The organism is Streptomyces zaehneri (assembly GCF_032248645.1).
Classification (GTDB): Bacteria; Actinomycetota; Actinomycetes; order Streptomycetales; family Streptomycetaceae; genus Streptomyces; species Streptomyces coriariae.
On record NZ_JASTTJ010000010.1, the window covers coordinates 230687 to 287165 of the forward strand.

Annotated in this window: 52 protein-coding genes and 1 riboswitch (2 of these 53 cut by a window edge); of the genes, 31 read left to right on the top strand and 21 right to left on the bottom strand. The window is 72.5% G+C overall.

Translation table 11 applies throughout. The features are described from left to right. Positions 1–140 carry the beginning of a DUF5995 family protein gene (locus tag QQM72_RS19155; protein WP_314222070.1) on the bottom strand. It extends 589 nt beyond the left edge of the window, so the window shows 140 of its 729 coding nt (coding positions 1–140); the start codon lies at positions 138–140; its stop codon lies off the left edge, out of view. Positions 141–282: 142 nt separating this feature from the next. Here QQM72_RS19155 and QQM72_RS19160 point away from each other — a divergent pair, with 142 nt between their 5' ends. Continuing rightward, on the top strand, positions 283–1401 hold the full coding sequence (locus QQM72_RS19160; RefSeq protein ID WP_314222071.1) for a glycoside hydrolase family 6 protein: 1119 nt from the start codon (positions 283–285) through the stop codon (positions 1399–1401). Here the strand turns inward: QQM72_RS19160 and QQM72_RS19165 are convergent. Beyond that, complete coding sequence (locus QQM72_RS19165) at positions 1380–2756, bottom strand: uracil-xanthine permease family protein (protein WP_314222072.1); 1377 nt, start codon at positions 2754–2756, stop codon at positions 1380–1382. The two genes, QQM72_RS19160 and QQM72_RS19165, sit on opposite strands and share 22 nt — an antisense overlap. Positions 2757–2898: 142 nt before the next feature. Here QQM72_RS19165 and QQM72_RS19170 point away from each other — a divergent pair, with 142 nt between their 5' ends. Further along, positions 2899–3357, top strand: a complete 459-nt coding sequence (locus QQM72_RS19170; RefSeq protein WP_314222073.1) for an acyl-CoA thioesterase — start codon at positions 2899–2901, stop codon at positions 3355–3357. Here QQM72_RS19170 and QQM72_RS19175 read toward each other — a convergent pair. Further along, positions 3317–4537, bottom strand: coding sequence for an MFS transporter (locus QQM72_RS19175; protein WP_314222074.1), 1221 nt, complete (start codon positions 4535–4537; stop codon positions 3317–3319). The two genes, QQM72_RS19170 and QQM72_RS19175, sit on opposite strands and share 41 nt — an antisense overlap. Before the next feature lie 134 nt (positions 4538–4671). Between QQM72_RS19175 and QQM72_RS19180 the strand changes: the two genes are divergently transcribed. Next, a complete protein-coding gene (locus QQM72_RS19180; RefSeq protein WP_314222075.1) occupies positions 4672–5937 on the top strand; it encodes an ROK family transcriptional regulator in 1266 nt (421 codons plus the stop codon). 75 nt (positions 5938–6012) lie between these two features. On the opposite strand, the gene QQM72_RS19185 is transcribed toward QQM72_RS19180, so the two are convergent. After that, a complete protein-coding gene (locus QQM72_RS19185; protein WP_314222076.1) occupies positions 6013–6756 on the bottom strand; it encodes an SDR family oxidoreductase in 744 nt (247 codons plus the stop codon). Between the two features lie 377 nt (positions 6757–7133). Then, positions 7134–7264: riboswitch (FMN riboswitch) on the top strand. Between the two features lie 146 nt (positions 7265–7410). Between QQM72_RS19185 and QQM72_RS19190 the strand changes: the two genes are divergently transcribed. From QQM72_RS19190 to QQM72_RS19230, 9 genes are all read left to right on the top strand, one after another. Continuing rightward, a complete protein-coding gene (locus tag QQM72_RS19190) occupies positions 7411–8016 on the top strand; it encodes a riboflavin synthase (protein WP_314222077.1) in 606 nt (201 codons plus the stop codon). Next, positions 8013–8654, top strand: a complete 642-nt coding sequence (locus QQM72_RS19195) for a nicotinamide mononucleotide transporter family protein (RefSeq protein ID WP_314222078.1) — start codon at positions 8013–8015, stop codon at positions 8652–8654. Before QQM72_RS19190 ends, QQM72_RS19195 begins: the two co-directional genes overlap by 4 nt. Continuing rightward, on the top strand, positions 8651–9940 hold the full coding sequence (locus QQM72_RS19200; protein ID WP_314222079.1) for a bifunctional 3,4-dihydroxy-2-butanone-4-phosphate synthase/GTP cyclohydrolase II: 1290 nt from the start codon (positions 8651–8653) through the stop codon (positions 9938–9940). Before QQM72_RS19195 ends, QQM72_RS19200 begins: the two co-directional genes overlap by 4 nt. Positions 9941–9977: 37 nt before the next feature. Beyond that, the gene (gene ribH, locus QQM72_RS19205; protein ID WP_020128903.1) at positions 9978–10463 is read left to right on the top strand and encodes a 6,7-dimethyl-8-ribityllumazine synthase; all 486 of its coding nucleotides are present in this window, start codon (positions 9978–9980) and stop codon (positions 10461–10463) included. A 33-nt stretch (positions 10464–10496) separates the two neighbouring features. Continuing rightward, positions 10497–10769, top strand: a complete 273-nt coding sequence (locus QQM72_RS19210) for a phosphoribosyl-ATP diphosphatase (protein ID WP_054239553.1) — start codon at positions 10497–10499, stop codon at positions 10767–10769. Positions 10770–10840: 71 nt separating this feature from the next. After that, the gene (gene hisG / locus QQM72_RS19215; RefSeq protein ID WP_314222080.1) at positions 10841–11689 is read left to right on the top strand and encodes an ATP phosphoribosyltransferase; all 849 of its coding nucleotides are present in this window, start codon (positions 10841–10843) and stop codon (positions 11687–11689) included. A 14-nt stretch (positions 11690–11703) separates the two neighbouring features. Beyond that, the gene (locus QQM72_RS19220; RefSeq protein WP_314222081.1) at positions 11704–12171 is read left to right on the top strand and encodes a PH domain-containing protein; all 468 of its coding nucleotides are present in this window, start codon (positions 11704–11706) and stop codon (positions 12169–12171) included. A 206-nt stretch (positions 12172–12377) separates the two neighbouring features. Further along, complete coding sequence (locus QQM72_RS19225) at positions 12378–13703, top strand: hemolysin family protein (RefSeq protein ID WP_314222082.1); 1326 nt, start codon at positions 12378–12380, stop codon at positions 13701–13703. Continuing rightward, the gene (locus QQM72_RS19230) at positions 13700–14824 is read left to right on the top strand and encodes a hemolysin family protein (protein ID WP_314222083.1); all 1125 of its coding nucleotides are present in this window, start codon (positions 13700–13702) and stop codon (positions 14822–14824) included. The genes QQM72_RS19225 and QQM72_RS19230 overlap by 4 nt, the downstream gene beginning before the upstream one ends. 18 nt (positions 14825–14842) lie before the next feature. Here the strand turns inward: QQM72_RS19230 and QQM72_RS19235 are convergent, their stop codons facing one another. Both QQM72_RS19235 and QQM72_RS19240 read right to left on the bottom strand, forming a co-directional pair. Next, positions 14843–16705, bottom strand: coding sequence for an AAA family ATPase (locus QQM72_RS19235; RefSeq protein ID WP_314222084.1), 1863 nt, complete (start codon positions 16703–16705; stop codon positions 14843–14845). Positions 16706–17142: 437 nt separating this feature from the next. After that, the gene (locus QQM72_RS19240) at positions 17143–17778 is read right to left on the bottom strand and encodes a uridine kinase family protein (RefSeq protein WP_314222134.1); all 636 of its coding nucleotides are present in this window, start codon (positions 17776–17778) and stop codon (positions 17143–17145) included. A gap of 188 nt (positions 17779–17966) precedes the next feature. On the opposite strand from QQM72_RS19240, the gene QQM72_RS19245 reads away from it, so the two are divergent. From QQM72_RS19245 to QQM72_RS19255, 3 genes are all read left to right on the top strand, one after another. Beyond that, positions 17967–19334 carry a peptidase C39 family protein gene (locus QQM72_RS19245; protein ID WP_314222085.1) on the top strand — a complete coding sequence of 456 codons (1368 nt, stop codon included), beginning with the start codon at positions 17967–17969 and terminating at the stop codon, positions 19332–19334. Positions 19335–19425: 91 nt separating this feature from the next. Beyond that, positions 19426–19566: an SCO1431 family membrane protein gene (locus QQM72_RS19250; RefSeq protein WP_314222086.1), complete on the top strand. Its 141-nt coding sequence runs from the start codon at positions 19426–19428 to the stop codon at positions 19564–19566. A 74-nt stretch (positions 19567–19640) separates the two neighbouring features. After that, positions 19641–20300, top strand: coding sequence for a TetR/AcrR family transcriptional regulator (locus QQM72_RS19255; protein ID WP_314222087.1), 660 nt, complete (start codon positions 19641–19643; stop codon positions 20298–20300). A 127-nt stretch (positions 20301–20427) separates the two neighbouring features. Here QQM72_RS19255 and QQM72_RS19260 read toward each other — a convergent pair whose 3' ends face one another. Next, the gene (locus QQM72_RS19260; RefSeq protein ID WP_314222088.1) at positions 20428–21669 is read right to left on the bottom strand and encodes a glycoside hydrolase family 18 protein; all 1242 of its coding nucleotides are present in this window, start codon (positions 21667–21669) and stop codon (positions 20428–20430) included. A gap of 231 nt (positions 21670–21900) precedes the next feature. Here QQM72_RS19260 and QQM72_RS19265 point away from each other — a divergent pair, with 231 nt between their 5' ends. Then, on the top strand, positions 21901–23076 hold the full coding sequence (locus tag QQM72_RS19265) for an acyl-CoA dehydrogenase family protein (protein ID WP_314222089.1): 1176 nt from the start codon (positions 21901–21903) through the stop codon (positions 23074–23076). Between the two features lie 540 nt (positions 23077–23616). Here QQM72_RS19265 and QQM72_RS19270 read toward each other — a convergent pair. Continuing rightward, complete coding sequence (locus tag QQM72_RS19270) at positions 23617–24078, bottom strand: uroporphyrinogen-III synthase (protein WP_314222090.1); 462 nt, start codon at positions 24076–24078, stop codon at positions 23617–23619. Positions 24079–24355: 277 nt separating this feature from the next. Here QQM72_RS19270 and QQM72_RS19275 point away from each other — a divergent pair, with 277 nt between their 5' ends. From QQM72_RS19275 to fxsA, 4 genes are all read left to right on the top strand, one after another. After that, the gene (locus QQM72_RS19275) at positions 24356–24796 is read left to right on the top strand and encodes an Lrp/AsnC family transcriptional regulator (protein WP_020128917.1); all 441 of its coding nucleotides are present in this window, start codon (positions 24356–24358) and stop codon (positions 24794–24796) included. Positions 24797–24853: 57 nt separating this feature from the next. Continuing rightward, a complete protein-coding gene (locus tag QQM72_RS19280; protein WP_314222091.1) occupies positions 24854–26470 on the top strand; it encodes an amidohydrolase in 1617 nt (538 codons plus the stop codon). A gap of 584 nt (positions 26471–27054) precedes the next feature. Continuing rightward, on the top strand, positions 27055–27891 hold the full coding sequence (locus QQM72_RS19285) for a polyprenol monophosphomannose synthase (RefSeq protein ID WP_314222092.1): 837 nt from the start codon (positions 27055–27057) through the stop codon (positions 27889–27891). A gap of 65 nt (positions 27892–27956) precedes the next feature. Next, a complete protein-coding gene (fxsA, locus tag QQM72_RS19290; protein ID WP_314222093.1) occupies positions 27957–28484 on the top strand; it encodes an FxsA family membrane protein in 528 nt (175 codons plus the stop codon). A 225-nt stretch (positions 28485–28709) separates the two neighbouring features. On the opposite strand, the gene QQM72_RS19295 is transcribed toward fxsA, so the two are convergent. The 4 genes from QQM72_RS19295 to yczE form a co-directional block, all read right to left on the bottom strand. Beyond that, on the bottom strand, positions 28710–29084 hold the full coding sequence (locus QQM72_RS19295) for an RNA polymerase-binding protein RbpA (protein WP_020128921.1): 375 nt from the start codon (positions 29082–29084) through the stop codon (positions 28710–28712). A 278-nt stretch (positions 29085–29362) separates the two neighbouring features. Then, positions 29363–30745 (bottom strand): MFS transporter, encoded by a 1383-nt coding sequence (locus tag QQM72_RS19300; protein WP_314222094.1) that lies wholly within the window; start codon positions 30743–30745, stop codon positions 29363–29365. Positions 30746–30797: 52 nt separating this feature from the next. Beyond that, positions 30798–31553: a glycerophosphodiester phosphodiesterase gene (locus tag QQM72_RS19305; RefSeq protein ID WP_399077819.1), complete on the bottom strand. Its 756-nt coding sequence runs from the start codon at positions 31551–31553 to the stop codon at positions 30798–30800. 8 nt (positions 31554–31561) lie between these two features. Further along, a complete protein-coding gene (gene yczE / locus QQM72_RS19310) occupies positions 31562–32248 on the bottom strand; it encodes a membrane protein YczE (protein WP_314222096.1) in 687 nt (228 codons plus the stop codon). A 99-nt stretch (positions 32249–32347) separates the two neighbouring features. On the opposite strand from yczE, the gene QQM72_RS19315 reads away from it, so the two are divergent. Beyond that, on the top strand, positions 32348–33847 hold the full coding sequence (locus QQM72_RS19315; protein WP_314222097.1) for an SCO1417 family MocR-like transcription factor: 1500 nt from the start codon (positions 32348–32350) through the stop codon (positions 33845–33847). Between the two features lie 20 nt (positions 33848–33867). Here QQM72_RS19315 and QQM72_RS19320 read toward each other — a convergent pair whose 3' ends face one another. Further along, positions 33868–35529, bottom strand: coding sequence for a hypothetical protein (locus QQM72_RS19320; RefSeq protein ID WP_314222098.1), 1662 nt, complete (start codon positions 35527–35529; stop codon positions 33868–33870). A 41-nt stretch (positions 35530–35570) separates the two neighbouring features. Beyond that, positions 35571–35765: a hypothetical protein gene (locus tag QQM72_RS19325; protein ID WP_020128927.1), complete on the bottom strand. Its 195-nt coding sequence runs from the start codon at positions 35763–35765 to the stop codon at positions 35571–35573. Between the two features lie 263 nt (positions 35766–36028). Between QQM72_RS19325 and QQM72_RS19330 the strand changes: the two genes are divergently transcribed. From QQM72_RS19330 to QQM72_RS19350, 5 genes are all read left to right on the top strand, one after another. Then, the gene (locus tag QQM72_RS19330; RefSeq protein ID WP_057606837.1) at positions 36029–36421 is read left to right on the top strand and encodes an ankyrin repeat domain-containing protein; all 393 of its coding nucleotides are present in this window, start codon (positions 36029–36031) and stop codon (positions 36419–36421) included. 323 nt (positions 36422–36744) lie between these two features. Beyond that, positions 36745–38166, top strand: a complete 1422-nt coding sequence (locus tag QQM72_RS19335; protein WP_314222099.1) for a HEAT repeat domain-containing protein — start codon at positions 36745–36747, stop codon at positions 38164–38166. A 217-nt stretch (positions 38167–38383) separates the two neighbouring features. After that, complete coding sequence (locus QQM72_RS19340) at positions 38384–39511, top strand: glycosyltransferase family 4 protein (RefSeq protein ID WP_314222100.1); 1128 nt, start codon at positions 38384–38386, stop codon at positions 39509–39511. Beyond that, positions 39508–40740 (top strand): glycosyltransferase, encoded by a 1233-nt coding sequence (locus tag QQM72_RS19345; protein ID WP_314222101.1) that lies wholly within the window; start codon positions 39508–39510, stop codon positions 40738–40740. The genes QQM72_RS19340 and QQM72_RS19345 overlap by 4 nt, the downstream gene beginning before the upstream one ends. Then, positions 40737–40859, top strand: a complete 123-nt coding sequence (locus QQM72_RS19350) for a hypothetical protein (RefSeq protein WP_314222102.1) — start codon at positions 40737–40739, stop codon at positions 40857–40859. Before QQM72_RS19345 ends, QQM72_RS19350 begins: the two co-directional genes overlap by 4 nt. Positions 40860–40898: 39 nt before the next feature. On the opposite strand, the gene QQM72_RS19355 is transcribed toward QQM72_RS19350, so the two are convergent. The 5 genes from QQM72_RS19355 to QQM72_RS19375 are packed head-to-tail and all read right to left on the bottom strand — an operon-like array spanning position 40899 to position 45373. Beyond that, positions 40899–41768 carry a 5-oxoprolinase subunit C family protein gene (locus tag QQM72_RS19355; RefSeq protein WP_314222103.1) on the bottom strand — a complete coding sequence of 290 codons (870 nt, stop codon included), beginning with the start codon at positions 41766–41768 and terminating at the stop codon, positions 40899–40901. Beyond that, the gene (locus tag QQM72_RS19360; protein ID WP_314222135.1) at positions 41765–42400 is read right to left on the bottom strand and encodes a 5-oxoprolinase subunit B family protein; all 636 of its coding nucleotides are present in this window, start codon (positions 42398–42400) and stop codon (positions 41765–41767) included. Before QQM72_RS19360 ends, QQM72_RS19355 begins: the two co-directional genes overlap by 4 nt. 2 nt (positions 42401–42402) lie before the next feature. After that, positions 42403–43170: a LamB/YcsF family protein gene (locus QQM72_RS19365; RefSeq protein ID WP_314222104.1), complete on the bottom strand. Its 768-nt coding sequence runs from the start codon at positions 43168–43170 to the stop codon at positions 42403–42405. A 20-nt stretch (positions 43171–43190) separates the two neighbouring features. Next, entirely contained in the window at positions 43191–44045 is an 855-nt protein-coding gene (locus QQM72_RS19370) for a putative hydro-lyase (RefSeq protein WP_314222105.1), read from the bottom strand. After that, the gene (locus tag QQM72_RS19375; RefSeq protein WP_314222106.1) at positions 44042–45373 is read right to left on the bottom strand and encodes an MFS transporter; all 1332 of its coding nucleotides are present in this window, start codon (positions 45371–45373) and stop codon (positions 44042–44044) included. The genes QQM72_RS19370 and QQM72_RS19375 overlap by 4 nt, the downstream gene beginning before the upstream one ends. A gap of 169 nt (positions 45374–45542) precedes the next feature. Here QQM72_RS19375 and QQM72_RS19380 point away from each other — a divergent pair, with 169 nt between their 5' ends. The 4 genes from QQM72_RS19380 (at position 45543) to QQM72_RS19395 (ending at position 53614) form a co-directional block, all read left to right on the top strand. After that, positions 45543–46244 (top strand): GntR family transcriptional regulator, encoded by a 702-nt coding sequence (locus QQM72_RS19380; protein WP_314222107.1) that lies wholly within the window; start codon positions 45543–45545, stop codon positions 46242–46244. A gap of 159 nt (positions 46245–46403) precedes the next feature. Further along, positions 46404–47933, top strand: a complete 1530-nt coding sequence (locus tag QQM72_RS19385) for a hypothetical protein (RefSeq protein ID WP_314222108.1) — start codon at positions 46404–46406, stop codon at positions 47931–47933. Between the two features lie 52 nt (positions 47934–47985). Further along, positions 47986–48864 carry a hypothetical protein gene (locus QQM72_RS19390; protein ID WP_314222109.1) on the top strand — a complete coding sequence of 293 codons (879 nt, stop codon included), beginning with the start codon at positions 47986–47988 and terminating at the stop codon, positions 48862–48864. A 115-nt stretch (positions 48865–48979) separates the two neighbouring features. Further along, positions 48980–53614: a hypothetical protein gene (locus QQM72_RS19395; protein WP_314222110.1), complete on the top strand. Its 4635-nt coding sequence runs from the start codon at positions 48980–48982 to the stop codon at positions 53612–53614. On the opposite strand, the gene QQM72_RS19400 is transcribed toward QQM72_RS19395, so the two are convergent. Beyond that, entirely contained in the window at positions 53568–53753 is a 186-nt protein-coding gene (locus QQM72_RS19400; protein WP_314222139.1) for a hypothetical protein, read from the bottom strand. The two genes, QQM72_RS19395 and QQM72_RS19400, sit on opposite strands and share 47 nt — an antisense overlap. Positions 53754–53930: 177 nt before the next feature. After that, positions 53931–54581, bottom strand: a complete 651-nt coding sequence (locus QQM72_RS19405) for a hypothetical protein (protein WP_314222111.1) — start codon at positions 54579–54581, stop codon at positions 53931–53933. Between the two features lie 420 nt (positions 54582–55001). On the opposite strand from QQM72_RS19405, the gene QQM72_RS19410 reads away from it, so the two are divergent. Further along, positions 55002–56479 carry the 5' portion of a nitrate- and nitrite sensing domain-containing protein gene (locus tag QQM72_RS19410; protein WP_314222112.1) on the top strand. The gene runs 1387 nt beyond the window's last position, so 1478 of the gene's 2865 nt are visible here — the first part of the coding sequence; the start codon lies at positions 55002–55004; its stop codon lies beyond the right edge, outside the window.

Here is a 56479-nt window from a genome sequence, read left to right on the forward strand (position 1 = left end):
CGGTTGAAGACCGCGATGCCGTCCCCGGGAGGCAGGGCCGCGTCGAGGGCGCGCATCCGGGCGAGCACGTCGTCGACATTCGTGCGGTCCGTGTCGAGGCCTGTCTCGACGGGAGCGGTGAACTGTTCCGATTGCGGCATGGGGGCAGGGTGACAGTCCTAGGCTGGCCCGCGTGTCGGCGGGCCCGACGCTTCCCCGGAACGGGGGAACGAGCCCGTCGCACGGGAGGGGAACAGCACGGTGCGAGGCGTACGTGAGCGACGGTCCGGACGGCGGAGTGTGATGGTCGCCGCCGCCTCGGTGGTGGTGGCCCTGGGCGCCGCGGCCGGGCTGCTGACCGCACTCGGCGACGGGGACGACGGCGACGACCCACGGGGTGCGGACCGGGCCCGTCCGAAGGTGAGCGCGACGCTCCTGTCCCCCTCGACCGCGAACCCGCCGTCCCCGTCCGGGTCCCCCTCGGCCTCCGCCGCCACCGTGCGGCCGACTCCCTCGCCCGGCCGTACCGCGCGAAAGCCTCGGGCGGCCACCGTGACCGCGAGCCTCTACCGCCACCCCGAGTCCCAGGTCCTCGACTGGGTCCGCGCCAACCCGGCGGATCCGCGCACCGCCGTCATCGAGTCCCGGATCGCGAGCCGGCCGGCGGCCGTGTGGTTCACCGAGTACGCCCCCGACGCGGTGACCTCGCGGGTCCGCGCGGTCACCGCGGGCGCCGCCGGTCAGGGCCGGGTGCCCGTCCTCGTGGCGTACGCGATCCCGGACCGCGACTGCGGCGGCGCCTCCGAGGGCGGGGCGCCCGACCTCGACGCCTACGCGGGCTGGATCGACGCTTTCGCCGCCGGGCTCGGCTCCGGCGAGGTCGTGGTCGTCCTGGAGCCCGACTCGATAGCCCAGACCGACTGCCTCGACGAGGCCGGGCGGGCCGGCCGCCTCGCCGCGCTGGCCCGCGCGGGACGCGTGCTGAAGGCGGCCGACCCGAAGGCGCGCGTCTACTACGACGCCGGGCACTCCGGCTGGAACGCCCCCGCCGAGCAGGCCGCGCTGCTGAAACAGGCCGGTGCCGCCTCGGCCGCCTCCTCCGACGGGATCTTCAGCAACGTCTCCAACTTCCACCGCACGGCGGACGAGGTGGCCTACGACCGCCGGGTCCTGGACGCCCTGGGCGGCCCGCCCGGCCTGGGCGCCGTCATCGACACCAGCCGCAACGGCAACGGCGCGCCCGCCGGCGGCGAGTGGTGCGACCCGGACGGCCGGAGCATCGGCCGGGCCCCGACCTTCCGGACCGGCGAGGCCCGGATCGACGCCTACCTGTGGGTGAAGCTGCCGGGGGAGTCGGACGGCTGCAAGGGGGCGGCCGGCGAGTTCAGCCCGTCGTACGCCTACGAACTTGCCTCGTCGTAGCTGCTGGTGCCCTCGTCGAGCAGGGGCCCCGACTTGAGGTGGGTGGGAGCGAACGCGCGCAGTGCGTGGTAGCCCGTGATGACGACGACCGTGCCGAGCGCGATACCGCTCAGGGAGAAGGTGTCGGTGAACTCCAGCGTGATGTTGCCGACGCCGATGATGATGCCCGCCGCGGCCGGCACCAGGTTCAGCGGATTGCGCAGGTCGACCCCGGCGGTGATCCAGATCTGCGCGCCGAGCAGGCCGATCATGCCGTAGAGGATGACGGTGATGCCGCCGAGGACGCCGCCGGGGACCGCGGCGACGATCGCGCCGAACTTCGGGCACAGCCCGAAGAGGAGGGCGAACCCGGCGGCGGCCCAGTAGGCGGCCGTCGAGTAGACCCGGGTCGCGGCCATCACGCCGATGTTCTCGGAGTAGGTGGTGTTGGGCGGCCCGCCCACCGCCGTGGACAGCATCGAGCCGACGCCGTCGGCGGAGATCGCCGTGCCGAGCCGGTCGTCCAGGTTGTCGCCGGTCATCTCGCCGACCGCCTTGACGTGGCCCGCGTTCTCCGCGACCAGGGCGATGACGACGGGGAGTGCCACGAGGATCGCCGACCACTCGAAGGACGGGCCGTGGAAGGACGGCAGCCCGATCCAGTCGGCGTGACCGACCCCGGACAGGTCGAGCCGCCAGTGGTCGGTGACCTTGCCGCTCGCGTCGGCGGAGTGGATCCGGCCGAAGATCCGGTCGAACGTCCACGAGATGCCGTACCCGAAGACGAGGCCGAGGAAGATCGCGATGCGGGACCAGAAACCGCGCAGGCAGACCACCGCCATCCCGGTGAACGCCATGACCAGCAGGGCCGTCCACTGGTCCTGCGGCCAGTAGGTGGTGGCGGTGACCGGGGCGAGGTTGAAGCCGATGAGCATCACGACCGCGCCCGTCACGATCGGCGGCATCGCGGCGTGGATGATCCGCGCCCCGAAACGCTGCACGGCCAGTCCGACGGCGAACAGCGCGACCCCGACGACGAACACCGCGCCGGTGACCGTGGCACTCGTCCCGCCCTGCGCCCGGATGATCGCGGCCACGCCGACGAAGGACAGCGAGCAGCCGAGGTAACTGGGCACCCGGCCACGGGTCGCGAGCAGGAAGATCACGGTCGCTACGCCGGACATCATGATGGCGAGGTTGGGGTCCAGACCCATGAGGACGGGTGCGACGAAGGAGGCCCCGAACATCGCCACCACGTGCTGGGCGCCGAGCCCCACCGTGCGGGGCCAGGAGAGCCGCTCGTCGGGACGGACCACCGCGCCGGGCGCCGGGGTGCGTCCGTCGCCGTGCAGTTTCCAGCGGACGCCAAGATCCATGGTGCGGGTTCGCTTTCCTGGGGGTGCGGGTGTCCGGACCATTCTCACGTGAAACCGGAGGGTGAGCGACCGCTTAGCGACCCCGTACGATGAGGGTCGTTTCCTCGTACACACACCTCGTACCCGCACAGGAGCCCCAGCCGTGACCGCCGAAGCCCCCATCGCCCCCGTCGTGTCGTACGGCCGGCTCCTGCCCGTCACCGTCCACTTCGACGACCTGGACGCACTGGGCATGCTGCACAACGCCCGCTACCCGCTGCTCGTCGAGCGGGCCTGGAGCGAGTTCTGGCAGGACAACGGGGTCCGCTTCGAGGGCGACTGGGCGAGCGCCGGGGATGCCTGCAACGTGGTCAAGGAACTGCTGATCGGCTACGAGGCCCCGGTCACCCGTACCGGCACGTACGCCGTCCACCTCTGGCTGGACCGGCTCGGTACCACGGGCCTGACCTACGGCTTCCGGTTCTGCTCGGCGGACGGAGCCACGACGTACGCGCGCGGTACCCGCGTTCTGGTGCGACTCGACGCGACCACGATGCGCCCCACGCCGTGGAGCGACGCGTTCAGGGCCGCGGGCCGGGCACTGCTGCGGCCTGCGGACTGACCTTCGCGCCGATCCGCTCGCCGCCCCGCAGCACTCCCGCGAACAGCACGAGCCCGCACGCCAGGACCGTCACCACGACGAAGGACACCACCAGGCTGGTCGCCTGGGCCACGCCGCCGATCAGGCTCGGGGCGATCAGCCCGGAGGTGTAGGTGATCGTCGCGACGCCCGCGATGGCCTGGCTGGGGTTCGGCCCGCTGTGCCCGGCCGCCGCGAAGCACAGCGGTACGACGACCGCGATGCCCAGTCCCATCAGTCCGAACCCGCCCATCGCCACCGCCGGGTGGCCCGCGACGACGATCAGCAGCCCGCCCAGCGCGGCGAGGACACCGCCCGCCCGGACGGTACGCACCGCGCCGAACCGGTTCACCACCGCGTCTCCCACGATCCGGGCCACCGCCATCGTGAACATGAAGCCGGTGGTGCAGGCCGCCGCGGCCCCGGCCGACGAGCCGAGCTGGTCGCGCAGGTAGACGGCCGACCAGTCCAGGCTGGCGCCCTCCGCGAACACCGCGCAGAAGCCGACCGCGCCGATCAGCAGCGCCGAACGGGGCGGCAGCGTGAACCGCGGGGGCGGCTCCTCGTCCTCGGCGGGCCGCAGATCCAGCACCCAGCGGCAGGCCAGCAGGCCGAGCAGGGTGAGGACGGCCGCCGCCAGCACATGGTGCACGCGCGCGTCCGCACCGAGGTGCGCGGCGAGCGTCCCGCCCGCCGAACCGATCAGGGCGCCCGCGCTCCACATGCCGTGCAGCCCGGACATGATCGACCGGTCGAGCAGCCGCTCCACCTCGACGCCCAGGGCGTTCATCGCGACGTCGGCCATGCCCGCGCTCGCGCCGTACGCGAACATCGCCAGGCAGAGCGTCAGCAGGTCGGGGGCGAGGGCGGGCAGCGTCAGCGACAGTGTCCACAGGGCGAGCAGTCCGCGCAGGGCCGCGCGGCTGCCGAAGCGGTGGGTGATCGAGCCGGCCAGCGGCATCGCGCAGGCCGCGCCGAACGCCGTGAAGGCGAGCGCGAACCCGAGCTGTCCGGTGGAGACGTCGGCATGGTCCTGGATCCACGGCACGCGGGTGGCGAACGAACCGGTGACCGCGCCGTGCACGGCGAACACGGCCGCCACGGCGTACCGGGCGCGCCGCACCTCCGCCGGTGCGTGGATCACTTCGTCCACTCCGCTCATTCTCCTGTCCCTTCCGGATCCGCGCCGCGCCGTCGCGATGCCGTCGTAAACTATCAGGAACCCTGCCTGATAAATAGATGCCGACGGTCGGCGGCAGCCGATCGGGCCCCCTCGGCCATGGGAGGATTCCCGCCATGCCCGCATCTCCGAGCACCGCCCGGGCCATCAACGACCGGCTCGCCCTCCGGCTGCTCCAGCACGAAGGCCCTTTGACGGCAGGGCGGTTGAAGCAACTCACCGGCCTGTCCCGCCCGTCGGTCGCCGACCTGGTCGAACGTCTCACCGCCTCCGGCCTGATCGAGGTGGTCGGGGAGGCGGGCGAGCAGCGCCGCGGGCCGAACGCCAAGCTCTACGGCATCGTCGCCGACCGCGCCCGTCTGGCCGCGTTGGACGTGCGCACCGAGGGGGTCACGGTACTCGTCTCGGACCTGGTCGGCCGGGTGCTCGCCGAGGCGTCCGTGCCGATCGGCGGCGACACGGGCACCGGGACGGCCGTGGAACAGGCGGTCTCGCTGGTCGAGCGGGCGGCGAAGGAGGCCGAGGCCGCCGGGGCACCCCCGCGCGAGGGTCTCCGGGCCCGGGGGCTGCTGCACACCCTCGGCATCGGGGCGCCGGGACTGATCGACCCCGCCAGCGGCGAGCTGCGCGACTCCAGCGGCCTGCCCGAGTGGCACCGCCGACTGGTGGCCGCGCTGCAGGAACGCTTCCCGTCCGCGCATGCGCACGTCGAGAACGAGACGAATCTCGCCGCCCTGGCCGAACAGCGCGAGGGAGCCGCCCGGGACCGCGACACCTTCGTGCTGCTGTGGCTCGGCCACGGCACCGGCGCGGCCGTCGTCCTGGACGGCGCACTGCGCCGCGGCGCCTCCGGCGGCACCGGCGAGATCGGCTTCCTGCCGGTACCCGGCACCGACGGCCTGCCCTCGGCGACCGACTGCGAGGGCGGCTTCCACTCGCTGGCCGGTTCGGCGGCGATCGCCGCACTGGCGGGGGAGTACGGGCTGACGGCGCACGCGCGCCCCGACGAGCCGGTGGCGGCGGCGCTGGTGCGAGCGGCGGTGGACGCGCCGGACACCGGGTCCGCCGCCGGTTTCCTCGACGCCCTGGCCGATCGGCTCGCCCTCGGCGCGGCCAGCGTCGTCGCCGTCCTCGACCCCGGCTGTGTCGTCCTCGGCGGGGAGGTCGGACAGGCCGGCGGAGAGGTGCTCGCGAGCCTGGTGGCACGGCGGCTCCGGCGGATGGCGCCGCTGCCCACGGAGGTGCGCGCCAGTGCCCTGGGCGGCGGCGCGGTGCTGCGCGGGGCGCTGCTGACGGCCCGTGACGCCGCCCAGGAGGAGCTCTTCACGGCGGCGCACAGGACCGAGACGCACCAGGTCGTGTCCGCGACCCAGGTGTATTGACCCGCAGCGTTGCTGACGCGGCTGATGGGTGGCCGGCCGCCGGGTGCGGTGTGGCAACGCTCGTGATCAGTACACCTAGCGGCGGATGCGCGTCGCCAGGTAGTCCTCGAAGGTGCCCTTGCCCACCGCCCGATCCGGCGCCAGGTGGCCGCCCGCGCGAAAGCCCCGGTAGGCCGCGCCCCACAGCGGCACGTTCACCACCGCGCACCGTCGGCCGCTCGCCTTCAGGAACGCGCGGGCGAGCGACTCGAAGGTGCGGACCTCGGGCCCGGCCATGTCGTCGACCCGGCCGGCCGGCGCGCCCGCGGCCAGCTCCGTGAGCCGGTCGGCGACCTCGGCGACCTCCACCGGCTGGTCGCTCACCCCGGCCGGCAGCATCATCACCGGTACCCTGGCCAGTCCCTGGAAGAGCTGGACCAGCAGGTCGTGGAACTGGGTCGCCCGCAGCACGGTCCAGCCGAGCCCCGACTCCGCCAGCAGTTCCTCCACGGCGAGTTTGGCCTTGTAGTAGCCGAACGGAACCCGGTCGACGCCGACGATCGAGATGTAGAGCAGGTGCGGCACCCCGGCCTGGCGCGCCGCGGCGATCAGGTTCTCGGCCGCCTGCACATCGTCTCCGCGCGGAGCGCTCGCGCAGTGCACGATCGTGTCCACGCCCGCGACGGCCGTGTCGAGTCCTGGCCCGCCCTCGCGCAGGTCCACGGCGTACGGCCGGCTGTGCCGGCTCAGCACCCGTACCTCGTGCCCGTTCGAGCGCAGCCGTTCGGTGACGAGCCGGCCCAGGGTTCCCGTTCCGCCGGTCACGAGGATCGTGGTCATACCGTTTCAGTCCCTTCGGACACCGGGCGCTCCAGGCCGGAACGTCCTCCGTCGGGTCAAGCTTGTCGGGCTCGGCCACGGCTCGCATGTCCCGCGGCTCCCGGTGGGGGTCCCGTCGGCCGGAACGCGCGGCGATCGGCGGGTGAGGGGACCCGGCGGCGGGCAAGGGCCGTCGTCACCGCCGCCGGGCCGTACTCCGCCGACCCTAGAAAGGACTAGACCAGTCCGTCAATAGGTATGGACCAGTCCCCGTTCGAGTCGGGACAGTCCTCGAATCGGGCCGGGCGCAACCCGAATTGACGACCTGTGAGCCACCCCACATCTTTCACCTGTATGGACGCCTACCCGGCGTGGCACACTGGCCCTGTAAACCAAAGCAGCGCACTCCGGGGTCGGTGAAAGTCCGAACCGGCGGTTACAGTCCGCGACCCGGTCGCTTCCAGCGACCGGTTGACCAGGTGAAATTCCTGGACCGACGGTTAAAGTCCGGATGGGAGGCAGTGCGCGGCGGGCGGGCATTCGTGCGCGCCGCCGTATACGTACTCGTCCGCGGACGAGTGTGTCCGGCGTCGCCCCCGGTGTCGTTGCCCGTACCTGCTGTCGTCATCGACAGGCCCCGGAGTCCGTGCCCGAAGAGGCAGGAGGACCCGGGAAGTGTTCACCGGAATCGTCGAAGAGCTGGGTGAGGTCACCGCCGTCGAGAATCTCGGCGACGCCTCCCGCTTCCGGCTGCGCGGCCCCGTCGTGACCGACGGCGCGAAGCACGGCGACTCCATCGCCGTGAACGGGGTCTGTCTCACCGTCGTCGAGCACGAGGGTGACGAGTTCACCGCCGACGTCATGGCGGAGACCCTGAACCGCTCCAGCCTCGGAGCACTCGGCGTCGGCTCCCGTGTCAACCTCGAACGCCCCACCGCCGTCGGCGACCGCCTCGGCGGGCACATCGTGCAGGGTCATGTCGACGGCACCGGCGCGGTGTTGGAGCGCAAGCCCTCCGAGAACTGGGAGATCGTCAAGATCTCCCTCCCCGCCGACCTCGCCCGCTACGTCGTGGAGAAGGGCTCGATCACCGTCGACGGCATCAGCCTCACGGTCGTCGAGGCCGGACCCGACTTCTTCACCGTCAGCCTCATCCCCACCACCCTCGCGCTGACCACGCTCGGCCTCAAGCAGGCCGGCGACCCGGTCAACATCGAGGTGGACATCGTCGCCAAGTACGTCGAGCGCCTGCTGAACACCACCCGGGGAGCGGCGCAGTGAACTCGCTGAACTCCGAGGCCTTCACCCTCCTCGACCAGCACATCCTCTGGTCGGACATGATCGGCAACATCCTCGGCCTGATCACCCTCGCCCTCGGCTGGCGCCGCTCGCTGTGGACCTGGCCGGTGCAGTTCCTCTCCGGGCTCGTCCTCTTCGGCGCCTTCTTCGGACATCTGACCGGCAGCGCCGGCAAGCAGGTCGTCGTCATGGTCGTCGCCCTGTACGGCTGGTGGCAGTGGAACCGCAGCAGGGGGCGGTCCGCGGACGGCCAGATCACGCCTCGTTTCGCGACCTGGATCGAGCGCGCGGCCATGGCCGGCGCCGCCGCCGTCGGCACGGTCGCCGTGGCCCTGCTCTTCAAGGCCTACCCGTCCCTGTCCTGGGACCCCTGGCCGGACGCCTACATCTTCGTCGGCACCATCGTCGCCATGTACGCCCAGGCACGCGGCATGGTCGAGTTCTGGATCGCCTGGCTCCTCGTCGACCTCGTCGGCGTCCCCCTGAACTTCGCCAACGGCTACGCCTTCTCCGGCTTCGTCTACGTCATCTACGGCGCGCTCGTCCTGTGGGGCATGCGCGACTGGTGGCTGCGCTCCCGCAAGGCCTCGCAACCCGCTCTGGAAGGAGCGCCGGCATGAGTACCGCACCGATCCTCTACAGCACGGACGGCATCGAGGACTTCGCGCTGGACCCCGTCGAGCGGGCCATCGCCGACATCGCCGCCGGCCGCCCCGTGGTGGTCGTCGACGACGAGGACCGCGAGAACGAGGGAGACCTCGTCATCGCCGCGGAGAAGGCCACCCCGGAGATCGTCGCCTTCATGATGAGCGAGTGCCGCGGCCTGATCTGCGCCCCCATGGAGGCCGACGAACTGGAGCGCCTGCAGCTCCCGCAGATGGTCGAGGACAACACCGAGTCGATGAAGACCGCGTTCACGGTCTCGGTCGACGCCTCCGCCGCCCATGGCGTGACCACCGGTATCTCCGCCGCCGACCGCGCCACCACGCTGCGGCTCCTGGCGAGCGGCGCCACCGAGGCCACGGACTTCGTCCGCCCGGGACACATCTTCCCGCTCCGCGCCAAGCCCGGCGGTGTGCTGACCCGCGACGGCCACACCGAGGCGGCCGTCGACCTCGCCCGTCTCGCGGGGCTGCGCCCGGCCGGTGCGATCGTCGAGATCGCCGGCGAGGACGGCCGGATGCTCCGCCTGCCCGAACTGATCCCGTTCGCCCGCAAGCACGGCCTGACGATCATCTCCATCGAGGACCTGATCGCCTACCGCCGCAGCGCCGAGCCCACCGTCCGCCGCGAGGCGCAGACCCGGCTGCCCACCGTGCACGGCACCTTCACCGCGTACGGCTACCGCTCCACCGTCGACGGGGTCGAGCACGTCGCCCTGGTCCACGGCGAGATCGGCGACGGCGAGGACGTCCTCGTCCGGGTGCACTCCGAGTGCCTCACCGGCGACATCTTCGCCTCCCAGCGCTGCGACTGCGGCCCCCAGCTCGACACCTCCCTGGAGCGCATCCAGAGCGAGGGCCGGGGCGTGGTGGTCTATCTGCGCGGGCACGAGGGCCGGGGCATCGGTCTGCTCTCCAAACTGAGGGCCTACGAGCTCCAGGAGCAGGGACACGACACCCTCGACGCCAACCTGGAGCTGGGCCTGCCCGCCGACGCCCGTGACTACGCGGCCGGCGCGCAGATCCTCGAGGACCTCGGCGTGCGCAGTGTGCGCCTGCTGACCAACAACCCCGAGAAGACCGACGCCCTCGTCCGGCACGGCATCGAGGTCACCCGGCGCGAGCCGATGCCCGTACAGGCGGGCGAGCACAACATCCGCTACCTGCGCACCAAGCGGGACCGGATGGGACACGACCTGCCCTGGCTGGACACGGCCCCCGTGTCCCCCTGCGGCAACCAGTAACACCAGTCGGCAAGGCACGAAAGGCAAGAGGAGAGACGTGAGCGGCAAGGGCGCACCGGAGCTGTCCGTACGCAATGTGGGTGACCTGCGGGTCGCCGTCATCGCGGCACAGTGGCACGAGAAGGTGATGGACGGACTGGTCGACGGCGCGCTGCGCGCCCTGCACGACCTCGGCATCGACGAGCCGACCCTGCTCAGGGTCCCCGGCAGCTGGGAGCTCCCGGTCGTCGCCAAGGTGCTGGCCGGGCGGGGCTACGACGCGATCGTCGCCCTCGGCGTCGTCATCCGCGGCGGCACCCCGCACTTCGAGTACGTGTGCCAGGGCGTCACCCAGGGACTCACCCAGGTCTCCGTCGAGACCGGCGTGCCCGTCGGCATGGGCGTCCTCACCTGTGACACCGAGGAGCAGGCCCTGGACCGGGCCGGCCTCGAGGGCTCCAACGAGGACAAGGGGCACGAGGCGGTGACGGCGGCGGTGGCGACCGCGGCCACCCTCCGCTCAGTATCCGAACCCTGGCGGTAGGCAGGCCGGCACAACGGCTAGGGTGGGATCACCATGTCCAAGAAGACGTTCGAGGAGCTCTTCACCGAGCTCCAGCAGAAGGCCGCCAGCGGCGACCCCGCCACTTCCCGCACCGCAGAACTGGTCGGGAAGGGCGTCCATGCCATCGGCAAGAAGGTCGTCGAAGAGGCCGCAGAGGTCTGGATGGCGGCCGAGTACGAAGGCAAGGAAGCAGCCGCCGAGGAGATCTCGCAGCTGCTCTACCACGTCCAGGTGATGATGGTCGCCCGCGGAATCTCGCTGGACGACGTGTACGCCCACCTGTAAACATCATTTCTCAGACACCACCGCACATATCCGCCCCGATCGTCACGTTCCACGCGAAGGAAGCCGACCTCATGCTGCGCATCGCCGTCCCCAACAAGGGTTCCCTGTCAGGCCCCGCGGGGGAGATGCTGCATGAGGCCGGCTACCAGCAGCGGCGCGAGTCCAAGGAGCTGCGGATCGTCGACCCGGTCAACGACGTCGAGTTCTTCTACCTCCGCCCCCGGGACATCGCGATCTACGTCTCCTCCGGGCGCCTCGACATCGGCATCACCGGCCGTGACCTGCTGATCGACTCCGGCGCCAACGCCGAGGAGATCCTCCCGCTCGGCTTCGCCCGCTCCACCTTCCGCTTCGCCGGAAAGCCGGGCACGGCCGCCGGCCTCGAGGACCTCCAGGGCCGGACGGTCGCCACCTCCTACGAGGGCATCGTCGCCAAGCACCTGGCCGAGCAGGGCGTCGACGCCTCCGTGGTCCACCTCGACGGCGCGGTCGAGACCGCGATCGAACTGGGTGTCGCCGAGGTCATCGCCGACGTCGTCGAGACCGGCACCTCCCTGCGCAACGCGGGCCTCGAGGTCTTCGGCGAGCCCATCATGAAGTCCGAGGCCATCGTGATCCGGCGCACCGGCGCCGACGTCGAGGAGCCCAAGGTGCAGCAGTTCCTGCGCCGCCTCCAGGGCGTCCTGGTCGCCCGGACGTACGTGATGATGGACTACGACTGCCGCGTCGAGCAGCTCGAGAAGGCCGTCGCGCTGACCCCGGGTCTGGAGTCGCCGACCGTCTCCCCGCTGCACAACGAGGGCTGGGTCGCCGTCCGCGCGATGGTCCCGGCCAAGGAGGCCCAGCGGATCATGGACGACCTCTACGACATCGGCGCCCGCGCCATCCTGACCACGGCCATCCACGCCTGCCGACTCTGACCTCAGCCGGGAACATGTCCAACCTGCCGACCCTCCCCGTCACCTTCCGGCCAGGGCGCACCCGTGTGGTGTTGCTCACGGCCGGAGTGGTGATCCTCCTCGTCATCTCCGCCGTGGCGATGCTGCTGGAGCAGCTCGGCCCGGGGGAGCGGCTCAGCTTCATCCTCACCGGCGCCCTCATCTTCTGGGTGCTGGCCCAGCTCGCCCGGGTGCGGGTCGTCGCCGACGACTCCGGTGTCACCGTCGTGAACATCGCCAGCAGGCGGCGCCTGGACTGGGCCGAGATCGTCCAGGTGAACCTCCGTCCGGGCGACCCCTGGGTGTTCCTCAACCTCAGCGACGGCACCAGCCTGCCCGCCCTCGGTATCCAGCCGGGCATCGACAAGCAGCAGGCCATCGCCGACGCGCGCACCCTGCGGACCCTCGCGGAAGCCCGGTCCGTCCGGGACCCCGAGGAGTCCACAGAGCAAGATCAGGGCTGACTCGGGGCTGTCCACCCTGCCGCTGAAGCCCGTGTCTTGATTAATCTGGTGACGGAGGCGTTCCTCTGACGCCTCCGCCCCTGTGGCTCCCAGCCGGGTGCACAGGGGTTCCTGCTACCCGAGGAGTGACTCCCTCCGGCGATGGACGGTTCGTCCTGTAGTACCTGCGCCGCCCCTGTCCGACCTCTTTCGGAGGCGGCGGCATCATGACCACCCCGTTGCTGCTCCTGGCAGCCGCGTTCCTGCTCATCCTCGCCAACGGCTTCTTCGTCGCCGCCGAGTTCGGCCTCGTCACGGTCGAGCGGCCGGACGCCGAGAAGGCCGCCGCCGAGGGCGACAGACGAGCCCGTACGGTCGTCGAGTCGCTGAAGGAACTGTCCTTCCAGCTCTCCGGCACCCAGCTCGGCATCACCATCACCTCCCTCGTCGTCGGCATGCTCGCCGAGCCGGCGCTGGCCGAGCTGCTGCACGGCCCGTTCGCCGCGATCGGCATCCCCGAGGGCGCCGTCTCCGGTGTCGCCGTGGTCGTCGGCATGCTGCTGGCCTCCGCCGTGCAGATGGTGATCGGCGAGCTGGTGCCCAAGAACTGGGCGGTGTCCAAGCCCCTCCAGGTCGCGCGCTTCGTCGCGGGCCCGCAGGCCGGCTTCTCCCGCCTCCTCCGGCCGGTGATCGCGGCGCTCAACACCGTGGCCAACCGGCTGGTGCGCGCCCTGGGCATCGAGCCCACCGCGGAGCTGGCCTCCGCGCGGACCCCCGGCGAACTCGTCTCGCTGGCCCGGCACTCGGCCCAGGCCGGGGCGCTCGAACAGGACACGGCCGACCTCTTCGTCCGGACCCTGTCGCTGGCCGAGCTGACCGCTCAGCACGTCATGACCCCACGGGTGAAGGTGAGCGCCCTGCAGTCGTCGGCCACCGCCGAGGACGTGGTCAACCTGACCCGCGCCACCGGGCTGTCCCGGTTCCCTGTCTACCGCGAGAAGATCGACGAGATCGTCGGCATGGTCCACCTCAAGGACGCCCTGGCGATCCCCGTCCACGACCGGCTGCGTACCCCGCTCGGCCGTATCGCCCGCCCCGCGCTGCTGGTCCCGGAGACCCTGCCCGTCCAGCCCCTGCTGGCCCGGCTGCGCAGCGAGCAGCCCATCGCCGTAGTCGTCGACGAGTACGGCGGCACGGCCGGCGTGGTCACGCTCGAGGACATCGTCGAGGAGATCGTCGGCGAGGTCCGTGACGAGCACGACGGCCAGGACACGCCCGAACTCGCCGCGGCCCCGCCCGAGGAGGGCAGGCCCGCCTGGGACGTGGACGGCAGCTGCCGTGTCGACACCCTCCAGCGCATAGGTCTGGCGGTCCCCGAAGGACCGTACGAGACGGTCGCCGGGCTGGTCGCCGACCTGCTCGGCCGGATCCCGGCCGTCGGCGACCGGGCCGAACTGCCCGGCTGGCGGGTCTCCGTGCGCCGCGTCGGCCACTACCGCGCCGAGCGGGTCCGCCTGGTGCGGACCGGCCAGGTCGTGGAGGTCGCCCGATGAGCGCCTTCCAGCTTCTCTTCGCCGCGCTGCTCGTGCTCGCCAACGGATTCTTCGTCGGCGCCGAGTTCGCGCTCGTCTCCGTGCGCCGCAGCCAGATCGAGCCACTGGGCACCGCGCGGGCCCGTCAGGTCCTCTACGGTCTGGAACGCCTGCCCCAGATGATGGCGGCCGCCCAGTTCGGCATCACCGTCTGCTCCCTCACCCTGGGCGCGGTCGCCGAACCGACGGTCGCGCACCTGCTGGAGCCGGTTCTCGAGGCGGTCCACCTCCCGCACGGCATGATCCATCCGCTGGGCTACGTGGTGGCCCTCGCGGCCGTGGTCTTCTTCCACCTCGTCATCGGCGAGATGGTCCCGAAGAACCTCGCCATGGCGGCCCCCGAGAGGGCCGCCCTGTGGCTCAGCCCCGGCCTGGTCGCCTTCGCCCGGGTCTGCCGGCCGATCACGGTGGCCCTCGGCGCCTGCGCCCGCGGCATCCTGCGGCTCTTCCACGTCGAACCCAAGGACGAGGTCGAGGCCGTCGTCACCAGCGAGCAGCTGAACCGCCTGCTGGAGGACTCCGGCCAGGCCGGCCTCCTCGACCCCGAGGAGCAGGAACGGCTGGAGGACGCGCTGGAGCTGGGTTCCCGCCCGGTGACGGACGTGCTGCTGAAGCGCGAGTCCCTGGTGACGGTCAGCCCGTCGGTCACCCCCGGGGAGATCGTCGGGCTGACCGCCCGTACCGGCTACTCCCGCTTCCCGGTGGCCGCGGAGAAGGGCGCCTTCATGGGCTATCTGCACGTGAAGGACGTCCTCGACCTGGAGGAGTCCGAGCGGGCGGTGCCGCAGCAGGTGTGGCGACCGATGACGACGCTCCGCTCCGAACTGCCGCTGGACGACGCGCTGACGGTGATGCGCCGGGCGGCGACCCACCTGGCGCAGGTGGCCGACGCGTCCGGCAGGGTGCTCGGCCTGGTCGCCCTGGAGGACGTGCTGGAGCTGCTGGTGGGCGAGGTCACCGACCCCGCGCACCGGGAGGTCTCCGGGATCCGGCTGACGGAGCCGAGGGGGGGTTCCCCCAAGGTCTCGGCCCCGCTGGAGCAGGGCGGACCCCCGTCCCCGGAGGAAGCGCTGGCGAGCTGAGCGGCGCCGCGGGATCCGTCACACCGCCGGATCCTGCGGCCCCCTCCCCGACAGCACCTCCCCGTACGCCTGCATCAGATCCGGCAGGCGCAGGGTCGCGAGGTCGTCCCGGGTCAGTCCGCCCGGATAGGTCGACAGCCGAAGATCGCGGTAGGCGCAGCTCTTCTCGTACAGGGTGCGCAGGAACCGCCCGTTGCCCAGTTCGTCGATCCACCCCTGGTCCACGACGTGCCCGGCGATGGAGCGCAGCTCGTCCAGGGCCTCCTCGTCCCAGGCGTCGCCGTTCTCCGCGGCCAGCACCTCGCCGATGGAGGTGAGCTCCAGGGGCCGGTAGGACGGGAAGTCGACACGGGTCGTGAAGCGGGAGGACAGCCCGGGGTTCGCGGCCAGCAGACGGTCCATGCCCTCCGGATAGCCGGCCAGGATCACCACCAGGTGGTCCCGGTTGTCCTCGGCCCGCTTCAGCAGTACCTGGAGCGCCTCGTCGCCGTACGCGTCGCCCTTGCCGTAACCGGAGTTCGAGAGCGAGTACGCCTCGTCGACGAAGAGCACGCCACCGAGGGCGGAGTCGATCAGCTCGTTGGCCTTCACCGCCGTCTGGCCGAGGTACTCGCCGACCAGGTCGGCCCGCTGGGCCTCCACGAGATGGTCTCCGCCCAGCAGACCGAGGGCGTAGAAGACCCGGCCGAGGATGCGGGCCACCGTGGTCTTGCCGGTGCCGGAGGGACCGGAGAAGACGAAGTGGCGCTTCGGCGGCTGGACCGGAAGGCCCTGGCCGGTCCGCAGCCGCGCCATGTTGAGCTGTGCCGAAAGGGCCTTGACCTGGCGTTTCACCGGCTCCAGGCCGACCATGCCCTCCAGTTCGGCGAGCGCCTCCTCGAGTAAAGCGGGATCGGTGGGCCCGGCCGGCAGCGACGAGGCGACGACGCTCTTCTCCCGCACCGCAGGGTCGGTCACCGACGGCAGCGGGCCGACGGGCGGCAGGTCGGAGGGCTCGGTCAGCCGCAGATCCCGGCCCTCGGTGCCGAACAGCGGGTCGAAGCCGTCGGGGCCGTCCACCATGTCCTGCCCGATTCCGGTGAGCGTGATCGCCGCGAAGTCGGCGGGGTCGTCGTATCCGTCGCCCTCGGCGATCGCGGCGAGCCGGGCGGAGGTGTCCATGAAGGCGGCGTCGACGCGGTGCACCGCCCGGTAGAGGGGGAGAGCCGCCGCCGAACGGCCCGTTCCCTCGTGGGCGCGGGCCAGCCAGTACCGCAGCTCCTTGCGCTGCGGCTGCTCGCTGCGGCAGCGCATCAGGGCCGACGACAGCAGCGGTTCGGCCTGTCCGTACATCTCCAGCCGGACCCGCGCCATCCCGCCGAACAGACCGGCCTCGATGCCCAGCAGGGGGTCGTCGAGCAGCGGGTCGGTGTGCCGTACCAACTGCTCCCAGTCCTTGACCAGATAGGCGCGGCAGGCGTGCAGGAAGCGGACCTGGTGATCGGTGTCGACGGGCGGCAGCCCGGCGAGCGCCCGGTCCAGTTCGGGCACATGGCGGCCGTCCAGCCAGTGCGAGGCGTGCGCCAGCAGCAGGTCGCGCGGACTCTCCAGCACCGGTTGCACCCACCAGCCCAGCCAGTACCAGGAGTTGAGGGTGCGGCGGTGCCGGGTGCGCTGCTCGCCGAAGCGCTCGCGGTGCCGGAACATCCGCAGCAGCGCGGTCGTCGTGTCGACGCGCAGCGCGTGCAGCCCGAGCCAGCCGTCGGCCATCCCGGGATCGATCCGCACCGCCGTGCGGAACTCCTCCTCCGCCTGCGGATAGGCGCCCATCGTGTAGGCGTCCACGCCTCGCAGCCAGGCGAGGTCGGCCGGGGCGTCGGGGCCCTGCGTGCCGAAGTCCATCACGTCCCCCACAAACCGTGCCCCCGTCGGTGTGCCGCCGGGCGTCGCCCTTCGGCTGCCTTGGTCGAACCGCTGTGCCGCGGACCGGAGTTGCAAGGTGCGCGAGGCAGTCGCCCAGGTCGCACCGAGGGCATCGTACCTGCGTGGGAGCCGCTCGCCGTAGGGTGCGCACAGGCCGTTCGGCGAGGTGGGAGCGGACGGGGCGCATCGCGCGTGGTGACCCTGGGTGAGCGAATCGTGCCGTGGCGCGTCCGGAAACGAGGCGTCGGACGGGATGAGGACAGAACGAAGCCCCCGATCACGGGGGAACAACCGGGGGCTTCGCGTCCGAGGGCGGCTGTGATAGCCGCACATTCAGAACGTAAGTCCTGTACGGGCCGCCGGTCAAGCATGGTTGAGGCAGTTGGCGAAGTTCGAACGCAGGGCCCTTCACGCGTTCACCACATCGCGGGTGGTCCGTCACGGTGGGTGACATCCCGGTGTGGTCCAAGGTCTCCCACCGGCCCCGGCAGCACCGCGTACCCCTGCCTCAACTGCCGTACCAGCAGGGTGGCATGGGGGCGCGAAGGATCATCGGCGAAGTGACGGATCTCGGCCGCGACCCACCCGTCCCAGAACTCCCGTTGCTCCTCCCCGTCCCGGGACCGTCCGCGCGCCCAGGCCTCCTCGGGCGGCATGTCCATCCACAGCAGACACGCCAGGAACGGGCGCAGGGCGCGGCGGCCGGCGCCGACCCCCTCGATCAGGACGACCGGGGCCGTCGGCAGCGGCCGCGGCGGGCCGAAGCGACGGGCGCGCCAGTCGTAGGGGGCGTAGTGCGCGCTCTCGCCGCGGCCGAACGGCTCGATGACCTGGGTCAGCAGCCGCCCGGTCCAGGCGAACAGCTCGTCGTGGCTGGCGAGGTCGTCGAGACGCAGCACCGGCGCGCCCCCCAGCGCCTCGGCGAGCCTTTCGGCCAGGGTGGACTTCCCCGAACCGGCGTGTCCGTCGACACCGATCAGCCGGACCGGCCCGCAGGACGGCGGCAGACGGCGCAGGCGGGAGGCGAGCTGACGGAGGGCGAGCTGATGGATGGCGGTTCCCGGGGGGAGCGGGGTCAGGGGGGCGTCGTACGGTGCCGAAGTCTACGGTCGACCGCGCGCGCCGCCAGTGGCCCAGACCAATATTGGCGGCGTGGCACGGGCGGAAGTGCTGGAAGGCGGCGCCCGCTCCGTCCATAGTTGGCGCACAGTCGCGCAGACACCCTGGGGGTCTTCCGCACATGAGCAGAGCCGAACAGCCGTCCCGCAGAACGGTCCTCGCCGCCGCGGTCGCCGCCGCGGTGACAGGGGGCTCGGCCCCGGCCGCCGCGGCCGCCGACGCGGCGGACACCGCGATCGCCGAGTCGGCCCCGGCCCGGACCGTCGACTACCGCTCCTGGACCACGTACGCCGACTGGCGCGCCGGCACGGCCAAGGGCACCCGTGCCGTGGCGGGCCTGCGCCCGGGCGTGGCCGTCGGCGCCCCGCTCGGCACCGTCGACTACACCGACCCGCACACCAAGACCACGGCCACCTGGGAGTACGCGACCTGGACGTCCCCGGTCCAGAAGCTCGCCGTCCCGGCGACGGAGGTGATCGCCTCCTGGAACGCGAGCACCCCGGCCGGCACTTGGCTCCAGGTCGAGCTGAAGGGCACGTACTCCGACGGCACGGACACCCCCTGGTACGTGATGGGCCGCTGGGCCTCCGGCGACCAGGACATCAAGCGCACCTCGGTCGACGACCAGAGCGACGGCCGGAGCACCGTCTGGACCGACACCTTCGCGATCGACGACGCCTCGACCGGCCTGCGTCTCGCCGCCTGCCGCCTCCGTCTCACGCTGTACCGCCGGCCCGGCACCAAGCTCACCCCGACCGTGTGGCGGCTGGGCGCGATGGGCTCCGACATCCCGGACCGGTTCACCGTCCCGGCCTCCGCGCCCGGCCTCGCGCAGGAGCTGGCCGTCCCGCGCTACTCGCAGGAGATCCACCTGGGCCAGTACCCCGAGTACGACAGCGGCGGCGAGGCCTGGTGCAGCCCCACCTCCTCGCAGATGATCGTCGAGTACTGGGGCGGCCGGCTCACCGCCGGGCAACTGGCGTGGGTCGACCCGTCCTACGCCGACCCGCAGGTCTGTCACGCGGCCAGGCACACGTACGACCACCAGTACGCCGGCTGCGGCAACTGGCCGTTCAACGCCGCCTACGCGGCCACCTTCAAGGATCTCCAGGGCGTCGTCACCCGGCTCGGCTCGCTCACCGACCTGGAGACGCTCGTCGCCGCGGGGATCCCGGCCATAACGTCCCAGTCCTTCCTGAAGGAGGAGCTCACGGGCGCGGGATACGGCACATCCGGGCACCTGATGACCGTGATCGGCTTCACGGCCGAGGGCGATGTGATCGCCAACGACCCGTTCTCGGCGGACGACACGGCCGTGCGGCGCGTGTACCGGCGGCGGGAGTTCGAGAACATCTGGCTCAGGACCAAGCGGTACAACGCGAGCGGCAAGGTCGCGTCCGGCACCGGAGGCGTCTGCTACCTGTACTTCCCGGCGCGCCCCACGGCCCGCCAGTGCATGGCCCTCACGGCGGTGGGGGTCCCCATGTGAGCAAGGTCTCCGCCGCAAAAGCCCCGGCGGGTGGCAAGGTGGACGGAACGGTGGGGGGACCGCCCTGTCCGTCCGACCTCAGCGAGACACCATGACCGCACAGACAGCCACCGCCACCCGCACCCGTACCGGCGGCCCCGGGACCGACGGCCCGAAGGTCCTGGAGCACGTCATGGGCTGGGTCCTCGTCGCGGTCGTCGCGATGCTGGTCACCCAGCTGGGACTGCTGTGACGGGCGTGACCTGACGCACGGTTGACCTGACATACTGCGGATGTCCCGCCGACCGCCCGAGACCAGGGTCGAAATTGAATATCAGTGACCAGCGCGAAGTTGCCCGTCCCCGGGCACGCGGCACCGAGCGCTCACTGGCGCGCCGCGCCGAACTCATCTCCATCGGGCGGAAGTTGTTCGCCGACACGTCCTACGACGCGCTCTCGATGGACGACATCGCCCGGCAGGCGCATGTCGCCAAGGGGCTGATCTACTACTACTTCCAGTCCAAGCGCGGCTACTACCTGGCGATCATCCAGGACTCCGTCGCCGATCTGGTCACCTTCGCGGCGAGCGGCCTCGAACTGCCCCAGGTGGACCGGGTGCACCGCACCATCGACAGCTATCTGCGCTACGCCGAGCACAACACGGCCGCGTACCGCACGATCGTCAGCGGCGGCGTCGGCTTCGACACCGAGGTGCACGCCATCCGGGACGGGGTGCGCGCGGCGATCGTGGCGACCATCGCCGAGGGCGCGTACGGCAGCAGCGACATCCCGGCAGTGCCCCGCATGGGCCTGCTCTCCTGGGTGTGCAGCGTCGAGGGCGCCACCCTGGAGTGGCTGGCCCGCCCCGAACTCTCCCGCGAGATCATGGGCGATCTGCTGGTGAAGACCCTGGGCGGCTGTCTGCGCGCCATCGAGGAGCTCGAACCCGCCTTCGCCGCGCCGAAGCCGGCCCGCCGCGCGGACTGACGCACGGGGCCGACGCGCGCAGGGGAGGCGCGAGGCAGGCGAGCGGAGGCGCGAGGCAGGCACGCGGGGCGGACGCACCGGGGGCGGAGGCTCGTGGTCCTCCGCCCCAAGTGCCCGGTGAACCGGGCTATTTGATCGCGTGGATCAGCTCGCCGTCGGCCGTGTCCCCGCTCAGCTCCCAGAAGAACGTGCCGCCCAGCCCCTGCCGGGACTTGTACTTCATCTTCGTGGCGATGGTCGCGGGCGTGTCGTAACTCCACCAGTCGTTACCGCACTTGGCGTAGGCGGTGCCGCCGACCGTGCCGGTCGCCGGGCACTTGGCCCTGAGGACCTTGTAGTCCTCGCTGCCGTCCTCGTACGTTCCCTTCGCGGGACCGGTGGCCGTGCCGCCCGGCTTCGCCTGGGTGACGCCGGTCCAGCCACGCCCGTAGAAGCCGATGCCGAGCAGCAGCTTTCGTGACGGGATGCCCAGGCGCTTGAGCTTGGCGATCGTGGCGGCGGTGTCGTAGCCCTGCTGCGGGATGCCCGGGTACGAGGTCAGCGGCGAGTGCGGTGCCGTCGGGCCGGTGGCCGCCCATGCGCCGAAGTAGTCGTACGTCATCGGGTTGTACCAGTCGACGTACCGCGCCGCGCCCCCGTAGTCCGCCGCGTCGATCCTGCCGCCGCCGGTCGCGTCCGCCGTGATCGCCGCCGTGATCAGCTCGCGCTTGCCGAACTCGGCGCGCAGCGCCTTCATGACGTCCCGGAAGGCCTCGCGGCCGCTGGTGTCGCAGGTGAGGCCGCAGGCGTTCGGGTACTCCCAGTCGATGTCGATGCCGTCGAAGACGTCCGCCCACCGTGAGTTCTCGACCAGGTCGTGGCAGGACCTGGCGAAGGCCGCCGGGTCCCCGGCCGCCTCGCCGAACCCGCCCGACCAGCTCCAACCGCCGAACGACCAGATGACCTTGAGCTTCGGGTGCAGCTTCTTGAGCTTGCGCAGCTGGTTGAAGTTGCCGCTGAGCGGCTGGTCCGCCGTGTCGGCGACGCCGTCCACGGACTCCTCGGCGGTGAACGGCCGGTCGGTGTCCGCCCAGGAGTCGCCCAGGGCGCACTTGCCGTCGGTGACGTTGCCGAAGGCGTAGTTGATGTGGGTGAGCCGGTCCGCGGAGCCGGACGTCTCGATGTTCCTGACGTAGTACCGGCGGTCGTAGATGCCCCAGTCGGTGAAGTAGCCAACGACCTTGGAGCCGTTCGCGCGGGCCTCGGCGGGGCGGGGTTCGCCGGCGGTGGCGGTGCCCGCGCCGGCGAGCAGGGCGGCGCCGAGCGCGGCGCAACAGACGGCGGACAGCAGCGTCCGGAACCGGGCGCGGGGGCGGAGCGGGGTGTGCATCGGGTGTCTCCTCGCAGGGACAGAGAGGGGATCGCACGCCGATTGGCATGAACGCGGGGAAGCGTTGGAGCGAAACGGTAGGAGGACTAGACCACTTCGGTCAATGGTTCGGACCAATCGGCCGACCGTCCGTCCTGCCGTCCCTGCGGCGGTCCGCCCGTGCGGCGGCGGTGTCCCGCGGGCATACTCACAGCGCGAAGCCGCTGGTCAGTCCGGGAGGAGGAAGTCGCCATGCCCGACCGCGCGCCGCCTTCGGTGGACCGCTCCCTGCCCACGGCCGAAGCCCGGGAACTCATGGCGCTGGTGCGTGACATCGCCCGGCGCGAGATCGCCCCGGCCGCCGCCGAGGAAGAGGACGCCGGGCGCTTCCCACGCGAGCTGTTCACCCTGTTGTCCGCATCGGGGCTGCTCGGCCTGCCGTACGACTCCGCGCACGGCGGTGGCGACCAGCCCTACGAGGTGTACCTCCAGGTCGTCGAGGAGCTCGCCGCGGCCCGTCTCACCGTGGGGCTGGGTGTCAGCGTCCACACGCTCGCCTCCTACGCGCTCGCCGCCCACGGCACGGACGCGCAGCGGGCCGCGCACCTGCCCGCCATGCTCGGCGGCGGGCAACTCGGCGCGTACTGCCTCTCCGAGCCGTCCTCCGGGTCGGACGCGGCCTCGCTGCGGACCAGGGCCGTGCGGGAGCGCGGCGGGGACTGGGTGATCAGCGGTACCAAAGCCTGGATCACCCACGCCGGGCTCGCCGACTTCTACACCGTCCTGGCCAGGACCGGCGGCGCGGGCGCGGCGGGGATCACCGCCTTCCTGGTGCCCGGTGACGCCGCGGGACTGAGCGTCGCGGCCCCCGAGCGCAAGATGGGGCTGAAGGGGTCGCCCACCGCCCAGGTGCACCTCGACGGGGTACGGATCCCCGACGCCCGGCGCATCGGCGACGAGGGCCAGGGCTTCGCGATCGCCCTGGCCGCGCTGGACTCGGGGCGGCTCGGCATCGCGGCCTGCTCGGTCGGTCTCGCCCAGGCGGCCCTCGACGAGGCCGTCGGCTGGGCGAGGCGGCGGCGGCAGTTCGGGCACCCGATCGCCGACTTCCAGGGCCTGCGCTTCCTGCTCGCCGACATGGCGACCCGGATCGAGGCGGGCCGGGCGCTGTACCTCGAGGCCGCGCGGCAGTCAGACGCCGGACGGCCGTTTGGCCGGCAGGCGGCCATGGCCAAACTCCACTGCTCCGACGCGGCCATGCAGGTCACCACCGACGCCGTCCAGGTCCTCGGCGGGTACGGCTACACCGCCGACTTCCCCGTCGAGCGCTATCTGCGCGAGGCCAAGGTCCTGCAGATCGTCGAGGGCACGAACCAGATCCAGCGGATGGTCATCGCCCGTCACCTGCTGGGTCCGGAAACCCGCTGAACTGTCCCGGCCGCACCTGCGGGGCCGCCAGCCGTACCCACTCCGGGTCGTGGCGTCCCGGCAGGGTGCGGCCCCGGTCCGCCCAGGTGCGCAGCAGGTCGCGGTAGATGGGCGGGTCCTGCGGGGGTGGCGGGGTCAGCGGAAGCGATTCTGCCCGGACGGGTTCCGGACGCGCGGGGGCGAAGAGCTGGCGGTGACGCCCGGGCGCGACTGACTGGGTGGGGGCCATACCAGGGCAACGCGAAGCCGGCGGACAGGTCACCGGCGGAAATGGTCGAGCGTGAGTTCGGGGAGTGCCCCCGGTTTTGGCGCGAAGCCGCGACCGGTCGGCAGGCGCAACCCGACGTCCCGTCAAATCCCTTACGGAGCGGAAAGGTTGACGCGACGTGCCGCCGCGCACCGCCCACCGGCAGGGGCACTTCGCCCGCGCCGGTCTCCCGGTCGCTCCGGGCGCACTGATCCTGCACCACGGCGACCTGCCGGCCATGGTGCAGGGCAGCTACGGGAGTCGAGCCGGTGAGACGGGCGCGGGAGCGGCGCTCAGGCGGCCAGGCGACGCATCGTCGGAACGCGCATCGGGCGCGAGCCCGGGCCGCCGACGTGGGAGAAGGGCTGGGTGCGCCAGTCCAGCCCCTGAGGGAGCGTCAACAGCAGCGCGGTGTCCTGCTCCTGGGGCTCCACGGACTCGTCCGCGGGCCGGGCCTCGGAGGCTCCCCGTCCCGTCCCGGCGCAGACCGTCAGCCCGAAGGGGTTCCACGGCGAGGCGCACAGCGCGTGCTCCGGCAGGACCTCCTCGTCCGCCAGCAGCGCGATGGGCTGCGCACAGTCCGGGCAGATCACCCGGTACATCTCGAAGGTGTCGTACGCGTCGAAGTGATCGGCGTCGTCGACGTCGAAGCCGTCGGAGTAGTCCGCGTCGGGTTCGACGCCCTCCGGCTCGGGTTCGACGACGGACTGGAGCCGCTTGGGCGCGGTGCGACCAGGGCGCTTAGGACTCTGCATGGGATTCTCCCCCTCGGGCTGGGCCGTGAAGGCACTGCGGCCTCGACCACAGCAAGCACTTCCCGCCCCGTCTCGGCGGTAATCACGAGGACATCACGAAGAGTTGGGGATGGCTGTGGCATTCGTCACATGCCGCTTGCAGATGCCTCGAGGTTCGGTCGAGCGGCCGAGCGACGCGTACCCGGCCGCCGTCGACTCTGGGCCACATCACGAACCGGCTATGACCTGGGCTGCATAGGTATACGCGGAGATCGCGCGCACGGTAAGTTCTTGCGTCATGGAGGAGCTGGACCGACAAATCGTGCAGCTGCTCGTCAAGGACGGGCGGATGAGTTACACCGATCTGGGCAAGGCCACGGGCCTGTCCACCTCGGCCGTGCACCAAAGGGTGCGCCGACTGGAACAGCGCGGTGTCATCCGCGGATACGCGGCCGTCGTCGACTCCGAGGCCATCGGGCTGCCCCTGACCGCCTTCATCTCGGTGAAACCGTTCGACCCCAGCGCCCCCGACGACATCGCCGAGCGGCTGGCCGGCGTACCGGAGATCGAGGCCTGCCACAGCGTGGCCGGTGACGAGAACTACATCCTCAAGGTGCGCGTGGCCACCCCGCACGAGCTGGAGGAACTGCTCGGGCGGCTCCGGGCGCTCGCCGGCGTGTCGACGCGTACGACGGTCGTGCTGTCCACCCCGTACGAGGCCCGGCCGCCCCGCATCTGAGGGGATCCGAGGGGTCCGCGTGCCGAGCCGCCGAGGCGAGGCGCGAGACTGTTCCCCATGAGTGAGCGCACCGCCGAGCCGAAGACCGTCCTGCTCCGCCGAGGAGAGGTACACAGCCCTGCCGACCCGTTCGCGACCGCGATGGTCGTCGAACGCGGCCAGGTCGCCTGGGTCGGCTCCGAAGGCGCCGCCGACGCCTTCGCGGACGGCGTCGACGAGGTGGTCGACCTCGACGGAGCCCTGGTCACCCCGGCGTTCACCGACGCCCATGTGCACACCACGTCCACCGGCCTCGCGCTCACCGGTCTCGACCTCTCCACCGCCCCCTCCCTGGCGGCCGCCCTCGCCCTCGTGCGGGCCTTCGCGGCGGCCCGTCCGCAGGACAAGGTGCTGCTCGGGCACGGTTGGGACGCCTCCCGCTGGCCGGAGGGCCGCCCGCCCCGACGGGAGGAACTGGACGAGGCGACCGGCGGCCGACCGCTCTACCTCAGCCGGATCGACGTCCACTCCGCCGTGGTCACCACCGCCCTGCTGGAACTGGCACCCCGGGCCCGCGCCGAGCCGGGCTTCGCGGACCGGGCGCCGCTCACCCGGGACGCCCACCACGCCGTCCGTGCCGCCGCGTTCGCAGCCGTGACGCCCGCCCAGCGCGCCGAGGCCCAGCGGGCCGCCCTCGCGCACGCCGCCTCCCTCGGTATCGGTTCGGTCCACGAGTGCGCGGGACCCGAGATCTCCTCCGAGGACGACTTCACGGACCTGCTGCGGCTCGCCGCCGAGGAGCCCGGCCCCCGGGTCGTCGGCTACTGGGCCGAGCGGGACGTCGACAAGGCCCGGCGGCTGGGCGCGCTCGGCGCCGCCGGAGACCTGTTCGTCGACGGCGCCCTCGGCTCCCACACCGCCTGTCTGCACGCCGCCTACACGGACGCCGACCACACCGGCACCGGCTACCTGGACGCCGCCGACGTCGCCGCGCATGTGACGGACTGCACCGAGGCCGGCCTCCAGGCGGGCTTCCACGCCATCGGCGACGCAGCCGTGACCGCCGTCGTCGAGGGCGTGCGCGCCGCCGCGGAGAAGGTCGGGCTCGCCCGGATCCGCGCCGCCCGCCACCGCATCGAACACGCCGAGATGCTCACGCCCGAGACCATCGCCGCCTTCGCCGAACTCGGCCTCACCGCCTCCGTCCAGCCCGCCTTCGACGCCCTGTGGGGCGGCGAGGAGGGCATGTACGCCCAGCGTCTGGGCGTCGAGCGGGCGCGCACCCTGAACCCCTTCGCGGCCCTGCTGCGCGCGGGTGTCCCGCTCGCCTTCGGCTCGGACAGCCCGGTCACCCCCCTCGACCCCTGGGGCACGGTCCGCGCCGCCGCCTTCCACCGCACCCCCGAGCACCGGGTGTCCGCCCGCGCGGCGTTCACGGCCCACACGCGCGGCGGCTGGCGCGCGATCGGCCGGGACGACGCGGGCGTCCTGGTCCCGGGCGCGCCCGCCGACTACGCGGTCTGGCGCACCGAGGAACTGGTCGTCCAGGCCCCCGACGACCGGGTCGCCCGCTGGTCCACCGACCCCCGCTCCGGCACCCCCGGCCTGCCGGACCTGACCCCCGGCAGCGACCTCCCGGTGTGCCTGCGTACGGTGGTGGGCGGCCGGACCGTGTTCCTGCGGCCGAGCGAGTGATCTCCCGGGGCGGCCCGCGGAAGATCACCCGTCCGCCTGTCGACATACGCCCGGTGTCTTCTCCGCGCTGACCTGGGCATTGACGGAAGATCCGCAGGTCAAGCCGCTGTTGACAGCCGATGGCGGGGGGCCGGTAGGTTCGGCGGAGTCCACCACCGGACGCCCCGCCCGGGGAACGCCCGCGCACTCGCCGCGGCGCCGCTGGGTCAGGGACGGTGAGCCGTACCGGCGCACCGCCACTGGCAGCCAGGCTCAGCGCCCGCGCCGCAGCGAGGGAAGTTCCGGCCGGTCGGGGAGGTGTGACCCGGATGGGGCCCGGGCGCTCAGTAGACAACGGCTTTCGGTCGACCCGCAGCCAGCGGGTCCCGGGCCGGCCCGAAGAGCGCCGGGCCCCCATCCGCAGCAGGCCCGTGCCGACCCCCGCTCGCGCTCACCCCTACGGGGCAGGTGCGTACATACAAGCCCAAAGGCACGTTCTTACCCCGCTTTCGCGGGTTCGACACCACCTTACGTACTTCCCGTCACGTCACCGCAGGCGGCGGCCACTATGGTGGTCCCCTGCGTACGGACTTGAAGGGGCAGTAGTGAACGACGGCGACGGGACCCTCGCGGCACAGGACCGGGAAAGGCAGTTCGGTCCGCTCGGCACGGCCTTGGTGATCATCCCGACCTACAACGAGGCGGAGAACATCAAGACCATCGTCGGCCGGGTGCGCGAGGCCGTCCCCGAGGCGCACGTCCTCGTGGCCGACGACAACAGCCCCGACGGCACCGGCAAGCTCGCCGACGAGCTGGCCGTCGGTGACGACCAGGTCCAGGTCCTGCACCGCAAGGGCAAGGAGGGCCTCGGCGCCGCCTACCTCGCGGGCTTCCGCTGGGGCCTGGAGAACGGCTACGGCGTGCTGATCGAGATGGACGCCGACGGCTCCCACCAGCCCGAGGAACTGCCCCGCCTGCTCACCGCGCTCAAGGGCGCCGATCTGGTCCTGGGCTCCCGCTGGGTGCCGGGCGGCCGGGTGGTCAACTGGCCCAAGTCCCGTGAGGTCATCTCCCGCGGCGGCAGCCTCTACTCCCGCCTCGCCCTCGACCTCCCGCTGCGTGACATCACCGGCGGCTACCGTGCCTTCCGCCGCGAGACTCTGGAGGGCCTCGGCCTGGAGGAGGTCGCCTCCCAGGGGTACTGCTTCCAGGTCGACCTCGCCCGCCGTGCCGTCAAGGCCGGCTTCCACGTCATCGAGGTCCCCATCACCTTCGTCGAGCGGGAGCACGGCGACTCCAAGATGAGCCGGGACATCCTCGTCGAGGCCCTGTGGCGGGTCACGGCCTGGGGTGTGGGGGAGCGGTTCGGCAAGATCACGGGCCGGAGCGCCGACCGTCCGGAGCGCCCGCAGGCGCCCGCCGCCTCTCACGGCGACGGCTGAGTCCCACAGCAACGGCTGATCCTCCCCTTATGCCGCTCTGAGCCTGTTCCGGGCACACTGGGAGCATGACGACTGGCTCTCCGACCCCCGCGTACCAGACACCCGCCCGGCCCCCGGCCCAGCCCCGCCGCTCCCGCCTGCGGACGTTCCTGCCGCTGGGGCTGGCCGCATGGCTGGTGCTGGAGATCTGGCTGCTGACCGTGGTCGCGGGCGCGACGAGCGGGCTGGTGGTCCTCCTGCTTCTGGCCGCCGGGTTCGTCCTGGGCGCCGTGGTCATCAAACGGGCGGGTCGCCGGGCCTTCCGGAACCTGAACGAGGCGCTTCAGCGCGGCACGGCCTCCTCCGACCGGGGCGGCAACGGCCTCATGATGCTCGGCGGCCTGTTCCTGATGATCCCGGGCCTGGCATCCGACGTGATCGGCCTGCTCCTGTTGCTCCCGCCGGTCCAGAAGGCGGTCAGTGGCTATGGGGAGCGCAAGCTGAGGGCGGCCGCGGCCACGCCCGGCACGCTGGGAGACGCGTTCCAGCAGGCCCGCATCCACCGCCCGGACGGCAAGGTGGTGCAGGGCGAGGTCATCAGGGACGAGCAGTGAGCCAGGGGGCCAGGGGGCCTGGTCGGGCCGGTGTGAGTCACGGGGCTGATCGGCTTCCCGGCCAGCCCTGGGGGCCGGGGAGACGCTCGCCCTCACTGCCCTGCCCGTAGCGGGCGGCACTGCATCGCAGAGGGCAGCACGACGACCGCGGGCGCCGTACGTGATTCACGTACGGCGCCCGCGGTCGTTGTCGTGCGCTGTGAAGCTGGTCACAGCCCCTTGGGGCTATGCGCTTTTACGGCTGTCACGGGGATGTACCGCAAGGTTCATCGCCCCGGACCGCAGAACGGCGAGCCGCTCCTCGAGGACCTCTTCGAGTTCCTCGCGGGTCCGCCGCTCCATCAGCATGTCCCAATGCGTACGCGCGGGCTTGGCCTTCTTCTCCTCAGGGCCGTCGCCGTCCACGAGGAGTGCAGGGGCTCCACAGACCTTGCACTCCCACTCCGGCGGAATCTCCGCCTCGACCGAGAAGGGCATCTCAAACCGGTGCCCCTTCTCGCATGCGTACTCCACGGCCTGGCGCGGGGCCAGGTCGATGCCGCGGTCCGTCTCGTAGCTGGTCACCACGAGGCGCGTGCCGCGAAGAGCTCGCTCACTCATGAATCGTGCCTCCCGGGCTTGTCGCCCACAGGACAGGTGTCGCTGTCGTCGTCATCCGGTCAACGTCCGGTCGGCGGTAAAGATTCCCGTTCGGAGTCCCGTTCCGGGTCATGCGTCGCCGTCGTAGCCGCGGTCTTGTCAACCAGTGCAGTACCCACCGGCGCCCGGTTTGTCACATCTGAAAGGAGATGTCACCCAGCGTTTCGGCATCTTTGACGCGCAGTAACGGTACGCCTGGCAGGCCAAACGCGTACACTACCGCCCTTTCGCCTTGAGCGCTAAATCTTCTCGGGCACCGGGTTCCCCGCGTCGCCGATCGCCTGCCGTACCGGCACCCGGACGAGCAGCAGGAAGCCCACGACGAAGAAGACCACCAGCGAGATGATCGCGTCCCGGTAGCTCCCGGTCAGCTGGTAGGTGACGCCGAACAGGAGCGGGCCGAGCCAGCTCATGCCGCGGTCGCTCATCTCGTACGCCGAGAAGTACTCGGCCTCCTTCCCGGGCGGCACCAGATGGGAGAAGAGGGAGCGGGACAGCGCCTGGCTGCCGCCGAGGACCAGGCCGATCGCGGCCGCCAGCAGGAAGAAACCGACCGGCGCCCCGGCCGGCAGGAAGTAGCCGGCGCCCAGGGTGAGCGTCCAGGCCGCCAGTGAGCCGAGGATCGTGCGCTTCGCGCCGTACGTCCGGGCCAGCCGCCCCATGCCCAGCGCGCCCGCCACGGCCAGCACCTGCACCAGCAGGACGGCGCCGATCAGCGTGGACTGGCCGAGACCGAGCTCCTCGGAGCCGTAGACCGAGGCCTGGGAGATCACGGTCTGGATGCCGTCGTTGTAGATCAGGTACGCGAGGAGGAAGGAGAGGGTCAGTGGGTGCCGGCGCATGTCGCGGACCGTCGCCGCGAGCTGACGCAGCCCAGGAGCCGTGCGGGCCGTCCGGTCCGTCGGATCCGGCCGGGCGGTCGCCTCCCGGGCGGCGGTCGGCCGGTCGCGCAGCCGCAGCAGCGGGATCAGCGTGAAGCCGCCCCACCACAGGCCGGCCGAGGCCAGGCAGATCCGCACCGCCGTCGACTCGGAGACGCCGAAGGAGTCGTGCGCGAGGTAGAGCACCAGGTTGACGACCAGGACAAGCGAGCCCGCCGCATAGCCGAAGGCCCACCCCCGGGAGGAGACCGCGTCGCGTTCCTCGGGCGGGGCGATCTGCGGCAGGTAGGAGTTGTAGAGCATCATCGCCACGGACTGGGCCGCGTTCGCCACGATCAGCAGCGCGCCCCCCAGCAGATAGCGGTCGCCGCCCAGGAAGAACATGCCGGTCGTGGCCGCGGCGCCCACATAGGCGGCGGCGCCCAGCAGGGGCTTCTTGCGGCCGCTGCGGTCGGCGGCCGCACCCACCAGGGGCATCACCAGCACGGCCACGATCACCGACAGGGACACCGAGTACGCGAAGAAGGAACCCGCCCGCACCGGAATGCCCAGCGGATGCACGTACCCGTCGGCGTCCGCCGCCCGCTTGGCGACCGATGTCAGGTACGGGCCGAGGAACACGGTGAGCACGCTCGTCGAGTAGACGGAGCACGCCCAGTCGTAGAAGTACCAGCCGCGCTGCTCGCGCCGCCGTTCGGCGGCCTCGTCGGACGCCGCCGTCCGCACGGTGTCGATGTCCACCCGTGCCCTCGCTTCCCGCTGCCGCCGTCGCGCGCGGGCGACGGGCCCGAGGTCAGACCCAGACGCCGCGGTCCTCCATGACCTCGCGCAACGTGTCGATGTGATCGGTCATGATGCCATCGACCCCGAGGTCCAGGAGCCGGTGCATCCGATCCGGATCGTTGATCGTCCACACATGCACCTGGAGCCCGCGCGCATGGGCGGCCCGGACGAAGCGACGGTCCACGACCCGGATGCCCGACTGGCTCTCGGGCACCTGTGCGGCGACCGCCGAGCGACGCAGCGCCGCGGGCACGCCCCAGGACCGCAGCCGCAGGTTGAGCACGCCCCGGGTGCCGTACGAGGTCGCCAGGCGCGGCCCGGCCAGCCGCTGGGCCCGCACCACGCGTGCCTCCGAGAACGAGCCGACGCAGACCCTGTCCCATGCGCCGGTGCGGGCGATCAGGTTGAGCAGCGGGTGCAGGGCGGGCTCCGCCTTGAGATCGACGTTCCACCGCACCTCGGGGAAGGTTTCCAGGAGTTCCTCGAAGAGCGGCACCGGCTCCTTGCCCGCCACACGCGCGTGCCGCATGTCCGACCAGAGGAGGTCCGCTATGCGGCCGGCGCCGTCGGTCATCCGGTCCAGCGTCGCGTCGTGGAAGGCGACGAGCCTGCCGTCCCGCGTGGCGTGCACATCGGTCTCGATATAGCGGTAACCCGCCTCGACCGCGCGCCGGAACTGCGCGGTGGTGTTCTCCAGGCCGTCCGCGGCCCCACCGCGGTGGGCGAACGGGATGGGCCCCGGATGGTCGAGATACGGGTGGGTCATGAGGCTGGTCACGGACGCAGTATGGCTCCCTGTGGTGTCCCGGTGGCAACGACCGTGCTGCCGCCCGGTGCAGCGGGAACGGCGAACATCCGCAGGAAGAGCTGGGCGAGCGGACCGATCGTCACCGCGTAGAGCACGGTGCCGACGCCGATGGTGCCGCCGAGGGCGAACCCGGTCACCACGACCGCCACCTCCACGGCCGTCCGCATCAGCCGGATCGAACGCCCGGTACGCCGGTGCAGCCCCGTCATCAGCCCGTCGCGCGGGCCGGGCCCGAAGCTGGCGGCGATGTAGAGACCGGTGGCCGCCCCGTTGAGGACGATTCCCGCCAGCAGCAGCGGCACCTGGAGGCCGAGCCCGTGCGCGTCGGGGACGTACGCGAGCGTGCCGTCCATCGCGAGGCCGACGACGAAGACGTTGGAGACCGTGCCGAGTCCCGGACGCTGGCGCAGCGGGATCCACAGCAGCAGTACCGCCGCGCCCACGACGATCGACACGACACCGATCGTCAGGCCGGTGAGCTCGCCGAGACCCTGGTGCAGCACGTTCCAGGGCTCCAGACCGAGCCCCGCCCGCACGAGGAGGGCGGAGCTGGCGCCGTAGAGAGTGAGGCCGACGTACAGCTGGATCAGCCGGCGGGCGAGGTGGCCGTGCGGATCCCGCGGGGGTGTCTCCTGCGGTGGCGGCTCGGACAAGGGATCCCCCTGGTGGTCGTAGTGGCCTGACCCGTGACACTCTGTGGCTTGGAAGCGCAGGGCATCCATGGCCAATTCGGGGAAGGTGGACTGGTAATCATGGCGCAGTGGACCTCGGCGGTGGGGGCCGCGCAGCTCGCGCGGCTGCTCAAGTCCCAGCAGGACCGCCCGGCCGGCCCCGGGTCGCGCCGGCCGCCCGCCTATCGGGCGCTCGCCGACGGTATCCGGCTGCTGGTGCTGGAAGGCCGTGTCCCCGTCGCCGCGCGCCTGCCCGCGGAACGTGAACTGGCCCTCTCGCTGTCCGTGAGCCGGACGACCGTCGCCGCGGCCTACGAGGCGCTGCGCGCCGAGGGGTTCCTGGAGTCCCGGCGCGGCGCGGGCAGCTGGACGGCCGTCCCGGCCGGCAACCCGGTTCCGGCGCGCGGCCTGGAGCCCCTGCCGCCCGAAGCCCTCGGCTCGATCATCGACCTGGGCTGCGCGGCGCTGCCCGCGCCCGAGCCCTGGCTCACCCGGGCGGTGCGGGGCGCGCTGGAGGAGCTGCCGCCGTACGCCCACACGCACGGCGACTACCCGGCGGGCCTGCCCGCGCTGCGGTCGATGATCGCCGAGCGGTACACCGCGCGCGGGATCCCGACGATGCCCGAGCAGATCATGGTCACCACGGGCGCGATGGGCGCCATCGACGCCATCTGCCATCTGTTCGGCGGGCGCGGCGAGCGCATCGCCGTCGAGTCGCCCTCCTACGCCAACATCCTCCAGCTGATGCGTGAGGCGGGTGCGCGCCTGGTGCCCGTCGCGATGGCCGAGGGGCTCGCCGGGTGGGACATGGACCGCTGGCGCCAGGTCCTGCGCGAGGCCGCGCCGCGCATCGCGTATGTCGTCGCCGACTTCCACAACCCGACCGGCGCGCTCGCCGACGAGGACCAGCGGCGCCGACTCGTGGAGGCGGCCCGTTCCGCCGGGACCGTGCTGGTCGCCGACGAGACCATGAGCGAACTGTGGCTCGACGACGGTGTCGAGATGCCCCGGCCCGTGTGCGGCTTCGACCCCGCGGGCTCGACGGTGATCACGGTGGGCTCGGCGAGCAAGGCCTTCTGGGCCGGGATGCGCATCGGCTGGGTGCGCGCGGCCCCGGACGTGATCCGCAGCCTCGTCGCCGCGCGCGCCTACGCCGACCTGGGCACACCGGTGCTCGAGCAGCTGGCGGTGAACTGGCTGTTCAGCACCGGCGGCTGGGAACAGGCCGTCGAGCTGCGCCGCCACCAGGCCCGGCAGAACCGGGACGACCTGGTCGCGGCGGTGCGCCGGGAGCTGCCTGAGTGGGAGTTCGCCGTGCCCGAGGGCGGGCTGACGCTGTGGGTGCGGGCCGGGGGTCTCTCCGGGTCACGGCTCGCCGAGGCGGGGGAGCGGGTGGGCCTGCGGGTGCCGTCCGGACCGCGGTTCGGCGTCGACGGCGCCTTCGAGGGGTATGTGCGGCTGCCGTTCACCGTGGGAGGCGCGGTGGCGGAGGAGGCGGCCGCCCGGCTGGCGGCCGCGGCCCGGATCGTGGAGAGCGGGGGGACGGTCGGCGCCGAGGGGCCGCGCACGTTCGTCGCGTAGAAGAACGCGGGCGGGAGCGGTCACCCGCCCGTGCTCGACACCTGCTCCGCGCCCACTGCGTCGGCCGCCAAGGCGTCGGCGCCCGTGGCCTTCGCGGCCTCGGCGTCCGTGTCCACGCGTTTGGTGAGCACGACCTCGCCCGGTGCCGGCGGCAACGTCTCCGTGTCGGCCGGGGTGGAGCGCGGCGGCAGGAGGTCCAGCACCGCCTGCCGATGGGCGTCGCTCGTCGCGTCGTCGTACGGGTCCGGCGTCGCCGGCACCTGGAGCCGGTGCACCGGCCCCGAACCGAGCCGGGCGTATCCGCGTCCCGGCGGTGTGTGGTCGACGGGCGTGGTGTGCGGGGGTGCGCCGAGGACCGCCTCCAGCTGCTGCTTCGACGCCGGCCCGAGCGCGACCCGCGCGCGGGTGTGCTGCCGTACGGCGTCGCTCAGCGAGTCCAGGGCGTCGAACTGCTCGGCCACCACCACCGTGACCCCGACCGCGCGGCCGTGCCGGAGGGGGACCTGGAGGAGGGACTGCGGGTCCGTGCGGCCGTCCGTGTCGGCCAGGTGGGTGAAGGCGGTCGGGCGGTCCAGCAGGATCCACAGGGGGTGCCTGGTGTCGTCCGGTGGCGGGTCGCCCGCCTGCCGGGCGCGGTTGGCGGCGATGAGCCGGCGCTCCGTCTCGTGCACGGCCCACTCCAGGGCGGCCAGTGCTCCGGCCAAGCCGACCTCGACGCCCAGGACGCCGTCCCGTCCGGCGAGACAGGCGTACTCGCCGGTGCTGCCGCCCTCGATCACCAGCACCTCGCCGTGCTGGAGGGCCTGCAGGGCGATGGAACGCAGCAGGGTGGAGGTGCCGCTGCCGGGCTGGCCCACCGCCAGCAGGTGAGGCTCGGTGGAGCGGACGCCGGTGCGCCAGACGACGGGTGGTACGTCGCGCCGCTCCTCACCGTGGGCGAGGGGGAGCGTGCGCTGGACCCGGGAGGGGTCGGTGAAGCCCAGGACGGTCTCGCCGGGGGCGGTGACGAAGCGTTGGGCCGCGAAGTCGGCGGGGAGCGGGCCGAGGACGCTGAGGGTGAGTTCGTTGCCCTCCTCGTCCCAGACGAAGAGGTACTCGCGGCCACGGCCGGACTTCGCGGCGAGCAGCTGCTCGATCCGCGCGCGCGGGGCGGCCTCTCCGTCCGGGAAGAACGCCGGGTAGCGGATCACGAGGAGGGCTACGCGGCCCGAGTCGTCGAACTCCTGCGTCGGGAAGACGGTCTCCCAGTCGCCGCCGTGGGCGTACAGGGGAGCGGGGTCGTCGGCCGTCGAGAAGTACGGTACCAAGGCCTCGTACAGCACCTGGAGTCGCTGGATCTGCGACTCGTCGGGGCCGTCGGGAGCCGGTGGGGTGCGGTCCCTGCCCTGCCAGGCCGCTGCCGCCATCAGGGTGATGACGGCGAGCAGCGGGCCGTACGGCACCAGCACCACGACCAGGATCAACGAGGCCACCAGGAACAGCAGCGGTCCGCGCTTGTCCTTGGGGGTCTCGGCCCACCTGCGCCGCCCGGCCGAGGCCAGCCGGCGCAGTCCGCGGGTGATCGTGATCAGGGGATGGAGGACATCGGTGGCGCTGTCGGCCGCCGTCCGGGCCAGCTCCCGGCTCCGGGCGATCTGCGCGCTGCCTGTGCTCAGGATGCTGGGAAGGGGGCGCCGGGCCACTGCTGTCTCCTGTGAGGTGCGTACGGACGGGACGGGCGGCGTCAGAACTTGATGCCGCCGAGGAGGCTCGCCAGGCTCTCGCCGCCTGCCTTGATGCTCGGGGCGATGGCCGTGCTGGCCATGTAGAACCCGAACAGGGCCGAGACCACGGCGTGCGACGCCTTGAGCCCGTCCTTGCGGAAGAAGAGGAAGACGATGATGCCGAGCAGCACTACGCCTGACATGGACAGGATCATTTGGGTTCTCCTGGTTCGCGGGGGACAGTCACCATGAGTACTTCCAGGATCACAGGATGTATCCATACTATAAAAGGTGCAACTGGGTGAAATGCGGCCGATTTCCCCCGGCTGGCGGAAGGCCTGGTGGGCTGCCTGAGCAGGAGAGTTGCGTCGAACGGGTCTGCCCGTGATCTTTGCCGCCGACGGGACCGGCCATGTTTGCGACGAGCCAGTACGCTGGCGATTCACCTGAACGGTTGAGTGGAGAGGCGGACCGGCCGATGAGCGAAGGCCCCGACCCCGAGGTCGTGGAGCTGGCGACCAAGATCTTCGATCTGGCCCGCGGGGGCCGGACCGAGGAGCTCGTGGCGTACGTCGACGCGGGCGTTCCGGCCAACCTCACCAACGACCGCGGCGACTCCCTGGTGATGCTCGCCGCATACCACGGCCACGCCGACGCGGTCCGGGCCCTGCTGGCCCGCGGCGCCGAGGCCGATCGCATCAACGACCGAGGCCAGACCCCGCTCGCCGGGGCGGCCTTCAAGGGCGAGACGGACGTCATCAAGGTCCTGCTGGAGGCCGGCGCCGACCCCTCCCAGGGGACCCCGTCGGCCGTCGACACCGCTCGCATGTTCGGCAGGGCGGAGCTGCTCGAGCTGTTCGGCGTGCACTGAGCCGACGGTTGCGAGCAGGTCAACGAGAGTTCCTGACCAGGTAAATCGACGACCACGGGGGAGGCGGTACAAGGCCGCCGGAAATTTCGGTCGCGGCAGGTAGAACAGCCGGGTCATCATGACGTCGTGATTCACGGACGCGATGGCTGGGCAGGTGTTGCCGCACCGCGCGGGCCGTGACGCGGTCCGCATGGGCCACCGACGAGAGGCAGAGGAAAATGGTCTACAGCAAGCAGGAAACGGCGGGCGCCCCGACGTGTTGTCACGCGGCCAGGTAATGCACGTCCCCGGTTGCGTCGACGCTTGATGTGAGGCTGTTTCCCATGTTCGATCCGGTCATAGCGCCCAGCGGTACGCTGCTCGGCCTGCTCCAGAGGGGGCGCGGCGACGGCACGTTGCACGCGCTCACCGCTCCGCGAGCCGAGGCGCTCGCGGCGCTCAACCACTGTGTGCTGCGGGACCCCCGCCACGACTGGCAGGTGGAGAACCGCTCCCTCTACTACGCCCGTCTCTACCTCGATCTGCACGGCGAGCTGGACGAGATCGAGGCCCACCTCTTCGATGTCGAGGACTTCTTCGACACCGAGGAGTCCCGCACGGGCCTGGCCCTGGCAGTCCTCGGCCACCTCGCCTCCTACGGCAGGCGGGAGGCCCTGGCCCTGCTGCGCCGGTACGCGGCCTCAGGAGCCAACTGGGCCTGGGCCCTGGACGAACTCGCCCTGCGCGACGACGACGCCGGTCTGCGAGCCCTCGCGGCACCCGTGCTCGCACGGTTCGCCACCGATGCCGAGGGCGAGGCCGAACTCGCCGCCGCCGTACGGGACGCCTTCGAACCACGGCCCTGGCGGCTGTGGGCCGAGGACCCCCGCGAGTACATCTCCACGCGCGTGCGTGCCGCTCAGGAGGCCGGCTGTTTCGACCGCTGGCAACGGCAGATGAGTCCGAGCGGACCGCGCCCCGGCTGGAGCGTCCAGGCCGTCTTCGAATGGGCCCAGCAGGGCGTCGAACGCGGAGCCGCGCTCCATGTGCCCGCCGCCCGCTGCCTGTCCGCCGTGGCCGGGCCCGAGGACCGCGCCGAGATCGTGCAGGCGGCCAAGGACGGCACCGAGGGAGCCCGCTGCACCGCCCTGCGCTACCTCGCCGACTTCAACGATCCCGACGCCCTCCTCCTGATCGAGCAGGCCGTGGCCACCGGCTCGACGCCCGTCGTCGAGGCCGCCGTCGACGCCTTCGAGCGCATGCGCAGCGTCGCCGCCGTGGACCGGGCCCGCGGCTGGGCCCACCGGCCCGACCCGCTGGGTGCCGCGGCCGGCCGCATGCTCGCCTGCCGGGGCGGCACGCAGGACAGCGATCTCGTCCTCGGCGCGCTGCGCGAGGCCGTCCGCGGAGAGGGCTGCGACGCGCCGAGCCTGTGGACCCTCGTCGACGGCGCCGGACGGCTCGGCATCGTCTGCGCGGCACCCGTACTGCGCCATATCTACCGCGAGACGGCCTCGTCCCATCTGCGCGGGCGCTGCGCCCGCGCACTCGCCGCCACCGACCCCTCCTACGCCACCGGCTTCGCCGTCGAGTGTCTCTGGGACTGTGAGGAGGGCACCCGGGAGATCGCCGCCCGGCACGCCGAGACCGGTGACGCCCGGGTCGTGGAGCGCCTGCGCCGGCTCGCCGCCGATCCGGCCGAGGAGGCGGAGGTCCAGACGGCCGTGCGGAGCCGGATCGGACCGGACGCCGCGTCCGCGATGTGAAGCTCGGGACAGGCCGCCGCCCGAGGGGAGCCTGGCGGCGGCCGGCCCGGCAGATGAACATCCGATGGCCCGCCGGGCGGACCGGCATGGACGCCGTCCGACCTGCGCGGAACGTATAGCGCGCGCACGTCCTGCGCAGCGCAACGCTCACGGGACGTTTGTCGTTCGGAAAGATCCACTTTGACGCGTCCACGTCCGGGGCGGCGACAACACGGGTATGCGTGTCGTCATCGTGACCGAATCCTTTCCCCCCGACGTGAACGGCGTGGCCCATTGCGCCTTCCAGACCGCCCGACACCTCGTCGATCGCGGTCACGCCCCCGTCGTCGTCGCCCCGGCCACCGCCGCCGGGACCGGGCCGGACGCCGAAGCGCCCTGCCCCGTCGTCCGAGTCCCCTCCCTTCCGCTCCCCGGCTACCCCCAGGTCCGCGTCGCTCTCCCCAGCCGCCGCGTCGCCGCCGCCATCGCCGAGCACCGGGCCGACGTGGTCCACCTGGCCAGCCCCTTCATCCTCGGCGTACGGGGCATGTCGGCCGCCGCCCGGCTCGGCATCCCCGCCGTCGCCGTCTACCAGACCGACCTGGGCGGCTACGCCCGCACCTACATGGGCGCCGGCGAGGCAGCCGCCTGGCGCCGGATACGGTCCGTCCACGCCGCCGCCGACCTCACCCTCGCCCCCTCCAGCGCGGCCCTGCACGACCTGGACACGCACGGTGTGCCCCGGGTGAAGCTGTGGCCGCGGGGCGTGGACACCCTGCGCTTCCGCCCCGACCGCCGCGACGAGGCACTGCGCCGCGTGCTTGCCCCGAACGGCGAGCTGATCGTCGGCTACGTCGGACGGCTCGCCCCCGAGAAGCACGTCGAGCTGCTGTCCGGCGTCTGCGGGCTGCCGGGTGTGCGGGTCGTGGTGGTGGGCGACGGACCGAGCAGGCCTTCCTTGGAGGAGACCCTGCCGGGCGCGGTCTTCCTGGGCAACCGCACCGGCGACGAACTCGCCCGGATCTTCGCCTCACTGGACGTGTTCGTGCACACCGGCCCCTTCGAGACCTTCTGCCAGACCGTGCAGGAGGCCATGGCCAGCGGTGTGCCGGTGGTCGCGCCCGCCGCGGGCGGCCCCCTCGACCTGGTCGCCCAGGGGCGTACCGGCCTGCTCGTCCCGCCCCGGGACGCCGCCGTCGTGCAGGACGCGGTGGCGGCGCTGGTGGCCGACCCCGCGCGGCGGGCCGCCTACGGCGCCGCCGGGCGGGCCACGGTCGCGGGACGCACCTGGGCCGCCGTCGGCGACCGGCTCGTCGGCCACTACGAGGACGTGCTCGCCGCGCGTCGACCGGTGGTGGCGGCATGAGCGCCACGGACGGCGGCAACGGCTCCGCCCGCCCCACCTCCACGAGTGCCGGGCCGCTGCGGATCGTGCGGCTCGCCAACTTCGTGGCCCCCGCCTCGGGCGGTCTGCGCACGGCCCTGCGTGAACTCGGCAAGGGCTATCGCGCGGCCGGCCACGAGCCGGTCCTGATCGTGCCGGGCGAGCGGGAGAGCGACCGTCGGACCGAGCAGGGGCGGGTGATCACCCTGCCGGGACCGCTGCTGCCCGGCACCGGCGGCTACCGCGTCCTGACCGACAAACGGCGGGTCGCCCGCCTGCTGGAGGAACTCGCCCCCGACCGCCTGGAGGTCTCCGACCGCACGACGCTGCGCTGGACCGGAAGGTGGGCCCGGCGGGCCCGCGTTCCCGCCGTGATGGTCTCCCACGAGAGCGCCGACGGCGTCCTGCGCACCTGGGGCGTGCCGGAAGGTGCGGCCCGGCGCGCCGCCGACGCGCTCAACCTCCGTACGGCACACACGTACGCGCGCGTGGTGTGCACCACCGAGTACGCCGAGCGGGAGTTCGTGCGGATCGGGGCGCGGAACGTCGTGCGGGCGCCGCTGGGCGTCGACCTCGTCGAACGGCACCCCGCCCTGTACGACGCCGGGCTGCGGGCCCGTCACGCGCGCGAGGACGAGACCCTGCTGGTGATGTGCACACGTCTGTCCGTGGAGAAGCGGCCCGGCACGGCGCTGGACGCCCTGGAGGCGCTGCTGCGGCGCGGGGCGCGGGCGGTCCTGGTCGTCGCGGGCGACGGACCGCTGCGGCCGCGGCTGGAGCAGCGGGCCCGCGAGCGCGGGCTGCCCGTGACGTTCCTGGGGCATGTCTCCGACCGCGGCGCGCTCGGGGCCCTGCAGGCCGCGGCCGACGTGTGTCTGGCCCCGGGACCCGCGGAGACGTTCGGGCTCGCCGCCCTGGAGGCCATGGCGTGCGGGACCCCCGTCGTCGCGAGCGCCTCCTCGGCGCTCCCCGAGGTGATCGGCGCCGCGGGGGCCACGGCGGCCGACCGGGGGGAGGCGTTCGCGGACGCCGTGGAGAACCTCCTGGCGCGCCCCCTCGCGGCCCGCCGGGAGGCCGCACGAGCGCGTGCGGAGTGCTTCGGCTGGGGTACGGCGGTCGACGCCTTCCTCACGGCGCACGACGCGGCGGTGCCGGTCCCGGCACCGGTGACCGCACCTGTGCGTCCTCTCGCACCCGGAGGCCTCGGATGAGACGCCTGCGCTTCGTCGCGCGGGGGACGAGCGCCCGACTCGATCTGCGGGCCTGCGCGGCGGTGTCCGCGGCGCTCGCCGCGCTCTCCGTGGCGGAACGGCAGCCGGACGCCGCCTGAAGCCCGGAGCGGCCGACACCGTCGACGACAGCTCCGGCGTCACCTTCGGCGCACGGCCACGAAGCGGACCGGCGTTCCGGGCACGGCCTGGGCCGCCGCCGCGAGATCGCCCGCGCGGACGACCCCGATCACCGGGTAGCCCCCCGTGGTCGGGTGATCCGCCAGGAACACCACCGGCCGGCCGGCGGGCGGAACCTGCACGGCGCCCAGGACCATGCCCTCGCTCGCCAGCTCACCGCCGCGCGCACGCTCCAGGACGGGCCCCTCGGTGCGCAGTCCGATGCGATTGCTCGCCGAGGACACGAGGAAGGTCCGCGAGGTGAAGGCGCGGAGCGCGTCCGGCGTGAACCAGTCGTCCCGTGGGCCGAGCGTCACCCGGAGGACGAGTTCGGATGGGGGCGCAGGCTGCGGGGCGACGTCCACGCGCGCGTGCGGGACGAGTTCGTGCCCCAGCGGCAGGACGGCGCCGTCCGTGAGCGGCGCGGGGCCCAGTCCCGAGAGCAGGTCAGTGGACCGGCTGCCGAGGACCGGCTCGACGATGACGCCGCCGGCCAGGGCCACGTAGGTGCGTACGCCGCAGACGGCCGGTCCGATCTCCAGGAGGGTCCCGGCGCGTACCCGTACGGGCGCGCCCCAGGCGACCGGCCGGCCGTCCACCGTGACCCGGCAGGGCGCGCCGCCGACCGCGATGGTCACGTCGGAACGCGGCCTGAGGGCGCAGCCGTTGAGCGTCGTCTCCAGGACGGCCGCGTCGGGCGGGTTGCCGACCAGCCGGTTGACGAGGGCCGCCGCGGGCGCGTCGAGAGCGCCGGAACGGGGCACGCCGAGATGCGCGTGTCCCGGGCGGCCCCGGTCCTGCACCGTGGTGAGCGCCCCGGCCCGGACGACGCAGACTGCGCGGTCGCTCATGAGGTGCCCACCGGTCCCGTCCGCCCCACCGGGACGAAGCGCACCCGCGTGCCCGGCGACAGCAGCGCGGCCGGCACGCGCGCGTGGTCCCAGAGCACCGCGTCCGTGCTGCCGATCAGCTGCCAGCCGCCCGGCGACGAACGCGGGTACACACCCGTGTACGGCCCCGCCAACGCCACCGAACCGGCCGGCACGGCGGTGCGAGGGGTCGCCCGGCGCGGCACGTCGTAGCGCGCAGGCAGGCCGGTCAGATATCCGAAGCCGGGCGCGAACCCGCAGAAGGCGACCCGGAACTCGGTGACCGCGTGGATGCGGGCCACCTCCGCCTCCGGGACGCCCCAGTGGGCGGCGACCTCGGCCAGATCCGGGCCGTCGTACCGGATCTGGATTTCCACGGCCGCCTGTTCACGTGAGGGGGCCGGCGGTACGTCGGACGCGGCCAGCTCGGACGCCAGCCGACCGGGGTCGGTCAGACCGTTCAGGAGGACGGTCCGCGCCGCCGGGACGATCTCGCGAACGCTGAGCAGACCCGCCCCGCGGCGACGCAGCAACTCCGCGTGCAGTGCCTCGGCCTCCGCGCCCGACGCCACCTCGACGAGCAGGGCGTCGTCGCCGACGGACAGCACGCGCACGCTCATACGAAGGCCTCCACCCGTACGCCCGACTCCTCCAGTCCACGCCTGACCCGGCGGGCCAGCTCCACCGCGCCGGGCGTGTCGCCGTGCAGACACAGGGAACGCGCGCGTACGTCGATGGACGATCCCGCCTGGGAAGTGATCTGTCCGAGGCGAGCCAGCCGCACGGACCGTTCCACGACGGCGTCCGGGTCGGTGATCACGGCCCCGGCCCTCCCACGAGGGACGAGCGTGGCCTCCTCGGTGTAGGCGCGGTCCGCGAAGGCCTCCGGGACGGCCGGGAGTCCCGCCTCCCGGGCCCGCTCCAGCAGGCGCGACCCCGCCAGCCCGAGCACGGGCAGCGCGGCATCGGCGAGGAGCACCCCGTCGATCACCGCGCCGGCCTGCTCCTCGTCGTGCACGACCCGGTTGTGGAGCGCGCCGTGCGGCTTCACGTATGCCACGCGCGCGCCCGCCGCCCGGGCGAACACCTCCAGGGCGCCGATCTGGTACGCCACCTCGGCGGCCAGTTCGGCGGGCGGCACGTCCATGGCGCGCCGCCCGAATCCGGCCAGGTCCCGGTAGGAGACCTGCGCGCCGATCATCACGCCCCGCTCGGCCGCCAGGTCGCACACCCGCCGCATGGTGATCGCGTCCCCGGCGTGGAAGCCACAGGCCACGTTGGCGCTGCTGACGACGGACAGCAGTTGTTCGTCGTCGGTCAGCTGCCAGCGGCCGAAGCCCTCGCCGAGGTCGGCGTTCAGATCGATCGCGGTCGTCGCGGTCATGGTTCCTTCGTATCTCCTTATCAAGCCACGCGGTACTGCTCGTCGCGGGCGTCGGTGAGGAACATCTGTCCTGGGGCGTGGGTGAGGGCGAACGGCGGGCGCGAGGCCATCACCACGGCCTGCGGGGTCACTCCGCAGGCCCAGAACACCGGGATGTCGTCCGGCGCCGCTTCCACCGGGTCGCCGAAGTCGGGCCGGCCGAGGTCGTCGATGCCCAGTCCCGACGGATCGCCGCAGTGTACGGGGCCGCCGTGCACCGCCGGGAGCAGGCTGCTCTCGCGGATGGCCGCCGCGAGGTGCTGCGGCGGCACCGGACGCATGGAAACCACCATGGGGCCGTGCAGCCGCCCCGCGGGCCGGCAGCGGCGGCTCGTCACGTACATCGGGACGTTGCGCCCCTGCTCGACGTGCCGGATCGGGACGCCCGCCCCGGACAGCGCCCACTCGAAGGTGAAGCTGCACCCGATCAGGAACGACACCAGGTCGTCACGCCAGTACGCGCGCACGTCCGTCGGCTCGTCCACCGGTTCCCCGTCCGCCCAGACCCGGTAGCGCGGCAGATCTGTGCGCAGGTCGGCGCCCTCGGCGAGGGCGGTCGTCCAGGAACCGGCGTCCGTGACGTCGAGGACGGGACAGGGCTTGGGGTTGCGCTGGCAGAACAGGAGCATGTCGTACGCCCAGTCCGCGGGCACCGAGATCAGGTTGACCTGGGTGTGGCCGCCCGCGACCCCGGCCGTGGGGCCCGCCAGGCCCGCGCGGAAGCGGGCCCGGGCGGTGGCGGGGCTCCACGCGTGCGCGTGCTCGTGGAGGAGGGTGACCGGACGGTCGTCGACGCGGGGCGGACGGCTGTCCTGCGTGAGGATCGGACGGTTCACTCCAGTTCCTTTCCGCGGGTCTCCGGCAGCCCCAGCAGCGCCAGGGCGGCGATCGCGTAGCCGATCGCACCGAACACCAGAGCGCCGCCCACGCCCCAGCTGTCGGCGAGGAAGCCGACCGTGGTGGGGAAGACGGCGCCCACGGCGCGGCCGGTGTTGTAGGTGAAGCCCTGTCCCGTGCCGCGCAGGGCCGTCGGGTACAGCTCGCTCAGGTAGGAGCCGAAGCCGCTGAAGATCGCCGACATGCAGAACCCGAGCGGGAAACCGAGGACGAGGAGCAGGGTGTCCGCGCCGCTCGGGATGTTCGCGTAGGCCAGGATGCACACCGCGGACAGCAGGGCGAACAGCCAGATGTTGCGGCGCCGGCCCAGCCGGTCGGTGAGATAGCCGCCCGTGAGGTAGCCGAGGAAGGCCCCCGAGATCAGGAAGGTCAGATAGCCGCCGGTGCCGACCACCGACAGGCCGCGCTCCGACTTCAGATACGTCGGCACCCAGGTCGCCAGGGTGTAGTAGCCGCCCTGCACACCGGTGGAGAGCAGGCCCGCGAAGAGCGTGGTCCGCAGCAGTGACCCCTTGAAGATCGCCGGGAAGGAGCCCTTCTCGGCGCTCTGTTCGCGGGCGGCGGTGGCCTCCGGAGCGTCCTGCACCCGGCGCCGCATCCACACCACGAGCAGCGCGGGCAGGGCGCCCGTCCAGAACATCACGCGCCAGGCGACGTCGTCGCCGAAGAACGAGAAGACCAGCGTGTACGCCACTACCGCGAGACCCCAGCCGACGGCCCACGAGCTCTGGATCGCGCCGATGGTGCGGCCCCGGTGCTTCGCGCTCGCGTACTCGGCGACCAGGATCGCGCCGACCGCCCACTCGCCGCCGAAACCGAGGCCCTGGAGGGACCGGAAGACCAGCAGCGTCTCGTAGCCGGGCGCGAAGCCGCAGGCGACGGTGAAGACGGCGTAGGTGATCACCGTGATCATCAGGGCCCTGACCCGGCCGATCCGGTCGGCCAGCACCCCCGCGACGGCGCCGCCGATCGCCGAGGCGACCAGGGTCACGGTGGTGAACAGGCCGGTCTGGCCGCTGTCCAGGCCGAAGTAGGCCGCCAGCGCGACCATGCTCAGCGGCAGCGTGAAGTAGTCGTAGGAGTCGAGGGCGTAGCCGCCGAACGCGCCGGCGAAGGCGCGGCGGCCGCGCGGGCCGAGGGCCCGCAGCCAGGCCAGAGCGCCGTCGTCGGGAGCGCTGCCGGGAGAGTGAGGGGCGTCGGGGGAGGGAGCGGCGTCGGCGGGGCGGGTGTCGGTGGCCGGGGTCCGGGGTGGAGGGGGCGTGCTCATGAGGCACCTCGCTGAGGGAGGACGGAGGGTGCGGGGAGTGAGCTGTGCCGTGCGGAGGCGGTCGCCGCGGAGGGGATGGGCGGCGCCATGAAAGGAAGGTAGAGGATCGTTGAACGATCCTTCAATACCCACGTTGTTTCGTTCTCGTGTCTGCGGTTGAATTCCGGGCATGGCAGAGCAGCTGGCGGGACTGGCCGACGACCGCGCCCTCCTGGGCCGCACGAGTACGGCCGAACGGGTTTCGGACATCCTCAGAAGCCGCATCGCCGAGGGCTACTTCCCGCCCGGGACACGACTGTCGGAGGACAGCATCGGCGGGGCGCTGGGCGTCTCCCGCAACACGCTGCGCGAGGCGTTCCGGCTGCTCACCCATGAGCGCCTGCTCGTCCACGAGCTGAACCGGGGCGTGTTCGTCCGGGTTCTGACCGTCGAGGACGTCGAGGACATCTACCGCACGCGCGCGCTCGTCGAGTGCGCCGTGGTGCGCGGGCTGGGGGAGCCCCCTTACACGCTGGAGGGCCTGCGGGCGAGCGTCACCGAAGGACAGGTCGCGGCCGTCGAGGGTGACTGGAAAGGACTGGGCACCGCCAACTTCCACTTCCATCGTGAACTGGTGGCCCTGGCCGGAAGCGTGCGCACCGACGAGCTGATGCGCAGCGTCTTCGCCGAGCTGCGCCTCGCCTTCCACCTCGTCGACGAGCCGCGCCGGCTGCACGAGCCGTACCTCCAGCGCAACCGCCGGATCCTCCAGGCCCTGGAGGCCCAGGACACGGCGGAGGCCGAGCGGCTGCTGGCCGTCTACCTGGCCGACTCGTCGGAACGCGTACTCGAGGCCTACCGGCGAAGGGTCGAGGGCGACAGTGCCCGGTAGGGGCGCGGGTCCGTGATCGATCTGCGGCTCCGCCGCGGGGGCTCGACCGGCCCCCACCGGCCCGCAGCCGGAGAACGACCCGTGGTCGTCCGGCCCTCCCGCCGGAGGCGATCCGCGTCGTTTGGGTCGATGTCAGACCGAGGACCTAGTCTGTGCACCGTGACTTCGCCTGCGTCGACGGACCGTGTTCCGCCCCAGCTCAGCGCGGCGCCGCGCCCCGCTCCGGGCCCGGCGGCCGACGAGGGGCTGGCGCGGCGGCTGCGCGCGCTCGCCTGCACCGCGCCGATCCACGACCTCGACGCGCGCAAGGCCAACCTCGCCGGTGAGTACTCGGTCTACGGCATGGCGGAGATCGCCCTCGCCGCCATCGACCTCGTCACACTCAACATGGACTTCGACACCGGCGCCGATCACGACCAGATAGTGGCCCGCCTCATGCCGCGCATCGCCGCGCAGGCCCCGCGGCGGCCCGTCGCCGAGCACGAGCGGGTGGCCCGCTGGGTGCTGGAGAACCTGATCAACGTCGGCAGCGTCGACCGCGGCTTCCGCGCCGCGTACGGCACGTTCGCGCCGGACGGCACCTATGTGCGCCGCGACTACGACTTCAAGCTGATCGAAGAGGTCCCCGGCTACGACGGCGCGGTCTACCTCCGCACGACCGACGAGGCGGTCAACGTCCTCGTCGGCGCCCTCGACACCGACGTCACCAGCGCGCAGATCGCCGCCGAGGTCAAGCTCGAGGTGCTCATCCGGCGCGGCCGCCTCGCCGACGCCCAGCTCGCCGCCGAACAGGCCCGCTACCGCACCGTGCAGTACTCGGAGACACTGCGCCGCGCCCTGGAGGCGACCCGGCGCAACGTGCGCGCGGTGGACTGGCTCAACGCCGTCCCCGACATGATCGCCGAGGCCCTCGATCACGTCGCCGACCGCTACCGCCACGAGAACGCGATCCTCACCAACATCCGCAGGGCACGCGACGAGATCGAGGACGCGGAGAACAAGCGGCGGGCCGCCGAGCTCGTCGACATCGTGAAGGACTGCATCCGCCGGCACACCCAGTTGCAGTCCCGGCTCCTGGAGGCCGGCCCGCTGTTCCGTGCCGAGCAGGACCGACAGGCCTTCGCCACACCCATGACCTCGTCGGGGATCGACCTGTACGGGCACCTCGTCACCCCCGTGCTGCCGCTGCCACTGGAGCAGGCGGTCCGGGTCACCGACGCGTTCTTCGCCCACGGGACCGGACTGCGCACGCCGGTGTCGGTGCGAGTGGGCGACCTCGTCGACCTGCTGCTGACGCCGCCGGTGGAGCGGGAGCACCTGGGCGCGGAGATGCCGGAGCCGGACCTCATCGCGACGCCCGACGACAGCCGGTTCAGCGAGGAACAGCTGGCGATGGCCAAGGAGCTGCTCGATCTGCCGGCGGACGCGCCACGACGGCTGTCGGGACTGCTCGAGGAGGCGCGGGCCAAGGACGGCGAGGAACTGGCCTACCTGGTGGCACTGCTGGCCGTGCACGCCGCCAGCCCGGCCGTGGGCACCGCCTACCGCCAGGGCGAGGCGAAACTGCTGTTCGCCGTGGACGACGGCAAGGAACTGGAAGACCCGGGGTTCGGCGGAGCCGATCTCATCGTCGGCACCGCCCTGCTGGATGCCGCGGGGATGGCGGCCGACCGCACGGAGGCCGCATGAGCCGGGTCGGGAACCGAGTGGACGAGCACGAGAACACCAAGGAGCCGAAGCTGTGACCGAGCAGGTCGAGTGGAGCGACACGGAGGCCCCCGCCCCGGCGGCGAACGCCGCCGTCACCCCCGCCGACGCCGCCGACGCGGCGCGGCTCGTCGCCTTCGGGCTGATGCCCAAGCTGCAGCCCGCGCGGGACCAGGAGTACGCCGAGCTGCTGCGGCGGTACCGGGATGACCCGGCGTTCGCACGGCTCGCCGACGCCGTGGCCACCGGACTCGGGCTGATCGTGCTGGAGGTCTCCCCGCGCGCGGGGATGGCGGTGACCGCCGCCGAGGACTCGGTGTTCGCCGTGCGGATGGGGGACTACGCGCGTCGTACGTCCGCCGACGGCGGCGACCGGTTCCTGCACGGGCTCGCGCACCTCTCCGTCGCCGCGATGGCCTTCCCCCGGCCCGAGGACCTGGCCGACGACGGCTACATCGGCCGGGTCAGCGTCAACGGAGTGGACGCCTTCGTACGCCAGGCCTGCCGTCGGCTGGAGGAGCGGGCGGACGAGCAGGGCGAGAACACCGACCCCGCGACCGACGCGCCAGGTCTGGAGGCCGCCTGGCGGATCTGGGCCAGGCGCAGTTCCACCGGCGCCACCAAGGACGCCCGCAGACTCGCCGGCTCGACCACCGGCATCGTCGGCAAGGCCGTCGCGTTCCTCACCGACTCCGGCTTCCTCCAGCGGACCGGTGACGACAGCGGCGGTACCTACCGGACGACCGCCCGCTATCAGCTCCAGGTGCGTGACATGGCGGGCGGTGCCGCCATGGCCGAGCTGCTGGAGCTGGGCGTCGTCCCGGTCACCGACGGCTCTCCGACGCTGTTGCCCGCCGAGGAGACCGACGACCTGGACCTGGTGGCCGACGCCGGACTGCCGTTCCACTCCTGAAGCCACCGAGCCACCGAGCCACCGAGCTTTTGAGCTTCCGGGCTCACGGGCCTTCGGGCCCCTGACCATCTGAAGCGCCTCCCCCCGATCTGCCGAAGACTTACGAGAGTCCGCCATGTACGAGCTGTCCCGGGTCCGCCTCTACTCCATCGGGCCTGCCGGTGCGCGCTACGCCGACACCGTGCTTGACCTGCGGGGCGTGGGCGACATCGTGCCCGACCCCGCCCCCACCCAGGCGGAGTTCTTCGAGGAGGAGCCGGTCGGCCCGCCGCGCCGGCCGGCGCCCGCGGGCGTGCTTTTCCTGGAGAACGGCGGCGGCAAGTCCGTCCTGCTCAAGCTGATCTTCTCGGTGATGCTGCCGGGCCACCGCAACACGCTCGGCGGCGCCAGCTCCGGCGTGCTCCGGAAGTTCCTGCTCGCCGACGACTGCGGACACGTGGCGCTGGAGTGGCAGCACGTGCTCACCGGCGAGTGTGTCGTCGTCGGCAAGGCGAGCGAGTGGCGCGGGCGGCAGGTGTCCAACGATCCGCGGAAGTTCGCGGAAGCCTGGTACTCGTTCCGGCCCGGGCCCGGGCTGAGCCTGGACAACCTGCCCGTCGCCGAGTCCACCGCCGTACGCCCGCCCGTCGAGGGCGCCTCCGGAGCGCGGGGGCGGCGGCGCACCATGAAGGGCTTCCGGGACGCCATCACCGAGGCGGGGAAGGCGTATCCGCACCTGGAGGTGCACTGGGAGGAGATCCACGACCGGTGGATCGAGCACCTCGGCGAGCTGGGCCTGGACCCCGAACTCTTCCGCTACCAGCGGGAGATGAACGCCGACGAGGGTGAGGCCGCCGGCCTCTTCGCGGTCAAGAAGGACTCCGACTTCACCGACCTGCTGCTGCGCGCGGTGACCGACACACGGGACACCGACGGGCTCGCCGACCTGGTCAGCGGCTTCGGCAACAAGCTGGGCCGCCGCGCCGAGCTGATCGCCGAACGGGACTTCACCGCCGGTTCGGCGGACCTGCTCGGGCGGATCGTCGAGGCCGCCGAGGCGCGGGCACGCGCGCGAGACATCCACGCCGGCGCCGAGCGCCGCACCCGGGCGCTGGCCCGGCGGCTGTCCTCGCGCGGCCTGCGGGAGAAGGCGCGGGCCGGTGATCTCGCCCAGCGGGTCACGGCCGCCGCCTACGCCGTCACGCACTCCGAGAGCGCGCGGGAGCGCAGCGCGCTGATCGCCGCCGAACTGGCCTACCGTCATGCCTCGTTGGCGCTCGCCGGCGCAGAGAAGTCCGCCGCCGCGCAGAAGCGCGAACTCGCCGACGCCCGCACCCTGCACTCCGCCTGGCAGGCCGCCGAAGCCGTGCTGCGCCACCGCGCCGCCGCCGACCGGGTCGCACGCGTCTCCGCCGCGATCCAGGAGGCCGAACGCGACGCCGCCCCCGCGCTCGCCGCCCGCGCCAGGGCAGCCGTCGACCTCGTACGGGCCCTGCACGCGGCCGCCGACAACGCCGAGTCCCTCGCCAACGAGGAGGAGGAGCGCTCGGCGGCACTCCAGGAGGTCGGCGAGTCCGCCCACCGCGACTCGACGTCCGCCGCCACCGACGCCCAGCGCGCCCGCAGCGAGGTCGGACACCTGCGCCAGCGCCTCTCCGAGGTCGAGCAGGAGACCGCCGAGGCCGTCCGCGCGGGCTGGCTCGACGACAGCGCTCCCGACGCCGACCCCGCCCGCGCGGCCCTCGCCGCCAGCGACGCGGAGAAGACCGCCGTCGCCGCGTGGGACACGGCGCGTGACGCCTCACGCAGGGCCGCCGAGCACGCGCGCGAGGCCGCCTCCACGGAGTCCCGCGCCGAGCTCACCGCGGCCCGGGCCGCCGACGCGGCGACGGCCGCGCACCGCTCCCACGAGGCCGAGCTGCGGCTCGCCGAGTCCCTGGCCGGCGAGGAACGGCTCGCGGAGCTGCTCGGTCTGACCGGCGGCGGCGCCCGCCCGCGGATCCCGCAGCCACGCCACAACGGCGAGCCCGACGACGAAGGCTCCCTGCTGGCCCCCGAGGACCTGGACCGCTGCGCCGACGAACTGCGCGATCTCCTCGACGATGCCGTCTCCTCCGCCGAACGGCAGCTCTTCGAGCTGCGGACCGCGGCCGCCGACGACTCCCGCATCCTCGGCGCGCTCGGCGACGGGGGACTGCTGCCGCCGGGCCCGGACGTGCTGGCCACGGTCGAGTTCCTCGGCGAGCACGGCATCCCCGCCCTGCCCGGCTGGCGCTACCTCGCGCAGGCCGTCGACCCCGCCGACCACGCGCGTGTGCTCGCCGCGCGGCCCGAACTGGTCGACGGCGTGATCATCACCGACCCCGCCTCGCACGCACGCGCGCGTGAGGCGCTCGGTGAAGCGGCGCTGCTGCCCCGCTCGGCCGTGGCGGTCGGTACGGCCGCCGCCCTGCTGGCGCCGACCCCGGCGGCCGACGCGCAGAGCACAGACGTCTTCCTCGTCCCGCCGAACCCCGCCATGCACGACGAGCACGCCGCCGACGAGGAACGGCAGGCGCTGCGCGCGCGGGCGGCCGAGCGGGACGACGACATCCGCCGGCTCGCCGCGCGGCTCGGCAAGGACCGGGAGCTGGCCGCCCGACTGGCCTCCTGGCGTACCGGCTGTCCCGCCGGACGGCTCACCGAACTGGCCCGGTCCGCCGAGGAGGCGCGCGCGTTCGCCGAGGAGTCCGAGGCCGAGCTGTCCGAGGCGCGGACCGCGCGCGCGGAGGCCGACGAGATCGCCGCCGAGGCGGCACAGGTGCGCGACGAGCGCCAGGAGGCCGCGCAGAAGGCCCGGCGAGCCGCCGACGCCCTGGCCGGCCTCGCCTTCCGGCTGCGCGAACGCGCCGGCTGGCAGGTCAAGGTGCGCGAACTCGCCGACGAGGCCGCCGAGTCGGAGGCCCGTGCCCAGACCTGCCTGGAGCGCGCCCGCGCCGCCGACGAGGACCGACGCGGCGCCCAGCGCGCCGCCGACGACGCCCGCCGCACCGCGCGTGCGCTGCGCGCCGAACGCGCCGAGATCGCCGGCGCCCCCGACGACGTACCGGAAGGCGGGACGGACGCGTCCAAGGCGTCCCTGCCTGCCCTCCGCGAGGCCTACCGGGCGGCGTCCCAGCTGTACGAGAAGGTCGGCGTCGGCGCGGACCTGCGGGCCGAGCAGGCCCGCGCGGAGAGCGACGAGAGCGGGGCCCGCACCGAGCTGGACCGGCTCAGCAACAAGGTCCGCACGCGCGCGGAGCAGCTGCTCCAGTCGCCCGACGGCTCCGACGGGCCGTCCCGGCAGGCCGCCGCCGCGCGTGCGGAGGAGCTGGTGCAGCTTCTGGAGACCCGGGTGTCCACCGCGAGCGAGCAGCTCGGTCGGCTGCGCGGCGAGACCGAGCGGCACGCCCCCGAGGACGGCGGGACCCACACCGAGCTGCCCGAGGAGCTCCAGCCGCGCGACGCCGAGCACGCCCAGGCGCTGCTGCGCACCGCGACGACCGAACTCGCCTCCCGCACCGAGGCGTTGAGCCGGTCCCGCGAGGCCCACGCCGAACTCCTGGCCGGCCACCGCGCCGCCGAGGACGCGGCCGGCGGCTTCGACGAGATCGCCGCGATGCTCCGGGACCTGCTCCGCGAACACACCCCCGAAGAGGAGCAGGAGGAGGCGGAGCCCTACCCCGGCACCCCGGAGGAGGCCCGTCAGTCGGCCGCCGAGGCCCGGCGCTCGCTGCGCGGCTGCGCCGCCGACCTGTCCGCCGCCGAGTCCGCCGTGCGCGAGGCCAGTGACATCCTCGTCCGGCACGCCAACTCCACGCGCTACGAGCAGGTCCGCACCCCGGCCCGCCAGCAGATCCGTGAACTGCCCGCCTCCGCGCTGCCCGAGCACGCGCAGAAGTGGGCGAACGCCTTCGCGCCCCGTCTGCGTGTCCTGACCGACGAGCTGGAGCAGCTGGAGCGCAACAGGGACTCGATCGTGGACCGGCTGCGCGGGCTCGTCGAGTCCGCGCTCGCCACCCTGCGCTCGGCCCAGCGGCTCTCCCGGCTGCCCGAGGGGCTCGGCGAGTGGTCCGGCCAGGAGTTCCTGCGCATCCGCTTCGAGGAGCCCGACCAGAGCACCCTCACCGAGCGGCTCGGCGAGGTCATCGACGAGGCGACCCGGGCCGCCGTGAAGAAGAACTCCGACCTGCGGCGCGACGGCATGTCACTGCTGCTCCGTGGGGTCGGCGCGGCCCTTCAGCCCAAGGGCGTCGCCGTCGAGATCCTCAAGCCGGACGCCGTACTGCGGGCCGAGCGGGTCCCCGTCGGTCAGATGGGCGATGTGTTCTCCGGTGGGCAGCTGCTCACCGCGGCCATCGCCCTGTACTGCACGATGGCGGCGCTCAGGAGCAACGACCGGGGCCGGGACAAACACCGGTACGCCGGCACGCTGTTCCTCGACAACCCCATCGGGCGTGCCAACGCAACCTATCTGCTGGAGCTCCAGCGCGCCGTCTCGGACGCCCTCGGCGTGCAGCTCCTCTACACCACAGGGCTGTTCGACACGACGGCGCTGGCGGAGTTCCCGCTGGTCATCCGGCTGCGTAACGACGCCGACCTGCGGGCGGGCCTGAAGTACATCAGCGTCGAGGAACACCTCCGGCCGGGTCTGCCGCAGCAGGCCCCGGCCGGAGAAGGCGAAGCGGTGCGGGTGCGCAGCGAGATCACGGCGACCCGGATGTACAAACGGCCCGCGCCGAACGCCGGTTGATCAGCTCCTTGTCGTGGCTGATGCCCGCAGTGAAGGTGTGGAAGTTGCCCAAGGTCCGCTCGAACCCCGGCCGGTAGCCGAACTCGGCGAGCTCGACGTCGTCCTGCCGAGGGCCGGGTGGATGCTCGGCTGTCGTCACGCGCGAACTCCTGGTGCTCGTAGGAGTCCAGCACACCACCAGGGCGATCAGCCCACGAGACCATCGTCGGCCGAGTCCGTTCACACGCCTCGAAGACGTGCGCTCACTCTGTGAACGGACGCGGCCCGACCGGGGAAACCCGTCATGGCTACCCTGGCCGGAGCCGCGCCGACCGCCTCAGGAGTGGGACAGCCGTCCGGTGCCGCCCTGCCTGCGTATCCGCTCCTGCGCGCGCTCGGCGGCCTGTGCCTGCCGACGCAGGCGGCGGCGCTCACGTCGCAGTGAACGCGCGGTGCTGCTCGGCGTCGACACCACGCCGTTGCGCTGGTTCCACACCTGCCGGGTCACCCAGACGTCCAGCACGCCCCAGGTGGCCAGCACCGTGCTGACCACGCTGCTGATCACCATCGGGAACGCCGGCCAGGATCCGGCCAGCGTGCACAGGAAGGCGACCATCGCCTGTATCAGCGTCACGGCGATGACCAGCACCGCTCGCACCGCCGCCGTACGCACCGGGTCGGGCATCCGACGCCGCCGCGCGGGCTCCTCCACCCACAACGGGCGGTAGGCCGCCCGCGCTTGTGCCGGGGTGGCCGTACGGCCGTTCTCGCCCCCGCCGGTCCGCCGGACCTTCTGCGCCGTGTCCCCGGCTCCCGCGAGGGTGCCACGGCCCGTCGAACCGCGCCGGTCCGTCGCGCTCTCACTCCGCTCCGCTGTCACGTGCCCGTTCGCCGGAATGTCGCGATCCGGTGCCTCGGGATCCCGCAACGCCGTACTGCCCGGCGCCGCGCTCGCCTCGGGCGCCTCACGCCGCTCCGCCGTGCCCATCACTGTGTCACTCCCCACCGCCAGCAGACCGCTCGCCTCCGGGTCGAAGACCCGGCTCCCCAGTGGCTGCCCGGCTTGCGCTGTTTTACGCCGCCCAGGTGCGGCAAACGGCTCGTGTGGCCGATTCCGCCCCCAATTCCCAATGAGTAGGACGAACGACGTGCCCCGAAGATTCCCGAGTTGCGAAAAATTCTGGCCAACTCGTGTGCACGGCCGACCGGATCCGGCCGTGTCGACAGGAGTGGATTCGGGGGGAGAATCTCCCGTAATTACCGGACAACACGCCATGTCTCGCCCCTGGGGCGGAAGTTCAGCTTCCGGACAGCTCTTCGAGTTCACCGTGCGTCGGTAGTAGGCTCGCGCCGTTTGTTGACGCACATGCGTACCCCCTGCCGGAGGGGGTTCGAGCTGGGGGAGGCCATGCGCTTTCGCGGGAAGTCGATCCGCCGGAAGATCGTGGCGCTGCTTCTCGTGCCGCTGGTGTCCCTGACCGCCGTCTGGGGCTTCGCCACGGTACTCACGGGACGCGAGGCGAGCCGTCTGTTCACGGTGTCGTCCCTCGTCGAGAAGGTCGGCTATCCGATCGAGGACACCGTCCGCGTCGTTCAGCAGGAACGCCGCCAGGCCCTCGTCTACCTCGCCGACCCCCGAGCCTCCGACGCGCTGTCCGCGCTGCGCCGCACCCGGACCGCCACCGACAAGGCACTCACCGAGATCCGCGGGAACGCCCAGGATCCCGACGTGCGTGACGTCCTGGACCAGGACGACGGGGAAGGCCTGACCGCGGTGCTCGACGCCTTCGACGGCGTCGACTCGCTGCGCCGAAGCGTCGAGGAAGGCACCGTCACCCGAGCGCAGGCCCTCGCCCTCTACACCCAGCTGATCGACCCCTGTTACGCCCTGCTGGCCAAGCTGGACGTCGTCGACAGCGTGGAGATGGACAAGCAGTACCGAGCACTCGTCAGCGTCGCCCGAGCCCGTGAACTGCTCTCCCAGGAGGACGCCCTGCTCGGCTCCGCCCTGGTCGTGGGCCGGCTCAGCCGCGAGGAGATCCGTGACGTCTCCGACCTCGAGGCCCAGCGGGAGGTGGTCTACGACGTAGCCCTCGCCCAACTGCCCACCGCGGAGCGCGAGCGCTACGAGAGCTTCTGGAAGAACGCCACCACGGCCCCGCTGCGCACCGTCGAACAGGTCGTCGTCGCCACCACGCCCGGCGGCATGCCCCGGGGCGTCAGCGCCAAGAACTGGGACACCGCGGCCGGAAACGTCCTCCTCGAACTCGGCACCCTGGACGAGCAGGCCAACGACCGCTACCAGGACCGGGTCCGCCCGGTCGCGATCGAGGTCATCGTCAAGGCGGTCGTCGCCGGCGTCTTCGGACTGGTCGCCCTGCTGGTGTCCCTGGTCCTGTCCGTGCGTATCGGCCGTGGCCTCATACGCGACCTGCGCCAGCTCCGGCTGGAGGCCCACGAGGCTTCCGGCGTGCGGCTGCCCAGTGTGATGCGCCGCCTGTCCGCGGGCGAACAGGTCGACGTGGAGACCGAGGTACCGCGGCTGGAGTACGACAAGAACGAGATGGGCGAGGTCGGCCAGGCCCTCAACACCCTCCAGCGCGCCGCGGTCGAGGCCGCCGTCAAACAGGCCGAACTGCGGTCCGGGGTCTCCGAGGTCTTCGTCAACCTCGCCCGCCGCAGCCAGGTCCTGCTGCACAAGCAGCTGACCCTGCTCGACACGATGGAACGCCGCACCGAGGACACCGAGGAACTCGCCGACCTCTTCCGCCTCGACCACCTCACCACCCGCATGCGCCGGCACGCCGAGGGCCTGGTGATCCTCTCGGGCGCCGCCCCCTCCCGGCAGTGGCGCAGGCCCGTACAGCTCATGGACATCGTGCGCGC

Excerpts from the sequence above, each read along its gene's own strand:
- QQM72_RS19180 (WP_314222075.1), top strand. The coding sequence starts at position 4,672 with ATGCCCGCATCTCCGAGCACCGCCCGGGCCATCAACGACCGGCTCGCC.
- QQM72_RS19345 (WP_314222101.1), top strand. The coding sequence starts at position 39,508 with ATGAGCGCCACGGACGGCGGCAACGGCTCCGCCCGCCCCACCTCCACG.
- QQM72_RS19245 (WP_314222085.1), top strand. The coding sequence starts at position 17,967 with ATGAGCAGAGCCGAACAGCCGTCCCGCAGAACGGTCCTCGCCGCCGCG.
- QQM72_RS19200 (WP_314222079.1), top strand. The coding sequence starts at position 8,651 with ATGAGTACCGCACCGATCCTCTACAGCACGGACGGCATCGAGGACTTC.
- QQM72_RS19325 (WP_020128927.1), bottom strand. The coding sequence starts at position 35,765 with ATGATCCTGTCCATGTCAGGCGTAGTGCTGCTCGGCATCATCGTCTTC.
- QQM72_RS19340 (WP_314222100.1), top strand. The coding sequence starts at position 38,384 with ATGCGTGTCGTCATCGTGACCGAATCCTTTCCCCCCGACGTGAACGGC.
- QQM72_RS19380 (WP_314222107.1), top strand. The coding sequence starts at position 45,543 with ATGGCAGAGCAGCTGGCGGGACTGGCCGACGACCGCGCCCTCCTGGGC.
- QQM72_RS19365 (WP_314222104.1), bottom strand. The coding sequence starts at position 43,170 with ATGACCGCGACGACCGCGATCGATCTGAACGCCGACCTCGGCGAGGGC.
- QQM72_RS19315 (WP_314222097.1), top strand. The coding sequence starts at position 32,348 with ATGGCGCAGTGGACCTCGGCGGTGGGGGCCGCGCAGCTCGCGCGGCTG.
- hisG (WP_314222080.1), top strand. The coding sequence starts at position 10,841 with ATGCTGCGCATCGCCGTCCCCAACAAGGGTTCCCTGTCAGGCCCCGCG.
- QQM72_RS19250 (WP_314222086.1), top strand. The coding sequence starts at position 19,426 with ATGACCGCACAGACAGCCACCGCCACCCGCACCCGTACCGGCGGCCCC.
- QQM72_RS19270 (WP_314222090.1), bottom strand. The coding sequence starts at position 24,078 with ATGCAGAGTCCTAAGCGCCCTGGTCGCACCGCGCCCAAGCGGCTCCAG.
- QQM72_RS19235 (WP_314222084.1), bottom strand. The coding sequence starts at position 16,705 with ATGGACTTCGGCACGCAGGGCCCCGACGCCCCGGCCGACCTCGCCTGG.
- fxsA (WP_314222093.1), top strand. The coding sequence starts at position 27,957 with ATGACGACTGGCTCTCCGACCCCCGCGTACCAGACACCCGCCCGGCCC.
- QQM72_RS19355 (WP_314222103.1), bottom strand. The coding sequence starts at position 41,768 with ATGAGCGACCGCGCAGTCTGCGTCGTCCGGGCCGGGGCGCTCACCACG.
- QQM72_RS19275 (WP_020128917.1), top strand. The coding sequence starts at position 24,356 with ATGGAGGAGCTGGACCGACAAATCGTGCAGCTGCTCGTCAAGGACGGG.
- QQM72_RS19305 (WP_399077819.1), bottom strand. The coding sequence starts at position 31,553 with ATGACCCACCCGTATCTCGACCATCCGGGGCCCATCCCGTTCGCCCAC.
- QQM72_RS19295 (WP_020128921.1), bottom strand. The coding sequence starts at position 29,084 with ATGAGTGAGCGAGCTCTTCGCGGCACGCGCCTCGTGGTGACCAGCTAC.
- QQM72_RS19210 (WP_054239553.1), top strand. The coding sequence starts at position 10,497 with ATGTCCAAGAAGACGTTCGAGGAGCTCTTCACCGAGCTCCAGCAGAAG.
- QQM72_RS19280 (WP_314222091.1), top strand. The coding sequence starts at position 24,854 with ATGAGTGAGCGCACCGCCGAGCCGAAGACCGTCCTGCTCCGCCGAGGA.
- QQM72_RS19260 (WP_314222088.1), bottom strand. The coding sequence starts at position 21,669 with ATGCACACCCCGCTCCGCCCCCGCGCCCGGTTCCGGACGCTGCTGTCC.
- QQM72_RS19395 (WP_314222110.1), top strand. The coding sequence starts at position 48,980 with ATGTACGAGCTGTCCCGGGTCCGCCTCTACTCCATCGGGCCTGCCGGT.
- QQM72_RS19230 (WP_314222083.1), top strand. The coding sequence starts at position 13,700 with ATGAGCGCCTTCCAGCTTCTCTTCGCCGCGCTGCTCGTGCTCGCCAAC.
- QQM72_RS19375 (WP_314222106.1), bottom strand. The coding sequence starts at position 45,373 with ATGAGCACGCCCCCTCCACCCCGGACCCCGGCCACCGACACCCGCCCC.
- QQM72_RS19185 (WP_314222076.1), bottom strand. The coding sequence starts at position 6,756 with ATGACCACGATCCTCGTGACCGGCGGAACGGGAACCCTGGGCCGGCTC.
- QQM72_RS19330 (WP_057606837.1), top strand. The coding sequence starts at position 36,029 with ATGAGCGAAGGCCCCGACCCCGAGGTCGTGGAGCTGGCGACCAAGATC.
- QQM72_RS19265 (WP_314222089.1), top strand. The coding sequence starts at position 21,901 with ATGCCCGACCGCGCGCCGCCTTCGGTGGACCGCTCCCTGCCCACGGCC.
- QQM72_RS19350 (WP_314222102.1), top strand. The coding sequence starts at position 40,737 with ATGAGACGCCTGCGCTTCGTCGCGCGGGGGACGAGCGCCCGACTCGAT.
- QQM72_RS19405 (WP_314222111.1), bottom strand. The coding sequence starts at position 54,581 with ATGGGCACGGCGGAGCGGCGTGAGGCGCCCGAGGCGAGCGCGGCGCCG.
- QQM72_RS19335 (WP_314222099.1), top strand. The coding sequence starts at position 36,745 with ATGTTCGATCCGGTCATAGCGCCCAGCGGTACGCTGCTCGGCCTGCTC.
- QQM72_RS19175 (WP_314222074.1), bottom strand. The coding sequence starts at position 4,537 with ATGAGCGGAGTGGACGAAGTGATCCACGCACCGGCGGAGGTGCGGCGC.
- QQM72_RS19165 (WP_314222072.1), bottom strand. The coding sequence starts at position 2,756 with ATGGATCTTGGCGTCCGCTGGAAACTGCACGGCGACGGACGCACCCCG.
- QQM72_RS19160 (WP_314222071.1), top strand. The coding sequence starts at position 283 with ATGGTCGCCGCCGCCTCGGTGGTGGTGGCCCTGGGCGCCGCGGCCGGG.
- QQM72_RS19225 (WP_314222082.1), top strand. The coding sequence starts at position 12,378 with ATGACCACCCCGTTGCTGCTCCTGGCAGCCGCGTTCCTGCTCATCCTC.
- QQM72_RS19220 (WP_314222081.1), top strand. The coding sequence starts at position 11,704 with ATGTCCAACCTGCCGACCCTCCCCGTCACCTTCCGGCCAGGGCGCACC.